The 57,671-nt window shown below is 50.6% G+C and carries 58 protein-coding genes and 2 pseudogenes (1 of these 60 running past the window's edge); 46 read left to right on the top strand and 14 right to left on the bottom strand.

The window, feature by feature from the left end:
* The 10 genes from M3650_RS23315 to M3650_RS23270 all read left to right on the top strand — a co-directional run.
* On the top strand, positions 1-1,362 hold the 3' portion of the coding sequence (locus tag M3650_RS23315; protein WP_251578247.1) for an ABC transporter substrate-binding protein. The gene continues 255 nt to the left of window position 1, outside the view; 1,362 of the gene's 1,617 nt are visible here — the last part of the coding sequence; the start codon falls outside the window, past its left edge; it ends in the stop codon at positions 1,360-1,362.
* A gap of 45 nt (positions 1,363-1,407) precedes the next feature.
* The gene (locus tag M3650_RS23310; protein ID WP_251578244.1) at positions 1,408-2,667 is read left to right on the top strand and encodes a M20 family metallopeptidase; all 1,260 of its coding nucleotides are present in this window, start codon (positions 1,408-1,410) and stop codon (positions 2,665-2,667) included.
* A gap of 1 nt (position 2,668) precedes the next feature.
* On the top strand, positions 2,669-3,649 hold the full coding sequence (locus M3650_RS23305) for an ABC transporter ATP-binding protein (protein WP_233698277.1): 981 nt from the start codon (positions 2,669-2,671) through the stop codon (positions 3,647-3,649).
* The gene (locus tag M3650_RS23300) at positions 3,646-4,608 is read left to right on the top strand and encodes an ABC transporter ATP-binding protein (RefSeq protein WP_251578242.1); all 963 of its coding nucleotides are present in this window, start codon (positions 3,646-3,648) and stop codon (positions 4,606-4,608) included. Before M3650_RS23305 ends, M3650_RS23300 begins: the two co-directional genes overlap by 4 nt.
* A 68-nt stretch (positions 4,609-4,676) precedes the next feature.
* Positions 4,677-5,624 carry a DUF1177 domain-containing protein gene (locus M3650_RS23295; RefSeq protein WP_251578240.1) on the top strand — a complete coding sequence of 316 codons (948 nt, stop codon included), beginning with the start codon at positions 4,677-4,679 and terminating at the stop codon, positions 5,622-5,624.
* 135 nt (positions 5,625-5,759) lie between these two features.
* Positions 5,760-6,464 carry an AroM family protein gene (locus tag M3650_RS23290; RefSeq protein ID WP_251578237.1) on the top strand — a complete coding sequence of 235 codons (705 nt, stop codon included), beginning with the start codon at positions 5,760-5,762 and terminating at the stop codon, positions 6,462-6,464.
* A gap of 842 nt (positions 6,465-7,306) precedes the next feature.
* Positions 7,307-8,317, top strand: coding sequence for a glycosyltransferase family 2 protein (locus M3650_RS23285; RefSeq protein ID WP_251578235.1), 1,011 nt, complete (start codon positions 7,307-7,309; stop codon positions 8,315-8,317).
* Positions 8,314-8,820, top strand: a complete 507-nt coding sequence (locus M3650_RS23280) for a GtrA family protein (RefSeq protein ID WP_251578233.1) — start codon at positions 8,314-8,316, stop codon at positions 8,818-8,820. Before M3650_RS23285 ends, M3650_RS23280 begins: the two co-directional genes overlap by 4 nt.
* Before the next feature lie 77 nt (positions 8,821-8,897).
* Positions 8,898-10,319 carry a glycan biosynthesis hexose transferase WsfD gene (gene wsfD / locus M3650_RS23275; protein ID WP_251578231.1) on the top strand — a complete coding sequence of 474 codons (1,422 nt, stop codon included), beginning with the start codon at positions 8,898-8,900 and terminating at the stop codon, positions 10,317-10,319.
* 135 nt (positions 10,320-10,454) lie between these two features.
* Positions 10,455-11,693, top strand: a complete 1,239-nt coding sequence (locus M3650_RS23270; protein WP_251578229.1) for an anaerobic sulfatase maturase — start codon at positions 10,455-10,457, stop codon at positions 11,691-11,693.
* 172 nt (positions 11,694-11,865) lie between these two features.
* Here the strand turns inward: M3650_RS23270 and M3650_RS23265 are convergent, their stop codons facing one another.
* On the bottom strand, positions 11,866-12,516 hold the full coding sequence (locus M3650_RS23265) for a hypothetical protein (protein ID WP_251578227.1): 651 nt from the start codon (positions 12,514-12,516) through the stop codon (positions 11,866-11,868).
* 165 nt (positions 12,517-12,681) lie between these two features.
* Here M3650_RS23265 and M3650_RS23260 point away from each other — a divergent pair, with 165 nt between their 5' ends.
* The 3 genes from M3650_RS23260 (at position 12,682) to M3650_RS23250 (ending at position 15,199) form a co-directional block, all read left to right on the top strand.
* Positions 12,682-13,254, top strand: a complete 573-nt coding sequence (locus tag M3650_RS23260; protein WP_251578225.1) for a hypothetical protein — start codon at positions 12,682-12,684, stop codon at positions 13,252-13,254.
* Positions 13,255-13,287: 33 nt separating this feature from the next.
* A complete protein-coding gene (locus tag M3650_RS23255) occupies positions 13,288-13,734 on the top strand; it encodes a MarR family winged helix-turn-helix transcriptional regulator (protein WP_019421683.1) in 447 nt (148 codons plus the stop codon).
* Positions 13,735-13,801: 67 nt separating this feature from the next.
* Entirely contained in the window at positions 13,802-15,199 is a 1,398-nt protein-coding gene (locus tag M3650_RS23250) for an L-cystine transporter (RefSeq protein ID WP_251578224.1), read from the top strand.
* Positions 15,200-15,290: 91 nt separating this feature from the next.
* On the opposite strand, the gene M3650_RS23245 is transcribed toward M3650_RS23250, so the two are convergent.
* Positions 15,291-15,452 carry a DUF1328 domain-containing protein gene (locus tag M3650_RS23245; RefSeq protein ID WP_019421685.1) on the bottom strand — a complete coding sequence of 54 codons (162 nt, stop codon included), beginning with the start codon at positions 15,450-15,452 and terminating at the stop codon, positions 15,291-15,293.
* A 202-nt stretch (positions 15,453-15,654) separates the two neighbouring features.
* Between M3650_RS23245 and M3650_RS23240 the strand changes: the two genes are divergently transcribed.
* The 8 genes and pseudogenes from M3650_RS23240 to M3650_RS23205 all read left to right on the top strand — a co-directional run bounded on the left by M3650_RS23240 (position 15,655) and on the right by M3650_RS23205 (position 25,128).
* Positions 15,655-16,332, top strand: coding sequence for a DUF948 domain-containing protein (locus M3650_RS23240; protein WP_251578222.1), 678 nt, complete (start codon positions 15,655-15,657; stop codon positions 16,330-16,332).
* 188 nt (positions 16,333-16,520) lie between these two features.
* Positions 16,521-17,663: a PP2C family protein-serine/threonine phosphatase gene (locus tag M3650_RS23235; protein ID WP_251578220.1), complete on the top strand. Its 1,143-nt coding sequence runs from the start codon at positions 16,521-16,523 to the stop codon at positions 17,661-17,663.
* 61 nt (positions 17,664-17,724) lie between these two features.
* Positions 17,725-21,150 carry a response regulator gene (locus M3650_RS23230; protein WP_251578218.1) on the top strand — a complete coding sequence of 1,142 codons (3,426 nt, stop codon included), beginning with the start codon at positions 17,725-17,727 and terminating at the stop codon, positions 21,148-21,150.
* A gap of 40 nt (positions 21,151-21,190) precedes the next feature.
* Positions 21,191-22,057 carry a CheR family methyltransferase gene (locus M3650_RS23225; RefSeq protein WP_251578216.1) on the top strand — a complete coding sequence of 289 codons (867 nt, stop codon included), beginning with the start codon at positions 21,191-21,193 and terminating at the stop codon, positions 22,055-22,057.
* A gap of 11 nt (positions 22,058-22,068) precedes the next feature.
* Positions 22,069-23,280: pseudogene (locus tag M3650_RS23220) on the top strand (response regulator); the annotation flags it as partial.
* A 275-nt stretch (positions 23,281-23,555) separates the two neighbouring features.
* Positions 23,556-23,876: an STAS domain-containing protein gene (locus M3650_RS23215; protein ID WP_019421691.1), complete on the top strand. Its 321-nt coding sequence runs from the start codon at positions 23,556-23,558 to the stop codon at positions 23,874-23,876.
* Between the two features lie 29 nt (positions 23,877-23,905).
* The gene (rsbW, locus tag M3650_RS23210) at positions 23,906-24,364 is read left to right on the top strand and encodes an anti-sigma B factor RsbW (RefSeq protein WP_019421692.1); all 459 of its coding nucleotides are present in this window, start codon (positions 23,906-23,908) and stop codon (positions 24,362-24,364) included.
* On the top strand, positions 24,361-25,128 hold the full coding sequence (locus M3650_RS23205) for a sigma-70 family RNA polymerase sigma factor (RefSeq protein WP_233698262.1): 768 nt from the start codon (positions 24,361-24,363) through the stop codon (positions 25,126-25,128). The genes rsbW and M3650_RS23205 overlap by 4 nt, the downstream gene beginning before the upstream one ends.
* Positions 25,129-25,198: 70 nt before the next feature.
* Here the strand turns inward: M3650_RS23205 and M3650_RS23200 are convergent, their stop codons facing one another.
* The 3 genes from M3650_RS23200 to M3650_RS23190 all read right to left on the bottom strand — a co-directional run bounded on the left by M3650_RS23200 (position 25,199) and on the right by M3650_RS23190 (position 26,866).
* Positions 25,199-25,639 (bottom strand): hypothetical protein, encoded by a 441-nt coding sequence (locus M3650_RS23200; protein WP_019421694.1) that lies wholly within the window; start codon positions 25,637-25,639, stop codon positions 25,199-25,201.
* A gap of 13 nt (positions 25,640-25,652) precedes the next feature.
* The gene (locus M3650_RS23195; protein WP_251578212.1) at positions 25,653-26,036 is read right to left on the bottom strand and encodes a YtxH domain-containing protein; all 384 of its coding nucleotides are present in this window, start codon (positions 26,034-26,036) and stop codon (positions 25,653-25,655) included.
* Positions 26,037-26,152: 116 nt separating this feature from the next.
* Positions 26,153-26,866, bottom strand: a complete 714-nt coding sequence (locus M3650_RS23190; protein WP_251578210.1) for a phosphatase PAP2 family protein — start codon at positions 26,864-26,866, stop codon at positions 26,153-26,155.
* A 208-nt stretch (positions 26,867-27,074) separates the two neighbouring features.
* Here M3650_RS23190 and M3650_RS23185 point away from each other — a divergent pair, with 208 nt between their 5' ends.
* Entirely contained in the window at positions 27,075-28,073 is a 999-nt protein-coding gene (locus tag M3650_RS23185; protein WP_251578208.1) for an asparaginase, read from the top strand.
* Between the two features lie 41 nt (positions 28,074-28,114).
* A complete protein-coding gene (locus M3650_RS23180; protein ID WP_251578206.1) occupies positions 28,115-28,813 on the top strand; it encodes a copper homeostasis protein CutC in 699 nt (232 codons plus the stop codon).
* Between the two features lie 160 nt (positions 28,814-28,973).
* Here the strand turns inward: M3650_RS23180 and M3650_RS23175 are convergent, their stop codons facing one another.
* The gene (locus tag M3650_RS23175; protein WP_251578204.1) at positions 28,974-29,198 is read right to left on the bottom strand and encodes a DUF1128 domain-containing protein; all 225 of its coding nucleotides are present in this window, start codon (positions 29,196-29,198) and stop codon (positions 28,974-28,976) included.
* A gap of 196 nt (positions 29,199-29,394) precedes the next feature.
* On the opposite strand from M3650_RS23175, the gene yyaC reads away from it, so the two are divergent.
* From yyaC to M3650_RS23140, 7 genes are all read left to right on the top strand, one after another.
* Positions 29,395-29,931 carry a spore protease YyaC gene (gene yyaC / locus M3650_RS23170; protein ID WP_251578202.1) on the top strand — a complete coding sequence of 179 codons (537 nt, stop codon included), beginning with the start codon at positions 29,395-29,397 and terminating at the stop codon, positions 29,929-29,931.
* Between the two features lie 520 nt (positions 29,932-30,451).
* Positions 30,452-31,246 (top strand): alpha/beta fold hydrolase, encoded by a 795-nt coding sequence (locus tag M3650_RS23165; RefSeq protein ID WP_251578199.1) that lies wholly within the window; start codon positions 30,452-30,454, stop codon positions 31,244-31,246.
* A gap of 145 nt (positions 31,247-31,391) precedes the next feature.
* Positions 31,392-32,168: a DUF6483 family protein gene (locus tag M3650_RS23160; RefSeq protein ID WP_251578197.1), complete on the top strand. Its 777-nt coding sequence runs from the start codon at positions 31,392-31,394 to the stop codon at positions 32,166-32,168.
* Between the two features lie 22 nt (positions 32,169-32,190).
* Positions 32,191-33,450: a class I SAM-dependent methyltransferase gene (locus M3650_RS23155; RefSeq protein ID WP_251578195.1), complete on the top strand. Its 1,260-nt coding sequence runs from the start codon at positions 32,191-32,193 to the stop codon at positions 33,448-33,450.
* Positions 33,451-34,308: 858 nt separating this feature from the next.
* Complete coding sequence (locus M3650_RS23150) at positions 34,309-34,983, top strand: PilZ domain-containing protein (protein WP_019421705.1); 675 nt, start codon at positions 34,309-34,311, stop codon at positions 34,981-34,983.
* Between the two features lie 74 nt (positions 34,984-35,057).
* On the top strand, positions 35,058-36,467 hold the full coding sequence (locus M3650_RS23145; RefSeq protein ID WP_251578193.1) for a glycerol-3-phosphate responsive antiterminator: 1,410 nt from the start codon (positions 35,058-35,060) through the stop codon (positions 36,465-36,467).
* An 87-nt stretch (positions 36,468-36,554) separates the two neighbouring features.
* Positions 36,555-38,570 (top strand): O-antigen ligase family protein, encoded by a 2,016-nt coding sequence (locus M3650_RS23140; RefSeq protein ID WP_251578191.1) that lies wholly within the window; start codon positions 36,555-36,557, stop codon positions 38,568-38,570.
* A gap of 122 nt (positions 38,571-38,692) precedes the next feature.
* Here M3650_RS23140 and M3650_RS23135 read toward each other — a convergent pair whose 3' ends face one another.
* Together M3650_RS23135 and M3650_RS23130 are read right to left on the bottom strand one after the other, a co-directional pair.
* On the bottom strand, positions 38,693-39,031 hold the full coding sequence (locus M3650_RS23135; RefSeq protein WP_251578189.1) for a hypothetical protein: 339 nt from the start codon (positions 39,029-39,031) through the stop codon (positions 38,693-38,695).
* 99 nt (positions 39,032-39,130) lie between these two features.
* Positions 39,131-39,381: pseudogene (locus M3650_RS23130) on the bottom strand (carbohydrate ABC transporter permease); the annotation flags it as partial.
* Positions 39,382-39,383: 2 nt separating this feature from the next.
* Between M3650_RS23130 and M3650_RS23125 the strand changes: the two are divergent.
* Positions 39,384-39,926, top strand: a complete 543-nt coding sequence (locus M3650_RS23125) for a hypothetical protein (RefSeq protein WP_251578187.1) — start codon at positions 39,384-39,386, stop codon at positions 39,924-39,926.
* 158 nt (positions 39,927-40,084) lie between these two features.
* On the opposite strand, the gene M3650_RS23120 is transcribed toward M3650_RS23125, so the two are convergent.
* The 4 genes from M3650_RS23120 to M3650_RS23105 form a co-directional block, all read right to left on the bottom strand.
* Positions 40,085-41,038, bottom strand: coding sequence for a D-2-hydroxyacid dehydrogenase (locus M3650_RS23120; RefSeq protein ID WP_251578185.1), 954 nt, complete (start codon positions 41,036-41,038; stop codon positions 40,085-40,087).
* A gap of 189 nt (positions 41,039-41,227) precedes the next feature.
* On the bottom strand, positions 41,228-41,368 hold the full coding sequence (locus M3650_RS23115) for a hypothetical protein (RefSeq protein ID WP_251578183.1): 141 nt from the start codon (positions 41,366-41,368) through the stop codon (positions 41,228-41,230).
* A complete protein-coding gene (locus M3650_RS23110; RefSeq protein ID WP_019421714.1) occupies positions 41,365-41,676 on the bottom strand; it encodes a hypothetical protein in 312 nt (103 codons plus the stop codon). Before M3650_RS23110 ends, M3650_RS23115 begins: the two co-directional genes overlap by 4 nt.
* A 94-nt stretch (positions 41,677-41,770) precedes the next feature.
* Positions 41,771-42,223, bottom strand: coding sequence for a cupredoxin domain-containing protein (locus M3650_RS23105; RefSeq protein ID WP_251578181.1), 453 nt, complete (start codon positions 42,221-42,223; stop codon positions 41,771-41,773).
* A 195-nt stretch (positions 42,224-42,418) separates the two neighbouring features.
* Here M3650_RS23105 and uptA point away from each other — a divergent pair, with 195 nt between their 5' ends.
* From uptA to M3650_RS23035, 14 genes are all read left to right on the top strand, one after another.
* Positions 42,419-43,030: an undecaprenyl phosphate transporter UptA gene (gene uptA, locus M3650_RS23100; protein ID WP_233698301.1), complete on the top strand. Its 612-nt coding sequence runs from the start codon at positions 42,419-42,421 to the stop codon at positions 43,028-43,030.
* A complete protein-coding gene (locus tag M3650_RS23095; RefSeq protein ID WP_251578177.1) occupies positions 43,027-43,593 on the top strand; it encodes a thioredoxin family protein in 567 nt (188 codons plus the stop codon). Before uptA ends, M3650_RS23095 begins: the two co-directional genes overlap by 4 nt.
* Positions 43,594-43,615: 22 nt before the next feature.
* Positions 43,616-44,242, top strand: coding sequence for an MBL fold metallo-hydrolase (locus M3650_RS23090; protein WP_019421718.1), 627 nt, complete (start codon positions 43,616-43,618; stop codon positions 44,240-44,242).
* Positions 44,243-44,510: 268 nt separating this feature from the next.
* Complete coding sequence (locus tag M3650_RS23085) at positions 44,511-45,743, top strand: M24 family metallopeptidase (protein WP_251578175.1); 1,233 nt, start codon at positions 44,511-44,513, stop codon at positions 45,741-45,743.
* Between the two features lie 135 nt (positions 45,744-45,878).
* A complete protein-coding gene (locus tag M3650_RS23080) occupies positions 45,879-46,256 on the top strand; it encodes a hypothetical protein (protein WP_019421720.1) in 378 nt (125 codons plus the stop codon).
* Positions 46,257-46,459: 203 nt separating this feature from the next.
* Positions 46,460-46,747 carry an Asp-tRNA(Asn)/Glu-tRNA(Gln) amidotransferase subunit GatC gene (gene gatC, locus M3650_RS23075; RefSeq protein ID WP_019421721.1) on the top strand — a complete coding sequence of 96 codons (288 nt, stop codon included), beginning with the start codon at positions 46,460-46,462 and terminating at the stop codon, positions 46,745-46,747.
* Between the two features lie 23 nt (positions 46,748-46,770).
* Complete coding sequence (gene gatA, locus M3650_RS23070) at positions 46,771-48,228, top strand: Asp-tRNA(Asn)/Glu-tRNA(Gln) amidotransferase subunit GatA (protein WP_251578173.1); 1,458 nt, start codon at positions 46,771-46,773, stop codon at positions 48,226-48,228.
* Between the two features lie 17 nt (positions 48,229-48,245).
* Entirely contained in the window at positions 48,246-49,688 is a 1,443-nt protein-coding gene (gene gatB, locus M3650_RS23065; RefSeq protein ID WP_251578171.1) for an Asp-tRNA(Asn)/Glu-tRNA(Gln) amidotransferase subunit GatB, read from the top strand.
* 186 nt (positions 49,689-49,874) lie between these two features.
* On the top strand, positions 49,875-50,336 hold the full coding sequence (locus M3650_RS23060; RefSeq protein ID WP_251578169.1) for a GNAT family N-acetyltransferase: 462 nt from the start codon (positions 49,875-49,877) through the stop codon (positions 50,334-50,336).
* Between the two features lie 369 nt (positions 50,337-50,705).
* Positions 50,706-51,278 carry an RNA polymerase sigma factor gene (locus M3650_RS23055; protein WP_251578167.1) on the top strand — a complete coding sequence of 191 codons (573 nt, stop codon included), beginning with the start codon at positions 50,706-50,708 and terminating at the stop codon, positions 51,276-51,278.
* Between the two features lie 27 nt (positions 51,279-51,305).
* Positions 51,306-51,983 (top strand): hypothetical protein, encoded by a 678-nt coding sequence (locus M3650_RS23050; RefSeq protein ID WP_233698243.1) that lies wholly within the window; start codon positions 51,306-51,308, stop codon positions 51,981-51,983.
* A gap of 63 nt (positions 51,984-52,046) precedes the next feature.
* Positions 52,047-53,237 (top strand): DUF4097 family beta strand repeat-containing protein, encoded by a 1,191-nt coding sequence (locus tag M3650_RS23045; RefSeq protein WP_251578165.1) that lies wholly within the window; start codon positions 52,047-52,049, stop codon positions 53,235-53,237.
* Between the two features lie 142 nt (positions 53,238-53,379).
* Entirely contained in the window at positions 53,380-53,817 is a 438-nt protein-coding gene (gene perR / locus M3650_RS23040) for a peroxide-responsive transcriptional repressor PerR (protein ID WP_251578163.1), read from the top strand.
* A gap of 124 nt (positions 53,818-53,941) precedes the next feature.
* The gene (locus M3650_RS23035; protein WP_251578161.1) at positions 53,942-55,711 is read left to right on the top strand and encodes a glycosyl hydrolase family 18 protein; all 1,770 of its coding nucleotides are present in this window, start codon (positions 53,942-53,944) and stop codon (positions 55,709-55,711) included.
* Between the two features lie 139 nt (positions 55,712-55,850).
* On the opposite strand, the gene M3650_RS23030 is transcribed toward M3650_RS23035, so the two are convergent.
* Positions 55,851-56,243, bottom strand: a complete 393-nt coding sequence (locus M3650_RS23030; protein WP_251578159.1) for a YgzB family protein — start codon at positions 56,241-56,243, stop codon at positions 55,851-55,853.
* A gap of 117 nt (positions 56,244-56,360) precedes the next feature.
* Here M3650_RS23030 and M3650_RS23025 point away from each other — a divergent pair, with 117 nt between their 5' ends.
* Entirely contained in the window at positions 56,361-57,251 is an 891-nt protein-coding gene (locus tag M3650_RS23025) for a hypothetical protein (RefSeq protein ID WP_251578157.1), read from the top strand.
* Positions 57,252-57,464: 213 nt separating this feature from the next.
* On the opposite strand, the gene M3650_RS23020 is transcribed toward M3650_RS23025, so the two are convergent.
* Positions 57,465-57,671, bottom strand: a 207-nt coding sequence (locus M3650_RS23020; RefSeq protein ID WP_251578155.1) for a hypothetical protein, incomplete at its 5' end; no start/stop codon positions are given.

Here is a 57,671-nt window from a genome sequence, read left to right as displayed (position 1 = left end):
GATCAGCTCGTAACCTATGGCGTTAAAAATGTAAACGGCGCAGATATTGCCGCCACAGAAGAAATCAAGCCGATGCTGGCCGAGTCGTGGGTCGTATCCGACGACCAGAAGACGTATACGTTCAAGCTGCGCAAGGACGTGAAGTTCCATAGCGGTAATCCGTTGAATGCCGATGCGGTCGTATTCTCGCTCGATCATATTAAGAACTCCAACTCGGGCGGATTTTTGTATCAGCAGGCCTCCATCGAGTCGTTCCGCAAGGTGGACGATGCTACGGTGGAAGTGAAGCTGGAGCGTCCGAATCATATGTTTTTGCAAATTTTAGCGATGTACTCCTTCTCGGTCATCGATCCGCAAGCGATTGAAGGCGATGCGAATGAGTTCCTAAAGACCAATACGGCCGGCTCCGGTCCGTTCAAGCTTGAAAAATGGGATCCTTCCTCCGAAGCAGTGTTCGTGGCGAACGACAATTACTGGCAAGAGCGCGCCAAGCTGGACAAAGTTGTCATGAAGTTCATGAAGGAAGCATCGTCCCGCACGATGCTGCTGAACAAAGGCGACATCGACCTTGCCATGGAGATTCCGCCGAAGGATGTCGATACGCTGAAGCAGAACAACGATCTGACTGTACGTTCTGATGCGAGCAACCGCATTTTGTATATGGGTTTGAACAATAACATGAAGCCATTTGACAATCCGAAGGTGCGTCAAGCGATCGAATATGCAATTCCGCATGATGCGCTCTTGAAGGACGTCATGTATGGACAAGCCAAGCAGATGAAGAGCATCGTGGCCAGCAATACGCCTGGCTTCTCCGATAAGGGCTATGTGTATGAATATAACTTGGACAAAGCGAAGCAGCTGTTGAAGGAAGCAGGTTATGAGGACGGCTTCCAGTTCGACTTCACGCTAGGTTCCGGCTTTAAAGATTGGGAGGACGCTGCGACGGTCATTCAAGCAGAGCTGAAAAAGATCGGCGTGACGATGAACATTAACAAGCTGGCGCGCGCGCAGTTCCTGGAACAGCTTCGCACTGGCAATGTGCAGGCGTTCATGTCGAAATGGACCTCTTTTGTCAATGATCCGGAATATCATCTTGGGTTCTTGGTCGACAGCGCGAGTTCATCCAACTATGTGCATTACAACAATACGAAGGTGAACGAACTGCTGAAGCAAGCGGCCGTCGAAACGGACATGACGAAGCGCAACGGAATGTATGAAGAGATCCAAAGCCTCATTAATACGGACATGCCTTACTTGTACATGTATGAATATAACCGCCTCGTGGCGTTCAACAACGACGTGAAAGGTTACATCTTCTTCCCAGACGAGTGCTTGCGTTTTTACCCGATTTCGAAATAAGCGATCGCTATCATAACGGTTATGAACTAACAGGAGGGGTTTTCGGTGAACGAATGGAAGCAACGCTGGATAGACGAAGTGGAACAACGCAGAGATGAACTGCTGGAATTGTGTTCAAGACTCATTCAATTCCCAACAGAGAACCCTCCCGGGGACTCGCGTGAAATTAGCCAATTCATTATCGACTACTTGGCCGAGGTTGGCATCGATACAGAAGTGCATGACGCAGGCGGGAACATGCTGAATCTGATTGCGACGATCGGCGATGAAGCGGCTTCAGACCGCCATCTTATCTATTGCGGTCATACGGATGTCGTGCCGGCAGGCGACCGTTCCCGCTGGGATTTCGACCCGTTCTGCGGTGAGGTGAGGGACGGATATGTGCTCGGACGCGGAGCGAGCGATATGAAGTGCGGCTTGGCGGGACTTATTTTCAGCGTGAAGCTGCTGAAGGATCTGCAAGTTCCGCTGCAAGGCAGACTATCGCTGCTTATCGTGCCGGACGAAGAGACAGGCGGACATCTCGGCGTGCCGTGGGTATTCGAGCGAGAGCTTATTCACGGTACGGCAGCAGTCATTGCCGAGCCATCGCATCCGCTGCATCCGACGATCGGGCAAAAGGGCAGCTGCTGGTTCAACTTCACGGTGCCGGGCACGCCGGGACACGGCAGCTTGTCTCCGCTGCTTGGCGATAACGCCATTATGAAGGCCGCCGCGGCCGTTCAGGCGCTGCAGCAGCTGCATCACTATCCGGTGGAACTGCCGGATGAAGTGAAGGATATTATCGAAGTGACGAAGCAGTATATCGCTGAAAAAGAAAATGCGGACTTCTCCGCTATTATCGACCGCGTGTCGGTCAATGTGGGGCTCATCGAAGGCGGAACGAAGACGAACGTCGTGCCTGACCGCTGCACGGTCAGTGTCGATACGCGCCTTCCGTTCGGAGTCGAACCGAGCCAAGTGCTGGCCGAGGCGACACGTTTGCTCGCCGGCATCGGCATTGAGACGGAGCTTCACCCGGAAGGCTTCCAAGGGTTGGCCAACTGGACGCCGTCAACCGATCCAATCGTGGAGGAGCTCGTGCAGCATATATGCGACGTGAAGCAGGAAGAAGCATACGGAGTATTGCAATGGGCTTCCAGCGATGCGCGGCATTTCCGCCGCGTCGGCATCCCGGTGCTGCAATACGGTCCTGCAGAGCTGTCCACCATTCACGGCTTCAACGAGAAGGCACCGGTGCAGGATGTGGTGGATGCGGCCAAGGTATACACATTGACCGCGCTCAGCTACTTGGGTGGTGAATAGAATGGAGCCGGTGCTAGCAGTCGAACAGCTGGAGACGGAATTTGTTACGAACGGGGGCGTCTTCAAGGCGGTGGACGGCGTAAGCTTTCACGTACACCAAGGAGAAACGCTCGGCGTTGTCGGCGAATCGGGCTGCGGCAAGAGTGTAACCTCTTTGTCCATCATGGGGCTTCTACCGAAGAAGATTGGACGGGTGAAGAGCGGGCGCATTCAATTTCATGGAAGCGACCTGCTGGATGTCCCAGAGAAGCAAATGAGGTCCATTCGCGGCAATCGCATCGCAATGATCTTTCAGGAACCTATGACTTCGCTCAATCCGGTATTCCGCATCGGCGATCAGCTGGCAGAGGCCATTCAGCTTCATATGAAGCTGAAGCGCAAGGAGGCGATGCGGCATGCTGTCGAGATGCTGCGCAAGGTCGGTATTCCGCATCCCGAGTCGGTGGCGCAGGAATACCCGCATCAGCTCTCGGGCGGAATGCGACAGCGGGTCATGATTGCGATGGCGATGTCCTGCAATCCCGAGGTGCTGATTGCAGACGAGCCGACGACGGCGCTTGACGTGACGATTCAAGCGCAAATATTGGATTTAATGCGGCAGCTGCAGGAGGAAGAGAAGACGTCAATCCTGCTCATTACGCACGACCTCGGGGTCGTCGCGGAGATGTGCCACCGCGTGGTCGTTATGTACGCGGGGCAGGTCGTAGAGGAGGCGGATGTGGACACGCTGTTTGAATCGCCGCAGCATCCATATACGCAAGGGCTGCTGTCATCGCTCCCGCAGCTTGCCGGAGAGCAGGATCGGCTTGAGTCGATACCCGGTACGGTGCCGAGCCCGCTTAATATGCCGCCAGGTTGCCGTTTCGCGCCACGCTGCAAATACCGAGTGGAAGCGTGCGAGCAGGTGCAGCCTGGTCTGACGGATATGGGCGGCGGGCATCGCTGCCGCTGTCTGCTCGTCGAGAAGGGGGTGGCACGATGACCGCGTTGCTGCAGGTACGCAATCTGAAAAAGCATTACCCGATACGCCAAGGGCTGCTGAACAAGCAAGTCGGTTCCGTGAAGTCGGTGGATGGGTTGAACTTCGATATATACGAAGGGGAGACGTTCGGCATTGTCGGCGAGTCGGGCTGCGGCAAATCGACGACCGGCCGCTCCATCTTGCGCTTGATTGAACCGACCGAAGGTGAAGTATGGTTCCAAGGGCGCAACCTTATGGAGCTTTCATCGAAGGAACTGCGCCTTCTGCGTCCCGATATGAGCATGATCTTTCAAGATCCTTATGCTTCGCTGAATCCGCGTTGGACCGTTCAGCGCATCTTGGAGGAACCGCTTCAGACGCATCAATCGTTGCGGACGTCGGAGCGCAAGCAGCGCGTGCAGGAGTTGATGGAACGAGTGGGGCTGTCCTCATTTCAAGCGAATCGCTTCCCGCACGAATTTTCCGGAGGCCAGCGTCAGCGTGTCGGCATCGCCCGTGCTTTGGCGCTGAATCCGAAGTTCATCGTCTGCGACGAGCCGGTTTCGGCGCTTGACGTATCGATTCAGTCACAGGTGCTGAATTTGATGCAGGATTTGCAGGAGCAGTCGAAGCTGACCTATATGTTCATTTCTCATGATTTATCCGTCGTCAAGTTTTTGTGCACGCGCGTCGGCGTCATGTATCTCGGCAAGATGGTGGAGCTGGCGCCGAAGCGCAAGCTGTATGCCAATCCGCTGCATCCATATACGAAGGCGCTTATGTCGGCCGTACCCGTGCCGAATCCGAAGGCGAAGAAGGAGCGCATTGTACTGACGGGCGAGGTGCCAAGTGCCAAAAATCCTCCGCAGGGCTGCGCCTTTCATCTCCGTTGCCCGATAGCGACGGAGCACTGCCGCAGTGTACAGCCGGAATGGCGGGAGGCGGATGAAGAACACTGGGTGGCATGCCACAATTTATAATGCCGGGCACAGTCCCGTGCAAGCAAATATAGACATCTATGACATCGAGCTGAAAGGGAGAGAAAATCATGGCTTTACTGCAAACGTTGCAAATATATGAAGCGGTAGACAATGCATTTACATCCGGCGAAGCGGTGAAGGATCTGTTCAAGCCTTACCCGCTTGCTGACGTAAGTGTGCAGCGCGTTCATGGGGAGAAGGGCTTTACAGACTTCATCCGCATCTTCATCCCGGGAACGGAAGGCAAGAGTCAGGGCGGGCAAGCACCGAGCTTCGGTATCGTCGGGCGGCTGGGCGGACTTGGAGCGCGGCCGCAGCGCATCGGCCTAGTCTCCGATGGCGACGGCGCAATTGCGGCGTTGGCGGCTGCGTTGAAGCTCGCCGACATGAGCGGGAAGGGAGACCGGTTAAAGGGGGACGTATACATTACGACCCACGTGTGCCCGGACGCACCGACCTTGCCGCATGAGCCGGTTGACTTCATGGATTCGCCCGTCGATATTGCGACGATGAACGAATACGAGGTGCTGGACGAGATGGAAGCGATTCTGTCGATCGATACGACGAAAGGCAATCGTGTCATCAATCATAAAGGGATCGCCATTTCCCCGACGGTGAAGGAAGGCTACATTTTACGCGTCAGCGATGATCTGCTTCGCATTATGGAAATGACGACCGGACAGCATTCTGTCACGTTCCCGATTACGATGCAGGACATTACTCCATACGGCAACGGGCTGTATCATATTAACAGCATCTTGCAGCCTTGCGTAACGACCGCTGCGCCAGTCGTCGGCGTCGCGATTACGGCACAGTCGACTGTACCGGGCTGCGGTACGGGAGCCAGCCATGAAGTCGATATTGCGTTGGCTGCGCGCTTCGCGGTAGAAGTAGCCAAGGAATTCACGAATGAAGTCTGCTCCTTCTATAATAAAGACGAGTTCGAGCACATGTTGAATTTATATGGACCGATGAATGCCCTGCAGACGCTGGGCAGACCGTTAGCGGAGGTCTAGGGCAAAGCGGCCGTTCAACGCTCGGCAATTGGAGTTCGGCATTGGCATTCAGCTTTCAGCATTCTACAGTCGGCATTCGGCGCCAAGCGCCATGTCGTGTCATATAGGCTCATGATGGGGAAAGGAGAGATTCGCATGGAACGAAGCGATAGTCGGCAGCGCGTGAAAATAGGGCTCATCACGATAGGTCAAGCACCGCGAACGGATGTGCAGCCGCTAATCGAGCGTTGGTTGGCCCCTTGCACAGATGTGCTGCAAGTCGGTGTCTTAGACGGTATGACGCTGGCGCAGATTGAACGCGAGCTTGGCCCGAAGCAAGGCGAGTTCGTGCTGACGACGCGACTGGCCGACGGTGAAGCTGTCGTCTTGTCCGCGGCGAAAACGGAAGAAGCCATGCAGCGCTTGATAGACGAATGTGAACGGGACGGCTGTCAAGTGATCGTCCTGCTCTGCACCGGAGCGTTCCGCAATCTCGGCACCGAACGGGCCTTGTTGATTGAACCTGAACGTGTGCTGACTCCTGCTATTGCGAAGCTGGCGGGCAGAACTCCGATTGGGCTTATTATTCCGCTTGCGGAGCAGGCAGAGGAGATGGGCCGGAAATGGGGAGCCTTCGACGCAGCGATTACGACTGCAGCGGCTTCCCCCTATACGGCAACGAGCGAGCAGATCGCGGCTGCGGCACAGGAATTGAGAGCTGCGGGCGCCGGAATTATCGTGCTCGATTGCATGGGGTACACGTTAGAACACCAACATATCGCCAGAGAGGCGAGCGGATGCTTCGTGCTGCTGTCGAGTAGCTTGCTGTTCAAACTTTTGACCGAGCTATGCGAACTATAAATCTCTTATATGTATTAAGTTGAATACCGTCTGTTGTTTGCCTAGAGCAAGCAGTAGACGGCTTTTTTTATATGGAAAATATCATCCGCCATGCTGTCACTTTGCCATTCCCGGAGAAGGTATGCCCGTTTAAACCTTTGCCTCACTCTCCCCTCCAATCAGATCAGCAGCAACCCTTCTCCTAAAAACGAGCATGTTTCATAAGATTAGAAAACAAACTGAAAAGATAAATTTTTGTTCTTAGCCAAAAAAAATTGATGTAGTGGTTTCCGTTCCATGGTCCTTATATCCAATCTCCCATACAGTCAGGAAGGATAACGACGAGAAAAAGGCATACTATCAGGAAGGATCACTAGCGTCTGGATTAAGGTGCATACCGTTTCCGTTTCGTATAGACACCATGCCATGAAGCGGCTAATCATGATGGCGGTTAACTTGGCAACGTCCAGAGTTGTCAGTGGTCGTAACGCCTCCTGATAGAAGGGGAGAATGAAGCAAAGGGTCAGATGAATCGAATCCCCTACCGTGTGAACGCACCATCTTCTGATGGAGGGGGAGAATGAGGCAAATGTGCGGATGAATCGAATCTCGAATCCCCTGCAGTGTGAACGCGCCGCTGCACTAGCGGAATATTTCGTTAATTATGAAGAGTCGATGCCTTGTTATTCGACAGATGGTGCGCCTTTAGGCGACTCTTTCATGAGTCTGAGTAATGGACATCTGCAACGGTAGAAGGCGGGACAGGTATGAAAGTAACCCTCTTAGTTATAGAATATTATGGAAGGTAATTGTATAATAGAGGAAAAAATTATTTAATATAGCCTCTATAAAGGAGCTTAGGTATGACATTGCCCATTCTATATATGGTCGTTCCCTGCTATAACGAGGAGGAAGTTCTGCCGCTTGCCATACGAAAGCTAACAGATGTTCTGACTGCGCTCGTTCAGGAACAATTGGTGTCAAGCGAAAGCCGACTGCTGTTTGTTGATGACGGCAGCCGTGATGCCACTTGGATGCACATCGTCGAAGCGCGTGAACGGAATCCTTGGGTCAGCGGATTGAAGCTAGCTCGCAATGCCGGTCATCAGAAGGCGCTCTTGGCAGGGCTGATGTATGCGAAGAACTTTGCGGACTGCATCATCTCTTTGGATGCCGATTTACAGGACGACGTCGCGGCAGTGAGCGCGTTCGTACGTAAATTCCATGAAGGATATGAAGTCGTCTATGGCGTGCGCGAATGCCGGGATTCCGACACATGGTTCAAGCGCTGGAGCGCTGAATCGTTCTATAAGCTGATGCGCCGAATGGGGATTCCGCTCGTATTCAATCATGCCGACTACCGCTTGATGAGTCGGCGCGCGGTGGAACATCTGGGAGAGTTCCACGAAGTCAATCTGTTCCTGCGCGGTATTGTGCCGCTGATAGGCTTTCGTCAGACCGAGGTCACTTACCGGCGCCAAGAGCGGGCGGCAGGAGAATCCAAATACCCGCTGCGCAAAATGCTGTCATTTGCATGGGATGGTGTTACATCTTTCAGTATTAAGCCGATGCGGATCGTAACGATGCTTGGCTTCATCAGTTTGGGGGCGAGCGCAGTTGCGGGAGCGTATTCGCTCATTTCCAAGATAGTGGGACAGACCGTCTCAGGCTGGACGTCCATCATGCTGTCGTTGTGGTTTATCGGAAGCATACAACTGCTGGCGCTCGGCGTCATCGGGGAATATATCGGCAAAATCTATAATGAAGTGAAACGCAGGCCGCCATATATTATTGATATCGTACTGGCGGATAAGCCTGCGGTTGAACAACCGGCTTGGACGGCCACTAGAGCCTGGTCCAATGGGATGCTATGAGGCCGGTATCGCTGCAGTGGGCCCGATTGTTCGGCCGGTATGCCTTGGTAGGGGTTATTAATACATGCATTGGGCTTGGTCTCATTTATGTGCTCATGCATGCGGCGGGGTGGAATCACTTCGCGTCTACCTTTGTGGGAAATACAGGGGGAGTGATATGCAGTTACGTGTTGAACCGCAGCTATACATTTCGGTACGAAGGGGCGAGGTTTCGCAGCTTTGTCCGTTTTATTGCAATCGCGATGCTGTGCTATGTGTTCGCTTACATGGTGCTGCATCCGCTCATCGCAATAATGATAGAAGGAGCAGTTCCTTCCCTTGCCGCAGCCTGGCGTGATTCGGCAGTCGTATTGGCAGAGGCTGGAGTATACACCATCACTTCGTTTCTGCTGCACCGCAATATTACGTTTGCCGACAAGCGTCCTGTTCAAGTTAACTCATCGTTCCCATTAGAATCTCATGCTGCGGATGACTGTGGGAAGCATCGCAAAGCCGAGCATTAAACGAAATAGAAGTAATTTATAGAAGCAATTTTATGAAGCAAGCAGGAGCATGACTCTAGGGGAGAGTGGGATTGGGAATGAAAAGAATGGATTGGATCACGTGGAGCGCCATCGGAATCGGCGTCGTCCTGCTTGTTTGCATCCTCTTTGCCCCTCCGTTTATCGGGGTGGCCGACAATGGGGATTTTGACCGTATTTTGGGAAGCGGAGGCATATCTCCGCTAAGCGATACTTATTCGTATGAAGACAAATACTTCGGCTACAGCCACTCCAACTATGAATATGGGCCTTTCGCTATCGGATACGTCTCATCGCAAATTCTGTTTGTCTTTATAGCAGGCTTGCTGGGAAGATTGCTCAATCCGGATCAGTTTCCGTTGGAAGCGATGGGCATCGTCTATTCGGTGCTGCTATTGCTGACTTTGTTCATCATTGTTCGTTATGCATGCGCCGGCAAACGTTGGCTGCAAATTACGGTTGCGGCATGCACCTTGTTCATTTTTTTTGATATCGGCTATGTCGCTTATTTTCAGTCATTTTTCGGCGAACCGGTATCGCTTATTTTTTTGCTGCTGTCGACTGCGATTTCGATCGTCTTAGCGGTGCAGAAGAAGCCGGCTTCCTATTGGCTTGCGCTGCTCTTTGGATGCGCCGTCATATTGGCAGCTTCAAAAATTCAGAATGCTCCGGTCGGACTTGCGTTTGCGCTGTATGCCTTCCGACTGTATCGGAAGCGCCCGGATCGTTCATGGAAACGGCTCATCATAGGCGGTTCCGCCTTCATGATAGCAACGACGGGGCTAATATATGTCTTTGCACCGAAGGAACTTAAGCAAATCAATCTGTACCAAACGATTTTTTTCGGAATTTTAAAAGATTCGCCGCATGTGGCGCAAGATTTGGAGGAGCTCGGCATTCCGCAAAAATATGCGGTACTGGCCGGAACGAACTATTTTCAGACCGATGTGCCCATAAAGCAGGATGCGCCCGAATTGACGGAGCATGTCTATTCCCGGCTTGGACACTTTGATGTGGTCGGCTACTATTTGCGTCATCCTGGACGCATCATTGATAAGCTGGAGGCTGCTTCAAGTCAAGCGACGATGATACGGCCTTATTACTTGGGAAACTATGAGAAGGAGTTGGGCAAGCCGCGGGGCGCAATCTCCTATACGTACAGCTTATGGAGTGAAGGTAAAAAGAAACTTATTCCGAAGCATTTTATTTTTTTTATTATCTTCTTCCTGCTATATTTCGCGGTCATTATAAGAGAATATATACGCAATAAAGCGCGCAGACACGTGCTCGATGTCATGCTGCTCGTGAGTGTGGTCGCCATTTTCTCAGTGGCGGTTCCGCTCGTAGGTGACGGGGAAGCCGATTTGGGCAAGCATTTGTTTTTGTTTAATGTCAGTTTCGACATTATGATAGTGTCGTCTGTCGTCTGGTTGGTCGCTCAGGCCCAACGGTTGTTCGATCGTTCGCCGGAGCTGGAGTGAAATGAGGCTGTGACATCGGTCCTTGTCAAACGAATATTATACGTTTACGGTGAAAGAAATGAAGCATAGAGAGTGTTGCTAGAGCGAACCAAGTTACATCAAGAGGGAGAGATTCGCGAGATGGCTCACGCATGCATGGATCATGTCATACGTTCACCGCAAGGTGTCATGTGGAAGACGGTATCAGAGGATTGCAATCTGGCTTGCGACTATTGCTATTACAGCTCATGTCAAGGTAAACCCGGCTCTACAATTCGCCGGATTGATATCAAAGTATTAGAAACGTTTGTTCAAAAATATATGGCTGTCGCATCAGGTGCAGCTTCTTTTGCCTGGCAAGGGGGCGAGCCATTGCTGGCAGGCAAAGACTTCTTCGAGCGCGTCGTCGCGCTGCAAGCGATGTATGCGCCTCCGCATACGGTAATCAGCAATTCCGTTCAGACCAACGGAACGTTAATCGATGAGGAATGGGCAGCCTTTTTCCGCCGCTACTCCTTTTTGCTCGGTGTAAGCTTGGACGGTCCACAAGCGATTCATGACAAGCGCCGGGTAACCGGATCCGGGGCAGGCTCCTACAAGGCGGTCATGCGAGGCATTGATTATTTGCGGCAGGATGGGGTGGATTTTAACATTTTGACGGTCGTGCATGAAGATAACGTGCATGAGGCGGCAGCGCTCATGCAGTTCTATGCGGAGCAGCAATTTACGCACGTGCAGTTTATCCCATGCATGGACTTCCGTTCGCAGGATGTGGATGCGCCCGGACGTTTTGTGATCACTCCAGAACAATATGGACAATTTTTGTGCGAAGCCTTTGATATTTGGTACAACGAAGGGAATCCGTTATTCTCTGTGCGCATGTTCGACAATGTGCTGCAAGTGGAGGTCGGCATGGAGCCGGAGATGTGCATCCACCGCTCATCTTGTCCGCAGACGCTTATTTTGGAACAGAACGGGGACGCTTATCCGTGTGATTTCTTTATCCATGAGCGGTACAAGCTAGGCAATGTCGCCACGGATGAACTGCAGCATATTCTGAACCATCCTGGCTGGAAGCAGTTCCTCCAGATGAAGCAGGATATGCCTGCAGCATGCCGGCAGTGCGAATATGAGCGCTTTTGCCATGGCGGCTGTCCGCGCAACCGCATCGGCCAAGGTTGGGAAATAAACGAGCATACCGATTATTTCTGCGCGAGCTATCGGATGCTGTATGCTTATGCGGCCGAACAAATTCGCCATCTGGGCCGCGTGATTCGCACGCGCGAGCTGGTCCGTTATCAATCGGCAGGCGGCAAGCTTCCCGGCCGCAATGAGCCTTGTTTGTGCGGTAGCGGGCGCAAATTCAAGCAATGCTGCGCGACTCTCTTATCGTGAGGAGAAACCAACCTCATGGGAATAGGAAACAAGCTGATGGGGGTATCCGCTTTCGTCGTTGTTGAATCCAAGTCATTGGAATGAGCATGAGCGGGGATGGCTCGAATTTCAAAGGCGATGCCGCGCGGCATCGCCTTTTCAGTGCATATCTATTTTTCTTACAATCTGAACTCTACCGCTTGATCCAGAGGTCGCCTTTCCATGTCACGACTTGTGCCCACAGCTGGCCTTTACCGTCCTTTTTCTCGTTTTTAATTTTAACGGTTTGCGGGGACAAGGAGCCTACCTTCTTCCCGTTTATCGCATTATATAATGCCGTTGTTTTCTTCAATGTGACCTGTTGAACTTGTTGAGCAGGATCTACAATCCAATATTTCCCTTTATACGTATTGATTTGGAACCATATGAACCCGGAATCGTCCATACGCTCGCTAATAATATTGACTGTTTGCGAACTGAGTACGCCAAGGCGATCGCCGTTCGGTGTTTTATAGAAAGACGTCTTATTCGGAATGATGACGGTTTTGGTCGAAGCATTCGGATCCTTCATCCACGTGTAGCCAACCCATGTATGTATTTTATACCAAGTGATGTTGCTGCTGTCCGTCGTCGCTTCTTCAATCCCGACTTTTTGCGGCGCGAGATAGCCGATTCTTTGACCGCCAACAGCTTCATAGAAAGCCGTCTTCTGTTTTAAATCCATCGTATCTGTCTGTGCGCTTATTGCCCCCGTCGTATTTCCGGTTTCCGCCGCAAAAGCCGCGGTTGCGGATACCGCACTGAATGCTAACGTCAATGCCATCACTGCAGCCAATTTCTTCATTATTGAATTCTCCTCTCTCATGGTTATACAATGGTATAGTTTACAATTCTCAAGTGTGTCCGAAATTGCGCGCATCTCTTTCGTTCACTTGCTTGTACACTATGTAACCGCGCTCAACCAGGATGAAACAGCGTTTTAGAAATTTTTAGGGAAAGGATGGGGAGAATGAGAAAGCTAGGAAAGTGGTTGTTGAGAGTGCTGGCCTTCCTCCTTATTTTATTCATTATTATCGTGATTGCGGCTTATTTCTATATTCGTCCGGGCGAGCCGATAGGCTGGCCGCCGAAGGTCGAAGTTACCTTAATGGAACGATTGGAGCAAATGGTGCACAATCGCTCGCTGCGCTTGCAACTGAAGGAGGATGAGATCAATGCGTTGGGGGCTGAATTTATGGAGACGACGGAGCCATATCGGACCTACAAACAGCAATGGAATATTACCGGGATGCGCATGCGTCTAGATAATGATGCCATGAGTATTGACGTTCAGACAGAAGCTTTTGCTGGCGTTCAAGCTGGAGTGAAGGTCTCTTATCGGTTAGAGTGGAATGAAAGCACACAGACGATTCGGGCCATACCGGAAGGAACGCACGTCAGAGCGTTGACCATTCCTCAATCATGGCTTATGCTCAAGCCGCTGGAGTTCCCGCTGGCATCGCAGCTGCCGACATGGGTTAAAATTAAGCGTGTTGAGTTCACTGCGGACGGTTGGTGGATGACGTTGGGGTTAAAGTTGTAATCATATTTAATGATGTAGGAGAGTGACGTATCCATGCCTAATCGGGAGGAACTGCTGCAGCTGCAGACGAACTTCCGCTCCATGCTGCGCCGCATGCGCATGCAGTGGGATCAGCATTTGGATTCGACTTTGAATCCGACTCAATTCGCCGTCCTCGAACGGCTATATCGACATGGAGCCTTGAAAGTGACCGAAGTGGCCAATGAGCTCTGCTTAACACCGGGAGCGGTGACCGGTATAACTTATAAATTGATGGAAATGAATTATGTAATCCGAAAAGGCGATACGATGGATAGACGCATCAATTATTTGGAGCTGACGGAAGAAGGGCGCAAGCGGGTTATTGAGGTGTCTGCCCAGCGCGAGCAGTTGTTTGTCCGCTTCTTTGAAGGCGTTCCGGATGAGGAGCTGCGTCATTTCATGAATGTATGCAAACAAGTAAATCAAAATTTGGATGAATTTAAACAGAATGGGCAGTAATAATAACGCTGCGTAACTGGAACGAGCATCGCATTCAGACCATTGACGGATGAAGGAGTGAAACGCTATGACGGACGGATGGTGGATAGGGCTTCATCTTGTAATCATAATAGCCTTCATCATCGTGCTGTATCTTATGCAGAGGAAGCATACTTCCTTCACGAAGCGGGTATTTGCCGGCTTGGGACTCGGGATCGCTTACGGTGCAGTACTGCAATGGCTGCATGGTGTCGATCATGCCGTAGTCCATACGGTGAACGATTGGTTCGACATTGTCGGCGGCGGATATGTGCGATTGCTCCAGATGGTCGTTATTCCGCTTATTATCGTGTCCATCATATCTGCCATTCTGAATGTTACTACCAAAGCAGGCGTAGGGAAGATGAGCGCCGTCATTATCGGCATATTAATCGGGACCACTGCGATTGCCGCCGCTGTTGGAATTGCCTCGGTGCTGGTGTTTGACTTATCGGCCGTCGATATCGAAGCGGGGAAGCAGGAGTTGGACCGCGGCAATTTTCTGGACAGCAAATTGGGCGAAGTCAGCGAGATGACGATTCCGAAGCAGGTGCTGGAATTTATTCCGGCCAACCCGTTTCTCGATATGACCGGAGCCAGACAGACATCGACGATTGCCGTCGTGATTTTTGCGGCGTTTACGGGTATTGCCGCATTGGGCGTAGCCCGGAAGAAGCCCGAACATGGAGCCATGTTCAAATCGATGATAGATGCGCTCCACGCGATTGTGATGCGAATGGTAACCATCGTGCTTCGTCTCACTCCTTATGGTGTGTTAGCGTTAATGACACGGGTCGTATCCACGACGACTCCGGCTGAAATTTTAAAACTAGGAGAATTCGTGCTTGCTTCTTATGTCGCGCTGCTCGTCATGTTCGGTATCCATCTGCTATTAATGGCATTGTCGGGAGTATCCCCGATTCGCTATGTGAAAGGGGCGCTGCCGGCATTGGTGTTCGCATTTACGTCGCGGACTAGCGCCGGCTCTATCCCGATTAATGTCGATACGCAGGTAGGGCGGCTCGGCGTCCCCGAGAGCTTTGCCAATTTCAGCGCTTCGTTCGGCGCGTCCATGGGACAGAACGGGTGCGCCGGCATTTATCCGGCCATGCTTGCCGTCATGATCGCACCGACCGTCGGAATCGACCCGGCCACCCCTGGATTTCTGCTGCAGCTTGTTGCCGTCGTCGCCGTCAGTTCTTTCGGTGTGGCTGGTGTTGGCGGTGGTGCGACCTTCGCAGCGCTTATCGTGCTGTCCTCCATGAACTTGCCTGTCGCTCTGGCTGGATTGCTCATCTCCGTAGAGCCGCTCATCGACATGGGGCGCACCGCTCTGAACGTAAATGGTTCAATGACGGCAGGCGTACTGTCATCCCGTTGGCTTGGCCAGTGGGATAAGGATCGATTTCTTCATCAGAAAGCCAATACTCAAGACGATATCGCGTAACGAAAAAACGATTCGCTTTCCTTAACGGGAAAACGAATCGTTTTTTTTGTTGTATATGGATGGAAATCATAGTATCGTCTCGATTCATCTGCTATGATACTTTACGACCGGTAATGAGGGAAATTACAAACAGGATCAGGAATAAGAAGAACAGAAATTTCGCAATGGACGCCGCAGCCTCGACAATGCCGAAAAATCCAAAAACTCCTGCAATAATCGCAATAATTAAAAAAATGACGGACCATCGTAACATTGTAATCCTCTCCTTTGTTTGGTGATATTGTGAATTACGGATACATAACCGGGCTGTACGCAGCATGAAACAATTATCGCAGCTTGTTTCGCGCGAACCGGCAAGGGGTACTTATAGATGATTCTTTCAACTTCTGTAAGCAACTATCCGATAAGAAATGAATGCAAGTAGATATAACACTTTCTGAAAGGCGGAGATTTTCATGTTAGTAGGAATAAGCTCATTAATAGCGGCCATCGCTTTTGTCGTATTGGTCGTATTTCTCATCCAGACGCTGCAGTCCGCGAAGCTGTCGCTCGATCGGGCGGCCAAGACGTTGGAAGAAGTGCAGCATACGGTAGAATTATTAAGCGGCGATTTACAGGCAATTACGAAAAACGCGAATCATGTCACAACGGAACTGTCCGAGCAAATGAAAAAAATAGAGCCAGTCGTTGATTCGGTCCAGCATGCAGGTGAGGCGTTGAACGAAATTACGTTGGCTGCGAAGCAAATCTCTGTCGGATTGGTGAACGGCGTGCGCAAAGCCGCTGTCCGGTTCGAGCGCAAACCAAGCACTGCAGCAGCACCTGCTGAGAAGCGTGAATCGAAGCCCGATCCTGATCTACAGGACAGACACGAAGCGATGTCAGCGAGCCAGGCGCCAGTACAGGCTCCGACATCCAACGTGCCTCTGAGTGATGCACAGCCGAATCATCGTGTTGCACCAGCTAGTCTGGTACCTGCTGAGACTGCCGAGACACCTGCGGAGGTTGGACAGCAAGCGGCATTGCAGGCGCAGGCCAATCAAGTGCAAGGAGCGGATAACAACCGCCAAGATTGGCGCGCATGGGTAGATCTCGGTACGAAGGCGTGGCAGTTGTGGAGACAAGGAAACTAGACAATGAGCCGGTTAAGCGATATCGTTAGCCGGCTTTCGTTTTTCCCTAAATATGGCCATTTTCTGTTAAAATCTTAAATATTAATGCGAAAGCGCGTTTTTTTCCGGTATAGTGGTAATTAGGTTTTTTTTTTGTGTACGGTTATGGTGCGCGACATCAAATAAATTGTAGAAGGGAGGAGAGTATGATGAATGTTCTCGTTGTGGATGACAACCCAACGAATGTCATGCTCATTCGCGAAATCTTGCGCAAAGCAGGGTATAACGGGATTCAGACTGCTGCCTCTGCTCGTGAAATGTATAATGTTTTAGGTATGGAGGGACCGTTAGGACCCTTAAAAGTGCCTGATATCGATTTGATTCTATTAGATATGATGATGCCTGAAATAGACGGCTTGGAAGCTTGCCGTACGATTCAGCAGTATTCGGAGCTAAGAGATATTCCTATTATTATCGTCACGGCGATCGGCGACTCTCATATGCTGGCCGAAGCGCTAGATGCGGGAGCGGTTGACTATGTGACGAAGCCGATCAACCGCATCGAGCTGTTGGCGCGCATCCGGCTGGCGCTGCGCTTGAAGCGAGAGAAAGATTGGCATAAAGAACGCGATCGGCACATTCGCGAGGAGCTCCGGCTTGCCGCCAAAGTGCAGACTTCAGTATTAACGGAGCCGTTCCATGACGATCACATCACGATAGATGCGCTCTATCAGCCTTCTGAAGAGCTTGCGGGCGATTTATATGCATGGTTCCCGCTAGGTCAGGGCCGTTATGGCATTATCATTATTGATATGATGGGACACGGCGTTTCTTCGGCGCTGCTGTGCATGTTCATTGCCTCCGTGCTTCGTGATGCGGTGATGCAGATCGAACAGCCGGATCTTGTCCTGAAACGGTTGAATACGAAATTTCATCAGCTTCATATGAATGGGAATTTAATGCTCTATTATATGACGGCGCTATATGTGGTCGTCGATACGAACAAGCAATGCATTCAGTATGCAAATGCGGGTCATCCGCCGGGAATCGTCATGATGGAGGATGGCCACATGATCGCCCTTGAATCGACAGGGTATCCAGTCGGCATGTTCCCTGAATTGGAAGTAGAGACGCATGAGGTGCCGTGCAAATCGCGTGCGCGCATGGCATTATACACGGACGGGTTGATGGAAGCGGCAGGAGATACCGTGGAGACAGCGATGAAACGGATGGCGCAGCTGCTGAAGCAAGAGTCGTCGTTTCAGTCGAAGGCGTGGAATGAGATGTTTCATCCATCGTCAGACATCGACAGCAAAGATGACAAATGTCTTATCTGGGTGGACGTCCATTGATTTATAGAGGTTGTTGAAAAGGACCTTTTTGAACACGCAATAATAGAGGGAGGAACGGACGTTGAAGATACGAACGAAGCTAATACTCGGATTCGTCTTGTTCATAGTCATCATTTCTTCATTAGGTTCGGTGTCGTATGTTCGGATGAGCAGCTTGAAGCAAGACCTGGATCGCTTCTATTCGGACAACTTCCGCAAGGTCGAATTGGCTTTCAACGTGCGGGATGATGCGAACAACATCGCCCGCGGGATCGTCACGGAGCTGTTGAATCCGGATTATGGCGCCCCTGAAGCGCAGGACAAAATCAATGAGGAATTGCAAACTCGCGAGAAGATTATGAATTCTCTAGAGGAATTGGACGAGAAGATGATAAGTCCGCAAGAGCGTCAATTGATGGATAAGGCGAAGCGGGATTGGAAAAGATTCGACGAGTATGTTGCCCAAGCCGTGAACTTAAGTGAAGATGACCGCTATGAGGAAGCGAACAAGCTTCGCAACAAGGTTGGCTTGGATTATCAGAAAAACTTGTTGAACAGCCTGAACGATTTAGCACATTATCATGAAACGAAAATCAATGAACAAGTATTGACCGCAACCAAAAACTATGAAAATGCCGTTAGTTGGACGGTGGGCATTATGGTGCTCGGACTCATCATTACTTGCGGTGTAATGCTGTGGGTTATTCCGGGCGTGATGCGGAATTTGAACACGATGTCACTTATGGTGCGCAGTCTGGCTCGCGGCAGATTACGAGTCATTCGCAAGCTCAAGCCGCACACGAATGACGAAATCGGAGAAGTCATTAACGTGTTCAAACAGATGGCGGAAGATATCGAAGCGCGCAAGCTTAGCGAAGAGCAGTACCGGAAATTGCAAGAGGAGGAAGCGTGGGTCGACGGGAATATTGCCCGCGTCACGGAACTCTTGAATGGCGCCACGACGCTCAATCAAGTCGGACAGACCTTCGTCAGCGAATTCGTTCCGACGCTCGGAGCGCAATACGGGACTTTGTTTATCCGCGATGAATTGAAAAATCCAAAGCGATTCCAATTGTTCGGCACCTATGCTGCCAGTGACGACTTGGATGCGGATCAGCAATTTATGATCGGGGAAGGCTTGAACGGGCAGTGTGCGGCCGATGAGAACCCGATTATCGTGCGTGATATGAAGGATTGCTCGATTCGAATCCAATCGGGAATATGCCAATCGCAACCGATTGAGCTGATCCTTTACCCAATTAAGTTCGAACGCCGTGTCGTCGGGGTGCTGGAGCTCGCCTCCCTGCAGTCCATGACTGACTTGCAATATCGATTGTTGGAACAGCTGGCCACGAATCTCGGGGTCATTATCCATACGATTAACGGCCGGTTGCGTGTTGAGGAGCTGCTGCGCGAATCACAGGCGTTAACCGAAGAACTGCAATGTCAATCGGAAGAGTTAATGACGCAGCAAGAAGAGATGCGCCGTTCGAATGAGCATCTGGAATCTCAGACAGAGGCATTGAAGCGTTCGGAGGAAATGCTGCAGCGTCAGCAGGAGGAGCTGGAGCATTATAATACAGAGCTCATCGCCAAGACGCGTGCTCTGGAAGAACAGATGCTGACGACCCAAGAGAAAAATGAAGAGCTGGAACGCACGCGCACGACGCTTGAACGTCAAACGCTGCAGTTGGCTTTGTCATCGAAGTACAAATCTGAGTTTTTGGCCAACATGTCGCATGAGCTGCGCACGCCGCTCAACAGTCTTCTGGTGCTGTCACAGCTGCTGTCTGAAAATAAAGAGGGCAACCTGCAGGATAAGCAAGTGGAGTACGCCCGCACCATTCATATGTCAGGCTCGGATCTGCTGAAAATGATCGATGAAATATTGGATCTATCCAAGATTGATGCCGGCAAGATGAAGTTGAATTTTGAAGAGGTCTATTTAGGAGAGCTTGGCTCCTTTATGCATGACAGCTTTGCAACAATAGCAGCGCAGAAGGGGCTCCGTTTTGAAGTGAACATCGAGGACGGCTTGCCGGACAGCTTCATCACGGATGGGCATCGCGTGAAGCAAGTCGTGCGGAATTTGCTGGGGAACGCCTTTAAATTTACGAACGAAGGTGCGGTGAAGCTGGACATTGTGCAAGCGTCGGCAGAGGAGCTGCCTGCCCACTTGAGAGAGACAGGCCAAAGCTATATGGCCTTGCGTGTAACGGATACCGGCATCGGCATTCCGAAGGACAAGCAGGCGCTCATCTTTGAGGCATTCCAGCAATTGGACGGCACGACAAGCCGGAAATACGGCGGTGCCGGCTTAGGCCTGTCTATCAGCCGCGAGCTTGCGCGACTGCTGGGCGGCAGACTGCATGTTGAGAGTCATGAGTACGAGGGAAGCATATTCACATTCTATGTTCCGCTCAAGACTGCTCAGCAAGCAGCTGCCGAAGCTGGTTCGCCGCCTCTGTCGGACGCGTCCGCGAAGCAGGACGCAGCAGGGGCATCGGCGTTACCGAAGGGGCAACGAGAGGCGCAGCATGCGGCTGAGCAAGAGGCTGGACTGGCTGCATCAGCCAAGAAGCGCGCTTCCCGTCATGGCAGCGATTCGAAGGAAGTGCTGCACATGGCATGGGATGAAGCGATCAAGCAGGAGGTTGCTGCCGCTCATGAGAGTGAATCGAGCCGCTCCTGGCCATTTGAACGCACACGGAGGCTGCTCATTGTAGAGGATGACGGCCCGCAGCGGCAATCGCTTATTGCCTTGATTGAAGGTGTCGACGTATCGGTGACCGCCGTGTCGACTGGCACCGAGGCGCTGAAGCAGTTAGCTGATCGCAAGTTTGACGGTATGGTGCTTGATTTGCTGCTTCCGGATATGACTGGCTTCGAGCTCATGGATCACATCAGCCGCAATCCTCAGCTTAGACGGGTTCCTATCATCGTTTACACTGGCAAGCTGCTGGATGCGAAGGAAGAGACGGAGCTGAAGAAGCGTACGCAGAGCATCATCATTAAAGACGTAAAATCGGCAGAGCGTCTGCTGCAAGAGACAATGCTGCTGTTGAACCGCATAGATGCGAACGACGCTGATGAGGATACGTATGGGCATGGACATACGTCCAATGACGAGCTCTTGTCAGGCAAACGCGTGCTGCTGGTCGATGATGATGTCCGCAATGTATTTGCGCTGTCAAGCGCGCTGGAGCAATACGATATGGATATCGTGTATGCGGAAAATGGGCGTGAAGCGCTCGAAGCATTGGGCGAGCATGCCGATTTCGACCTTATTTTGATGGATATGATGATGCCGGAAATGGACGGCTATGAAGCAATGCGCCGCATTCGGGAGATACCGCAGTTCGAGAAGCTGCCGATTATCGCGCTGACGGCGAAGGCGATGAAGGAAGACCGCAACAAATGCATTGAAGCCGGAGCATCGGACTACGTAAGCAAACCGTTCCAAACAGAGCAGTTGCTTTCGCTCATGCGCGTCTGGCTGTATAAATAAGGGGATCATTATTAACTGATATGAAGGAGCAAGGATGGACATGAACGGTAACAGCCTCGGTTTACATGACGACAAGAGACGGCCTCAAGATACTGACCGAGAACGAATTGAAATCGAACTGTTACTTGAAGGGGTTTTTCGGGTATATGGTTATGACTTCCGAGATTATGCCTATCCTTCGCTCAAGAGACGAATATGGCATCAAGTGTTCTTCGAACAAGTGGATACGATATCGGAGCTGCAGAGCCGCGTCTTGCACGAACGGGACTGCTTGCAGCGGCTAGTGCACAGCTTATCGATTCCGGTGACGGAAATGTTCCGTGATCCATCCATGTTTAAGGCGTTTCGCCAGCAGGTCGTCCCGTTGCTGCGCACGTACCCTTACATTCGGATTTGGCACGCGGGATGTTCGACTGGGGAAGAAGTATATTCCATGGCAATCTTGCTGCATGAAGAAGGCTTGTATGAAAAATCTAGACTATATGCGACAGATATGAATTCGCGCTCGCTGCACCAGGCAAAAGAAGGCATTTGTCCGTTGGACAAAATGAAAGTGTACACGAAAAATTATATGGAAGCGGGAGGCACGAGTTCGTTCTCGGAGTACTACACCGCTTCCGGCGATGGCGTGGTCATTCATCCTTACTTGCGCAAAAACATTATTTTTGCGGAGCATAACTTAGCAACAGATCGTTCTTTTAATGAATTTAACGTTATTCTATGTCGGAATGTCATGATTTACTTTAATGAACCGTTACGCAATCGCGTTCATCAACTGTTCTACGAAAGCTTGGCGCCGCTTGGCGTGCTTATTGTCGGTTCGAAGGAATCCTTGCACTTCACCGAACGTGAATCTCAGTATGAGGAAGTGGAGCGCAACGAGAAGATTTACCGCAAAATTCGGTAGGAGGTATTGTGATGGCTACGTTGGAGCCGATAAATATCCTGCTCGTCGATGACCGACCAGAGAACTTGTTAGCGCTCGAAGCTGTACTATCCGAGGAGAGCTACCGTTTAGTGAAAGCAACCTCCGGCGAAGAAGCGCTGCGGCATCTGATGAAAGAAGAGTTTGCTGTCATCGTGCTTGACGTTCAAATGCCGGGGATGGACGGGATTGAAACGGCAAAGTGGATTAAGGCGCGCGACAAAACAAAAAACATTCCGATTATTTTCGTGTCTGCAAACTATAAGGAAACCGAGCATCTGTTCGCTGGTTATTCTGCCGGCGGCGTGGATTATATGGTCAAGCCCTTTGTCCCGCATATTCTGAAATCGAAAATTCATAGCTTTGTCGGCATGTTTCAGGCGCAAAAAAGGCTGCAGGCCCAAAAGATGCTGCTTCATCAGAAGACGCATGAACTGGAGCGAATGAACCGGGAATTGGCGGCTGCCAAAGAAGCGGCGGAACGGGCGGCCTTGGCGCGAACTCAATTTCTAGCTATGATGAGCCATGAAATTCGCACTCCGATGAACGGGGTCTTAGGCATGGTGGACTTATTGCTTGATACAGAATTGTCGCCGGACCAAGGCAATTATGCTGAATTGATTCGCAAGAGCGCGGATTCGCTCATACGGACGATTAATAATATTTTGGATTTCACGAAGATGGAGTCAGGCAAACTAGAGCTGGAAGAATTCCCGTTCGATTGCTCTGCTTTGGTGACCGAAGTGTACGAATTATTTACAGCCGAGGCAGGCAAACGGGACTTGAAGCTTGCTTATTCGTTGGATCCAGACGTACCGAACTGTCTATACGGAGATATGCTGCGTTTGCGGCAGGTTCTCATTAACCTTGTAGGAAATGCTGTGAAATTTACGGATGCGGGTGAAGTGAACATCCATATTTCTGTCTTGCAATCAATGCGGAATGGAACCGACGAGATGCATCGGATTCAGTTCGAGGTAAAAGATACGGGTATCGGCATTCCGTCTGATAAAATGGGCGGGTTATTTCAGCCCTTCGCACAATTGGATTCTTCCATGAACCGGAAATACGGCGGAAGCGGATTGGGACTTGCGATTTGCAAATCACTTGTCCAGTTAATGGATGGCGATATTCGCACCGTGCCGGCAGAGGAAGGAGCTTTGTTTATTTTTGACGTCTGGCTTCGAGGCTATTATGAACAAAATTAGTAATACTGCGTGTTCAAAAAGGTCGGTTTTCAGCATCGAGAAGGTTGTAGGAACTCGAAGAAAGAGCAGCGCAGTGTAGGCGAGACTACATGAGCAGCGGACTTCGAGAGTGAATGCAAGATTCGATGCCGAGTTACTTTCTGAGTGACTTCGTGATCAAAAGCGGACTTTTTGAACAACCTCTAATAGTACGTGTTTAAAAAGATGTTTCGCGTGAAGCGTTTAAGGTTATTTACCTGTAAGCATCATACCTACACATAGGAGAGGAAAATATGAGCGGAAATAAATTTTCGGTAACGACACAACAAGATAACGATAAAGTGGTTGTACAATTACAGGGCGATTTGGACCTGGCGGCAGCTAAAGAGTTCCGCGCATTTATGGGACCTATCGTTGACGATGCGGCCATTGATTTAGCGCTTGATTTAGAACAACTTACTTATATTGACAGCACAGGGATTGGCATTTTAATATCGATACTGAAAATGCGTCATGAACAGCAGGCCTCGTTTACGATTGTGAATGTGCCGCCGCATGTGCAGAAGCTGTTCGATATGACGGGGATTTCGAAGTTTTTAACTCCGAACGCTTAAATCTAACACATTACGAAAGGGAATGGATCATGGATAAGGAAAGAGCGCTAAAGCGTGTTAAATTAGCATTGCCAGCCCAAGCTGAATACGTTGAACTGGCCCGTCTTGCACTGTATGGAATTGCGAGCCGCATTGGATTTTCTTATGAAGAGATTGAAGACATGAAGGTCGCTATTTCAGAAGCCTGCAATAACGCAGTGCTGTATGCATATGATTCACCTGGCGGAATGGTCGAAATATTATTTGAAGTGAACGACGACGAAATTGGAATCGTCATCCAAGATGAAGGAAGCAGCTTTGACGCAGAACGCAAGACGAGCAGCTTGGCAGGCTGGCACGAGAAGAGCCTCGATGAGGTACAAGCAGGGGGGCTAGGGTTTTATTTAATGCAGGCCTTGATGGATGAGGTGGAAGTCATGAGCGTGGAAGGGCGCGGTACCGTTGTCAAGATGAAAAAACGATTGCAAACAAGCGGAGAGCTTATATGAGGGCTGAATCCCATGGCGCAATGGAACATGCCAATGATCTTATTCATCAATATCAAGACACGAAAGACAACGATATCGCCACCATCCTAATCAAGAAGTACGAACCCATGATTAAAATGGCAGCCGGTAAAATTTCCCGCAATCGCCCCGACTTGTTTGAGGATTTGATGCAGGTCGGCAATATGGCACTTATCCGCTTGCTGCAGCAGTTTGACAGTTCTTTGGGTGTACCGTTCGAAGCGTATGCGATGAAGAGCATGATCGGCCATATGAAAAATTTTCTGCGTGATAAATCATGGTACATTCAAGTGCCGCGCCGGATTAAAGAAAAAGGAGCGCTCGTCCAGCAGACGATTGATGAGTTGACTGTACGGTTGGAGCGTTCACCGAACGTCGAAGAAATCGCAGCGAAGCTCGAGCTTACCGTAGAAGAAACGGTGGAAGTATTGGCTGGACGTGAATGCTATCATTATGTTTCTTTAGATACGCCGCTGTCTCAAGATGAGAGCGCGGCAACGTTAGGAGAACTTATTAGTTCGGATACGGATGACTATAAAGCGGTGGAGCGCAAGATGGACTTGACAGAGGCCATGAAAGCGCTAAAGCCGGAAGAACAGCAGGTGCTATCATTGGTTTTTGATGAAGGCCTGTCGCAGCGCGCCGCAGCTGAGCGATTAGGTGTATCGCAAATGAGCGTGTCCCGCATACAGCGGCGAGCGACTGATAAATTAAGGCAGATTCTCACTTCACAAGACCATACCTAAACATAATGAAGATGCTTTTCCTCATGAGGTTCTAGGGCAAGCATCTTCATTATGTTTAACTGTTGGAGGTCTATTGGGTCTTCGTCTGCACTTTCTTAATGTCTTCGCCAAGCTGCTTAACTGCTTGCTCATTCGGTGCCATCGTGTTCAGCGTATCTGCAGGGCTCTCTGTCGCAGCCGCCGCTTCATGACACGCGATTCCAAGCTCGCTCGCTAACTTAGAACATAGCGCTTGCAAAATATTGGCTGCCTTGTGCTCCAGAAATGAAGGTACGGGATGAAGGCCTGAAAAGCCCGCATTAACGGTGTCAATGCGCAAATCCCCGTTGGCGAGCTTAGCGGCCGGAACCGTAAACATGTGGCTTGCACGGTCTTTATCTAGTTGTTCATTGACGAGTCCCAATACGAATACGACTTGTTCACTGCACTGTATACCGGTGAAGCCGTGCTGCAAAAACAATTTGCGCACGGCTTCAGCTTGAGCGGAAACAGGGGGTGGTATGGCTGTCATGGAATCCCTCCCGTTATACTTCTTCTTTCAATTGAGCGGCAACTTCTTCCGCAACATCAGCGGATGCTTCTTTCAGCTCATTCGCGGTGCTAGTCACTGAATCTTTGACGCTGGCAGCCAATTGTTGAGAGGCGTCTTTCACACCGCTTACGACGGCTTCAGCTGTAGCTCCGACTGTCTTCACGACTTCTGAAGTGCGTGTACCCAAGTCGCAAGCGATTTCTTTTGTTTTGCCGCCAACGACCTGAGCTTTTTCGCCCAAATCCGAACGTAATTCACGGCCTGATTTTGGAGCGAGCAGCAAAGCGGCTGCTGCGCCGAGAAGACTGCCGACGACAAGACCTTTTACGAATGTTCCACCTGCGCAATTGTTATTGTTTTCTGTATTTTGACTCATGACCATCTCTCCTTTTAACCTATTTCTTTATATTGCTTTAAGGAGGATTACACCTATTTATGCAATTTGAAACAGCATTGTGTTGAAAATATGGAGCTTCATGCTGCAAATCGTTATTATGATGTAATCGAATTGCCTCCCCTGCCTTTGAGCCATTGCATTGCATAAATGCAAGCAAGTAACCAAGCTGCTCCTGCAGCGTAACCGGCTATAACATCCGTTACGAAGTGTACGCCTAAATAAATGCGGCTCAGTCCAATGCAGACGATGAGCAGCAGGGTCAGCACAAGCACGTAAGCCGCAGGCTTGCCTTGCTCCTTCAAGTGCAGCCATATAATGTAGCCAAGCATGCCGTAGAAAGACATGCTGACCATGGAATGTCCGCTTGGGAAGCTGTAGCCGCTCGCCTGCACCCAGTGCTCCCAATCCGCCGGCCGCGCCCTTTGAATCAGATGCTTCATTACTTCATTAAACAACGAACTGCCGATAAGCGCAATGAAAAGGCTCATCGCATCCCACCGTCGCTTGAGTATGAATGCCAAAACGGCAGCTAATACGAGAGCAATCGGTATAATAATATGACTGGAAGCCAGATGTGTAATAATGGTAACGAACTCCGTAAATGAAGGAGAAGCCACGGAACGTACCGTATCGGTAACAGCCAGATCGAACTTATGGAAGCTGTCGCTCATTACGCCTTTTGTAAGGATGAAGAGAACAATAACCAATGCGGGCACGGTTATAATTCCCCATAACAGATTTAACGTGAACTTTGCTGACGGTTTAGCAGCAGAAGAAGGGGACTGAAATTGATTTTTAGATATTGTCATTGCTTCTCCTTTAGGTGTATGGTAGAAAAGGAACAATCGCAATTCAAGAAGCGCATGGAAGCACAACATGAAATTTTGGTAAATATATATATGCATACCATATTACCATAGATGGATGCAACCTTATGTAATATAAGCAGGTGCTGCAAGAAAGAGGTATAATTTACGATGCTGGTTCCATTTGGATGGCAAAAAGGAGAAAGTCGAGATGCATGAACAGTTAGTAGTAGAGACTCGGAACGGTTGGCTTGAATGTGAGCATAGGGGCTCCATTTGCGGTATCGATCGGAATTTACATATTTCTTATGCGCTTGGGGATATTCAGTCTCCGATGTTCTTGCGTTCGGCGGGCAAACCTCTGCAGGCGATCCCTGTCGTGCGGAATGGAGTGCTGGAACACTATGGGCTCGATGACAAGGAATTAGCGCTCATGACCGCATCTCATCGCGGGGAGTCGTATCATATTGAGACGATGGAGCACATCATGGAGCAGAGCGGGCTCGAAGAAGACCGGCTTATCTGCAATCCGTCCTACCCGTTGAACGAAGAGGCGAAGGAACTGTTTCTGCGTGCGGGCGGACAGCGGCGAAGAGCGTATCATAACTGTGCTGGCAAGCATTTAGGCGTGCTCGCCTGGAGCAAGATGATGAATTGGGATTTGGGGACATATACCGAGCCTGATCATCCAGCACAGGTGGAGATTGCACGTACGCTGTCGGAGATGTCGAACATGTCGTGCGAACAGATGCGGGCGGGTACCGATGGGTGCGGATTCCCCGTCTATGCGCTGCCGTTGCCAGGCATTGCAACCGCTTATTTGAAGCTCGCTTGTCCCGAGCTGATTGAAGATGCAGATACCCGTCGAGCGGTCACTCGGATAAGAAAGGCGATGCAGCGTTACCCTCTTCTCGTCGGTGGAACGCAACGAATCGATTCCATCTTAATGGAGGATGACAATATTATTGCCAAGGGCGGATTCAAAGGCATATTCGCTTTTGCTCTGCGCAGCGAAGGATTGGGCTTCGCCTTCAAGGTGGCAGACGGTTCGGACGAAGAGTGGGCTCTCATTGTTGCTTCGATATTAGAGCAGATCGGATATGAGCGCACGGAGACGATCGAGAGCATTCGCCGGCAGTTTCCGGAAACGCTGACCAATGATAACGGGAAGACGGTAGGCGCGCAGAAAGCTGTGTTTACGTTCAATTGATATACATCATAACTTTACATCACATTGGATGAGGTGACCTTATGAATTCTATCGTACTTGAAGTTATCGGAACGACACTGCAGGAGGTTAAGACGGCTGCACAGCACGGAGCCGACCGAATCGAACTGATTACGGGTATTACGGAAGGCGGGCTTACGCCAAGCATCGGGCTCATTGAAGAGGCATCCGCTGCCGTTGATATCCCTGTTAACGTGATGGTGCGTCCGCATAGCCGCTCCTTCGTCTATGATGCAGACGATATGCGCACTATCGTTGAGGATGTGCGGCGTATTCGCCAGACCGGAGCCAATGCGATCGTATTCGGCGCACTAACGCCGGGAGGGAAAGTTGATGTTCCCGCTTTGGAACACGTGCTGGAAGCTGCTGACGGCATGCAGATGACGTTCCACCGCGCTATTGATGAGGCAAATGATATTTACGAGGCGCTGGACGTGCTCTTAGCCTATCCGCAAATTACGACGGTCCTTACGTCCGGCGGCAAACCGAGTGCGCTGGATGCGCGTGCAGAACTTGCTGCCATGGTTCGTCAAGCCGAAGGGTCTAAGTTGGTTATACTGGCCGGAAGCGGCTTGAAGCAGGATGCGGTGTCCAGCTTTGTACGGGATACGGGCGTTCAACAAGTTCACTTCGGCTCCAATGTGCGGGTGAACGGACAAGCCTTGTCTCCTATCGATCCGGGTCGCCTCCGCACCTTGAAGGCAACGATTCGCTCGCTATAGACAAAGGAAATCTCCCTTATCTGCCGTGTGGTGCTGCAGGATAAGGGAGATTTTTGCTTTACTATGCTTGATGAGGGTTCTTCCAGCCTTGTTCCAGCTTGTGTAGCGGATATTTCATTTTGCGCAAAATGGATTCCATCGCAGTCACTTCAGATCCTCATTAAGAACGACGCAACCGACCCAATTCCGATACGAGCGCTTCTACTTCACTAATGCTGAATGAGGGCTTGCTGATCACGATATCGTAAAGGTCCTTAATATCATCATATTGCTCCACGGAAAATGCAGATGACTGCATAGCGGCAGCGGTTGCCATTTTCAATCTGTCTTTAATCGTGTCGATCATTTGTTCCACGCTAGCTTGTGTTCTATCCTGTACACTCATCATTCGTTCCTCCTCGGACGTACTTCTTCCAACATGCTCGTATTGTATCACGAATGCACCGGAAACTAAACGCTGAACGGCGACGTTGCGCTCGGGCTCATTTCTCCATCCGGAGGTCTATACTTATGCACTTGGCAGAGAGTGCATTGTGAAGTACAATAAGGCATCATGTGGAGAAAAAAGGAGTACCCATCCGATGCAAGGCAACTTAATTTCGAATCTGGAAGTTCCGCTTACGGGGCACAGGCATAAACTGTCGGGGAAGCAGCTAGACGCTTTTTTTCGACAGCTGGAGATGAAGTATTCGATAGAGCACATGATGTTTGTCTGTATCGGTACAGACCGTTCCACGGGGGACGCGCTTGGGCCGCTGGTTGGGACGCGTCTTGCAAAGAGCGGATTGCGTCATGTTATCGGCACGCTGGATAATCCATGCGATGCCTCCAATCTGGAAGAGCGGCTTGCTGCGATTCCGGAAGGAATGGTGACGGTGGCGATTGACGCATGCTTAGGGCATCCATCTACGGTCGGCCATTTCTTAGCGAGCGATCAGCCGCTGCTGCCTGCGGAATCGGTCGGCAAGCCGCTGCCTGCAGTCGGGCAATATAGTATTGCGGCCGTAGTGAACGTGAACGGACCGAAGCCGTACTGGACACTGCAGACCACATCCTTGCGCGTCGTAATGAACATGGCAGATGAGCTTTCCGATGCTATCATCCGTTCAGTTCTTTGAAATCGACATGCATAATTAATCAGACTTTCCCATAGAAATGATGACGTGGGCCAAAATAGAAGATGTTGAAACAGGGCCCCGAAACAAAAAAAGGAGCCGGAACATCCATTCCGCCTCCACACACTTAAGGTTATATCACGTAAAAAAAAGGAAACAGCTGCGTTTTGATCCGTTCGTGGGGAACGGGTCATTTTTTATCGTGCCGGTCCGTCAGCTTTAGAATGAGCTGAACCAGGCCAAGAATAAACGCGCTCGTGGCAAAGAACATTTCGAACCCTTCCATGATCGTCACCCCCTTTCTGCAGCGAATGAAGAAAACTGGAGCAAATCCTGCGCCGTAGAAGGTGCTGATTCAATTATTTACAGTTTGTGTAATATACTCTATACTTATGGACGATTTGGGCATGCTAGAATCTTTGGACATGAAATCGTAAATTTTTTTTGTAATATTTGTAAAGTATGCATATCAGACTGCAGACCCGCATATCTTTAAATTTATGATGGAAAGAGGGGATGAAAGATGACGCGTATCCGAGTGAATACAAATTTCAACATGCATGTCGAGGAACAAGGGCGAGGCCCTGCTATTATAATGCTGCACGGCTTTTGCGGAAGCTCGAAATATTGGTCTTCCCTTATTCCGCTGCTATCTGAACAATACAGGGTGATCGTTCCGGACCTGCGGGGACATGGTAAGAGCGACGCACCAGTCGGAGCCTATACGATTGAGCAAATGGCGGATGACATCTTGGACTTGGCGAACACGCTGGAGCTCTCCAAGTTCGTTCTGCTCGGTCATTCGCTTGGCGGATATATCACGCTATCATTCGCACAACGGTACGCCGATCGCTTGAACGGATTCGGATTGATTCATTCGACCGGGTATCCGGATACAGAGGAAGGCAAACAGAAGCGTGTGGCTACAGTGCAGTCTTTGCAAGCCGAGGGCATCGTTCCGATGGTGGACGAGCTTATTCCGAAGCTGTTCGCAGCCAGCCACATTGACGAACATGCGGAACAGGTGAGCAAGGCGAAGGAAATTGGCTATCTTACACCTCCACAAGGCGCCGCGGGCGCTGCGCTGGCGATGCGGGAACGTCCTGATCGGACTGCGGTGCTTGCCGCGACGGCGCTGCCGTTGCTCTTGATTGCTGGAGAGCAGGACGGAATTGTAACCTCGGACAAGACGTTTACGGTGAGTGGCCCGAATGTGACTCAAGTGACATTGACGGATGTTGGGCATATGAGCATGATGGAATCGCCAGAGCGTCTTGCGGATGTGGTTGCTTCATACATGCATCAGATTCGAGCGTAACAGAGCTACTCCTTACCTCATTGGCATTACAATGACGGCGGGCGCCTCCCTTGTGGGTGGCGTCCTTTTTCGTTATACTGTAGCTGATCTTCGACGAGCGCCGTTTGAGCAATGGTGCTAATTCAGTTGCATGTCTTTCCGTCGGATGAGCGGTATCATCCATATCAATGCCAATTCAGGTCGGGGTGAGAAGAAGATGTACCGGAGAGATTATTTGTTACGTTTAATTGAGGAAATGACACAAATGATCGGCAAAGCGATGGGACTTCGCGAGCAGAAGAAACGGACGGAGCTGCTATTTGAATGGGATGAACTGATGCAGCGGCGCTTCCGTATTAACGGTGAGCTGTCCGATAAGCTGTCGGCTGATGATATGATGCGTCTCTTCATGACCAATGGACGTTTGCATGCCGATGAGCTGCAGGCGTTCGCATTCCTTCTCTTCGAACGGGCGAAGCTGGAGAAAGAAAAGGGGCTGCATGAAGACGAGGAAAGACATCTCGATTCGCGTCTTGAAGGTGTGGAGCTCAGGCAGGCGGAAGCCATGTATATACGGCGTTCCATGAAAGCCTTGAATTTGCTGCTTGAAGCGATGCTGCACGGCAGCGATCGGAAAGTGCTTCCGGTTATGCCGAGTATGGAGCAGCTTCTTCACGAGCTGAAGCCATACAAGCTGGAGGAGAGCGCACTCGCTCGCTTATGGCGGTGGTTCGAGCAGGAAGGACGTTACGCCGAGGCGGAGGATGCGCTGTTTCACTGGCTGCAGAGTGCAGCAGAGCGGCCGGACGAGCTGCAGCTCCGCAAGAAGCTGGCGCACGGCTTCTATGAACGGATGGAAGCTCTGCCAGACGAACAGCTTGAACAAGGAAGCCTGCCGCGTGATGAAATTAAACAGGGGATGGAAGATGTGTCATCCCTCTAGATTGAGGATGTAGGAGCAGACGATGGAACAATTAAGACAATTAGTGAATCAAGTCATTCAACAAGAAACGTTGAGCAGCGCCGTGCTTAGCCAATTGCGCAGCAAACCGGTTGAAGGATATTCCAAGGTGACAATGAAGCCGGTACGTGTTCGTGGACAACTGCAAATGCAGTTCGAATATCATTACGACAACAAGGTCACACACGACAATGTGCCGACGGAGGAGGCAGCGGAGCGGCTTATGTCTCTCTTAGAGATGACCTTCAAGCAAGCGCTCCTGCGAACGACGGAAGCGGACTATCAGGTGCTTATCAGCAAGAAATACAAGGTGGCTATTCGCAAGCAAGCTGCTGTCGTGAAGCAGGTCGACGTTTCTCATAACCGCAAGAAGCGGTATATATTGACAGAAGGCGATCCGGTCCCTTTTCTTATTGAACTCGGCATCATGAATAAAGATGGCAAAGTGCTGGCCGCCAAGTATGATAAATTTAAACAAATCAATCGTTTCCTCGAAATGGTCGCGGACATACTTCCCTACTTGCCGCAAGATCGAATGGTGCGGGTTATTGATTTTGGCTGCGGCAAATCGTATTTGACGTTTGCACTGTACCATTTTCTTCATGTTCAGTCCAAGCTGCCGATTCATATTGTCGGGTTGGATTTGAAAAAGGATGTAATCGAACACTGCGAAGCGCTGGCGCGTCGTCTCAATTATGATGGATTGTCTTTCCTCATGGGAGATATTGCCCAGTATGAAGGGGCTGACGAGGTTGATATGGTCGTCACCTTGCACGCATGCGATACAGCTACCGATGCGGCGCTGAATAAGGCGGTGCGTTGGGGCGCGCGCGTTATACTATCGGTTCCATGCTGCCAGCATGAGCTGAATAGGCAAGTAGAGCAGGATGTGTTGGCACCGCTCTTGTCTCATGGTATTTTGAAGGAGCGGTTTGCATCGCTTGCTACCGACGCGATTCGTGCCAAGCTGCTCGATTGCGTCGGATACCGGACGCAGCTGCTCGAATTTATCGATATGGAGCATACACCGAAAAATATTTTAATCCGGGCCGTTCGCGTTGAAGAACAGGACCTGTCGGAGGAGAAGGCGGATACCAATGCGAATGCGAATGCGAATGCGAATACGATTCGCATGACAACTCCGATAGATGCGCAGGCATGGCAACAGTATGAGGCGTTTCGGCAGCTTTTGCATGCCGATCCGTATTTGGAGCGGGCGCTGGGCGATATATTGTCGGCACGCGGATATCAGCGAACGACGTAAGACTAAGGAGGGCCTTCGCAGCGAAGGTCCTCTTTTTTAGATGCCTTCCTCCTGTGGTGTCACTTTCTCCTTCCCGGAGAAGGTATGTCCGTTCGAGCCTTTGCCTCGCTCTCCCCTCCAATCAGAACAGCAGCAACCCATTCTCCTATTAACGAGTAAGTTTCTTAGCGCTTCCGTTCCATGGTCCTTATATCCAATCTCCCATGCAGTCAGGAAGGATAACGACGAGAAAAGGCATACGTCAGGAAGGATCACTAACGTCTGAATTAAGGTACATACCGTTTCGTACAGACATCATGTCGTGAAGCGACTAATCTTGATGGCAGTAAACTCGGCAGCTTCCAGAGTCGTCATTGGTCGTACCGCATACTGATGAAAGGGGAGAATGAAGCAAAGGGGGAGAGAAAGCAAATCCCCTTCAGTCCAAACGACGCGCCGTTTTACTATCTATCGGAGCATTTCGTTAACTATGAAGAGTCGGTGCCTTGCTATTTGACAGGCGGTACGCATGTAACGTTTTTACAACCGTCGGCAAGGTTGTGATGACAATCCTTATGATGATAAAGCCTCGATTGAGGTTTTCTTAACCAGACGAAGCTGCAATAGCTAAAGAAGCTCGACTACTAGAAGCGTAACTCTTCAAAGATCGTCAATTTTGGACGATATAGAAACATGGGTAGTCGTGCCTATGATCAATCAGGCATCGGAGATGTGGCTGCATGTGCCGGGACGGGCGCATTCCCTTGCCGCACAAGACTAAGGCAGTTTATTAACGAACCGAAGTCCAACGTATAAGGGAGTGGTCCTCGGGCCGTGGGCCAGCGGACCTAAAGAGATGGTAGGAGGGCTTAAACAAATATGAAAGACACGTATTTTACAGATACCCCGGAGTATTTATTGATTACATTGCTTCATAGCCGAACCGTACTGGAGGGTGATAGCTGTGTTGCGACAGGTGTGTTATCCTATATGGAGGGCGATCTCATTGAGGTGGGATTGCCGGAATTCGAACGGTTTGAACTGGGAGAGGCGATCAAAGTCACCATTTATTCTCCAGTGGGTATTTTTAATTTTACTACGAAGGTTGTGGCGCGCCATCAAGGCTCGTTGTTAATCATTCATCCTCCTCAGCAGCAGCGGAAGTTCGCGGATAAGCGTGAATACCCCCGAATCGATGTGAATAAGCAAGGAGTTATTACTTCGAGACAGACGATGCAGGGCGAAATAAACGCGCTATCGACACCGGTTCAGATACATATTCAAGATATCAGCTTGAATGGATTGGGGTTTACGATGACCATGGGCAGCGCTTTAAGAGAAGGGATGCAGGCAGATGCAGAGCTGCAGCTCGGGTTTGTTCTGCCGTGCCGCCTGCATGTCGTCCGCCACTTTCCACGCGAAGAAGAGATGTTTTGCGGCGCAAAGCTCATACTGAACGATGACGAATCAATGCGCTCCTTGCGGGCGTTCATCCTGCGTGAGCAGATTAAGGCGCATATCGAGCGCAAGACGAAGCGGGAGATACGCGGATAAAGGAGTCGTAATGGGCATATCGCAGAACTAGATTCAGCCTATAGCATAATAGGAGTGAAAGGAGAAGATTCGACGTGACCAACGCTTCCAGAGGTGTTCGCACGCTTCTTATTTGGTTCCTGGGAGCACTTATCGTGCTTGCGGCCGTTCCATTCATGCCGTCGAAGGCAGAGGCTGGAGGAATGGTGTTCCCTGAGAAAATCTTCAGTACATATGAGGTCGATATTAATGAAGACAAGAATGAACCCATTCCACCTACAGTAACGGGAGCCACGTATCAGAATCTTTTTAATGCGAGTCCGGACATCGCTGAGATTAATGTAGATTTGACTCAGGGCAATGGGATATATGCGATACACCCGAAGCAAGCGGGAACGACCACGGTTCAATATGAATGGAAATTTCCCGATGACCGCATCATCGTGCATAAATTTACGGTAACCGTTACAGATGGAAATCTAATACCTCCCAGAATAAACATTGATCAAGAAAGAAATTTGAACAGTTATTTTTTGCTTAACGAAAGTGGAAATAACAATATGACTATTTCGCTTGATCGATTATTTACCTTCTCCCAACCGATAAATTGGGGGAACCCATCGTCATTGCATGTCATTGATGATATGAACTTATTTGTTATTGAGAAGAATCTTGTCAATTCTAAAGATATCGTATTAAAAAACAATAATCGTTCTGGCGATACTAGGGTCACTATAACGTTATCCGATATAACGGGAAAGAAAGCCGTTTATTATCTCGACATTACAACCAACTGGGAACCTGTGCCGCATCCTCAGCATGTCCATGTGTTGGTGCAGCAACCAATAACTATTTCCTTAGAAGAGCTAGGATTGTTCACTGATGCAGACGATGATAAATTGAGTTTTTCATTGCTTGGCCAACCTGTTTTTCAAGCCCGGATCGAACAGGATACATTGATCTTTCAGACCGATTCAACTGGAGAAACTTCGATTTATATAGAAGCTTCTGACGGGCGAAGAGGAAGCGCAATTGCAGAGTTAACAGTAACATCGTGGGCTTCGGAAGAATCAGGGATAGCAGGAACGTATCCGGAAACGGAGAACAACATCGTCCTGACAAACGTAACATCAGGATCGTATATTCTCGCTCCCATGCAAATGAAAGTGCCTGCGGAGGCAGAACTGAATCAATTGGTGTCGAGTGGAAAGGCGCGATCGGTTGAATTGACGGATGGCAACGAAGCTCGCATTTCGATTGATACAGCAAATGGTCTCCCTGAATTGGCTGCAGGAGACTATGGATTGTACAGGCTAGACAACTCTATTGTGTCTTTGGAGCAAGTTATACACACGATTAGTAAAGATATTATCTTGCAGCAACTTAAAGACATCGACGCGCGTTATGAGAATAACGGCGTAGATATTATGGATGCGAGAAGATGGCTCTTTGAGCATAAAAATACTTATTTTTATACCAAAGTAGTATTATCGTTAATACAATAAATTGTGCAGAGGTCAACCTGGGGTTGGCCTCTTATTGTTTCGAGCACACTGATGGCTACGAGAATAGATCTGATAGGAGGACGGCAGATGGACAGGGAAACAGGAAAACGGAATTGGGGGGTAAGCGCAGGCGCGGGAACAGTGTTCGCGGTGCTGCTGCTCTCGCTCTGGCAAAAAGGGCTATTCTACGATCGGGATACGCATTTGCTGTCGTTATTTTTATTCCTTATTTCTTTTATTGTTATCTTATATACGAGAAAAGTACGAATGACGCTGCCGCTGCTTATTACTGCGATTGTAAGTGTCTGTTACGCGATTACGCTCATGCTTCATCCGGCAAGTACATATGGAACGGAGATGCAACTGATTCGGTGGGTGATGTATGGTGCATGGGTTATTCTGCTTACTGCTCTATTGGATGGGCAGCGCGGTGGACGCGGATTTCGAATGGTGCTGGCGGGAACGGCCGTAGTTGGTCTCATTAGCAGTGTGAGCGCGCTGGCCATGCTGTACGATTATTTGCCATATAACTCCGGTGTCATGACGAGTCAGGATGCCCAATTGTCTGCTCTTGGGTTCCGGCTGTCGGGATTGGTTCAATATCCGAATACGCTAGGTGTCATTGCGGGGGCATTCGCACTGCTGCACTTGCATGGCATCACTGCCGGAAAAACGCTGCGGGATCGTGTCCTGGCCGCCATGCCCCTGCTGCCGCACCTGACCGTGCTCGGACTTACTGAATCGCGCGGGGCATGGCTCGCTTTTGCAGTGGTGTGGGCTGCTGGATATTCGTCCGCTCGCGGCCGCCGCACCCTTTATTTGCTGCACTCCGCATGGTTTGCGTGCTGGGCCTTGGCTGCTGTGGTGAGTACGGCTTCGCTGTGGCTGTCCGAGAGCTCACTCGTGCCGCTCCCCGTCATCGTTGCGTGGGCAGGCTCGATCGGATTATACATGTTGCTAGAGAGGCTTCGCTATCGCCGCCGAGCGTATGTGACCGGCTATGTCCTCATCATGGCGGCGCTGCTCAGCTGGGGCGCTATGATGATGCCATCCGGCGCGGCGAACCGGGTGACGGAGCATTATGAGACGGCTGGCGCCCGCACTTTATTTTACAAGGATGCCTGGGCGTTATGGCAGCGGAGTCCTTGGCTCGGCGCAGGCGGAGATGCGTGGCGGCAGCAGTTCGCAAGCATGCAGAGCGAGCCTTACGTTGGCAAGGAGGTGCACAGCAGCGTTTTCGATTTTCTGCTCGACATCGGAGTTGTCGGCACGCTGCCTGTGTTGACGCTCGCGGCCTTGGCGCTTGTCCTTGCTTGGCGCAGGCATGCGGGCCTCGGCATGGCTGGCGCCCTGATTATGCTGCACAGCGCGATTGACTTCGATCTGGCCTACGGCTTCATCACGCTGCTGCTGCTGCTCTTCCTTACTCTTGGCACGGATGTACATGGCGTTGCCGTGCCAAGGGACGAACCGCGGCGCGGGGGCCCGCTCGGGCGCCCAGGCGCCCGGCGCCGACGGCTTGCGGCGCTCGCGCTGGCCGCGCCGCTTGCGGCCGTGGCCGTGCTCGTGTCGTGCCACTTGGCGGCACAACACTTCGCGTCCACGGCCGCCGGCGCCACGGCGCAGCTGCACAGCGCGATGCGCCTGACGCCCGCGGACACGGCGCTGCGCATCGCCGTGGCGCGGCGCTTGCCGCCGCAGGAAGCGGCAGCCCTGCTTGCAGCGGGGCTGCGCTATGAGCGCGACGGCAAGGCGCTCTACCGCGAGCTCGCGCTGGCAAGCGAGCGCCGCGGCCGCGCCGAGGAAGCCGCCGCGTACTGGAAGGCGGCGGCGGACAGCGACCGCTTCGACCGCGTCCTGCAGACGGAAGCGGTCGAGCGGTTAGCGGCAGCGGCGCGCAAGGCGTCGCTGCAGGGCGACCGCCAGACGGCGGGCCTGCTCGCGAACGCGGCCGCGGAGCGGTTCCGCAGCTACGAAGCGGACGTGCGCCGCGTGGAGGCGATGCCGCATCCAGCGAACGGCAAGCGCTTCGCCATGACCGAAGAGGCGAAGCGGGCATTCGCCTCTATCTATTCGCTGATGTCCGAGCCGCCTGCGAACTAGGCGGAAGGAGGAGGGATAAGCACCCATATGCGTTTGGCCGTTCGCTCATACCGTGTAGCATAATGAACGGAAGAAGACATCCGCATGAGCATGGGCACACGAGTCCCTCCATTGAAGGATCCTCAGTTGAAGGGAGAAGCAGCGCAAAGCCGTGATCTCAAGACGGTGCATGAGAAGCAAGTGTGTGCCCTATCCTTAATCGGTTCACCGTCGTCTAGGTGCAGTCGAACGGGGTGCCGTTCAGCACGCCGGGATTTTTTGCGCGCGTCTTCGCGGGGAACCGCCTGATCTCCACCCGATCCTTCGATCGCTTCGGAGTAGTGCGCTTCAATAACATTAGCACGCTGACCAACGTTGCGCTGACGATTCAAATCTTCAACAGCAACGGCGTATTGTTCCGTACGCGCAGAGTGCCCGCCGACGTCGAAGCCTTCGCCGTCATCGGCTAAATGCAACGCCAACGACCGATCTCCTGTGAATAGGGATCGGTTGTTTTTCTTGTCGTGCTATTCACTTATCTTGAACCTTGGCCTGTCGCCATGCGACTGCATGACAGCCGCCTATTCCTTCACCGCACCGAGCACGATGCCGTGCACAAAATATTTTTGCGGAAATGGATAAATGGCTAGTATCGGAATCAAGCTGATAAAGATTTGCGCGATTTCACAGTGCGCTGGGACAACTTCTTCACTGTCTCCGGGTCCATGTTCGTGAAGTCGGTCTGCACAACGATCGTCTGCAGCAAGGTAGCAAGCGGCAGCTTCTCCACTTCGCGCATATAACTCAGTCCGTCAAAGTAGGAGTTCCAGTGATGTGATGCTGCGCAAAGCGTACAACGAACGCCTCGTTCAAGATGTGCGGACGAATTATGATGATGGCAGACTCATTACGCAGAGCGCGGCAGCGGATCAGCCGGGAGCTCACGATGCTTCGATGGAGCCGCTCGACGTGGCGGCCTGGACGATGTATTTTGGTGTTTTTCATGGCGGGACGCCTTATGAAGGTACGCGTGACTTCTTAGAGGAAGCCCACCGCCTATGGCCGGACAAACCGATTCTGAATACGGAGTTCGGACAATGGAGTCAGCAAGACAATAGCGAGGGCGATAAGCAGTCTGGCATTTATAACGATACGATGAAAACGTTGATGGAGCGGGCTGCAGTGACATCGGAAGGCGAGGCCAATCCGCACGGATTCGTTGCTGGCATCGACTGGTGGTCGATGTACAACTGGTACGTGAACCACAGCCAATGGATTCAGACGAGGGGGCTGGTGCATATGGATCGGGAGCAGGAAAAAGATGTAGCTGATCTGCTCCGCAATGATTACGGCCGGCTTGCCGAGCAGACGAGGTAAGCGGTCTGCAGACCGCCAAGGGCGCGAAGAATGCTGGATCCCATGTAAGCAGGGGGCCTTCATTCTATCGCGTCTTTTCTTATAGAGATTTTTTTTAATCCACATTTTGAACTTTACTTATATTTGAACTTTTACTTAAAAAGGTTACAACTGGCACATTAATATTGGTTATCGTAATTGACTACGTTGCGAGCTGGCTCGCCTTGAGTGAGGTAAGTCTGCAAGTTCTCGATAAACAATGCCGTCACCCGTTCCTTCAGCTGATCTGTATTCCCGCCGATATGCGGGGTGATGATGACGTTGTCCATCGACCATAACGGATGATCCTCAGGCAAAGGCTCGATATCGAACACGTCCAATCCGGCGCCGCCGAGATGGCCTTCCTGCAGGGAGCGCACGAGCGCGTCCGTCTCGACTGTCGTGCCGCGGCCGACGTTGATGAACAATGCTCCTGCTTTCATTGCCGCAAAGCGCACTTCGTCGAACAGTCGGAGCGTTCGGTCCGTCTTCGGCAGTACATTGACGACAACGTCGCTCTCTTCCAATACCTTGTCCAGCTCTTCAAGCGAATAAATAGCTTCGACATATGGGGCCGATCGCTTCGAACGGCGTACGCCGATAACGCGCATGCCGAACGCTTGGGCCAGGCGGGCAATTTCTGTACCGATATGGCCAACTCCGATAATGCCTATCGTCTTCCCTGTCAGCTCGGTGAAATGCCCCTCTTTATTCCACGAGCGCTGCTGCTGATTGCGAATAGCCCATGGGAGCCCGCGCGTGAAGGCAAGCAGCATCGCGAACACCGTCTCCGCCATCGGTACAGGGTGAACGCCCCCGGCATCGGTGAGCATGATCCCTTTCTCTTGCAGTGCTGCAAACGGCATGTAGTCCGCACCCGAAGACCATAGCTGAACCCAACGCAGCTTGGAATCCTGCTGAAGACATTCCTCCGCGGCAGTGCCGCACCAGCCCAGAATGACTTCCGCATCGCGGTAGACGCTTCGGTCCAGCTCATTCGGCCGCCCGAAGAGGATGCTCCATTCCGGCGCCGCCGCGCGGATGCGCTCTTCTTGTTCTGGCGTTAATCCGTGCAGGCAAATCATGTTGCTCATCTGACTTCCTCCTCCTCCTATGCTCCTTTATAGAGCTTTTCACTTTTGAAACACGTGTAATGTTCAAATTCCTCATCGACCTTTGAAATTCCTGTTTCACAGCAACATTCCACTGTAATCGCTGAAAAACGGCCAGATCCACTTTATAAATTACAGTCTACATGCCATTCAGCCGATCAATCACTACCTTTAATTGTATATTTTCCAACGGGGCTGTCGCAGACAGAGCGACCATAGCAACAAGAACAGCGCTAAGGACAAGCGCCCACCGCATGCAAAAAAGGCTGCCAGGACAATGATGCGCGGCAGCCTTGCATTCAAGTCAATCATCCGCCGAAGGATTGGCGGAAGCAAGTAGACAGCTTCGTCCGATCCACATTCCACAGGTCAGCGAGAGCGCCGCTAACGGCTTCGTCGAACCAGTCGGCAAGCTTCTTGCGGTTATTCGCGTTCTCGTGTACCCAGATCAGATTGGCAATGACCCTTTTGTAATACAAATCTTCCCCTTGCTTCATCAGCTCGTCGGATATCCAGACATTCATTCGTTTTACCGTGCGATACAACTCATTGTTGCAGGCGCGGCGAATCTTTCTCGCGGATGGGAGGGACATGGCGTGGCGTTCTTTGGGTGCTTTCAACGTGTGACAAGCTCCTTTCCTGCGGATATGCTACAGCATATGCAGGATTGAGGCCTGTGGTTGCTTTCCCAAGTTGATTGCGAGACCTCTGATGTTAATCGACGACGATATAGCCGATCATCGGGCCTTCGTGGCTCGCATCGGAATGAGTCAGACAGACGATACGGTATATCCCCTCCTTCGCATTAAAGGACACGACCGTTTCTTTGTTTTTTTCCACCGTTCCGCGCAGGTTCAGGCCTTCGATGACGAAATCGTGCTTATTGCCGTTCACGCCGCGTATGCGCAGCTCTACACGCTCGCCGTCATTGGCGAATACGGTACCGGGATCGAAGCGGTATACTTCCATGTCCTGACCGTTATCCAGCTTCGTCTTGAATTCTCCGGTAACCATGTGAATGACGCGTACGGCCTGTACCGCGGCTTGAGTCTCACGTTCCGTCCGCAACGTCTCATAGCGCCAGAATGCAGCCGCAACCATAACGGCAACGACAGCAATGACGCCTAGGCGCCACTGCTTGCGGGACACTACCCAAAAACGGGACATAACTGCACAACCTCCTCTAAATGAAGTGAACTTTTAATAGATGAAATGCGGATGACTTCGACAATTCCTAGTACAAGTCGTGCTAGTCCATATGTATGCCGCTTCTTTGGGGGTCATGCCAGCTGTTGGAGTCATGTCCACTCATATGGTAGAATAAACTGGTACAAAAACAGAGGAGAGAAGCGTGCCGTGGAGATGATCCATCAAATAGTCAGTTCGCTGCTGAATTGGGTGCAGCAGCTTGGGGAATGGGGAATTATGCTGGGGCTCATGATTGAGGTTATTCCCAGTGAGATTGTGCTGGCGTACGGGGGATTTCTAGTTTCGACTCAGCAGATTAATTTTATTGAAGCTGTTATTTTCGGTGTCATCGGCGGCGTGCTTGCGCAGCTTTTTGTGTACTGGATTGGGAGATACGGAGGCAGACCGTTTCTGGAGCGTTTCGGGAAGTACATACTGATTAACAAGCATCATATCGACAAATCGGAGGAATGGTTTCAAAAATACGGAGCGGGGGTCATTTTTAGCGCGCGGTTCGTTCCAGTCGTCCGGCATGCGATCTCGATTCCGGCCGGAATTGCCAGAATGCCGGTATGGCGCTTTACGGTGCTTACGACATTGGCCGTCATCCCGTGGACGATATTTTTCGTCTACTTAGGATTTGTGCTCGGAGACAAATGGGAGACGATAAATGAAGCGGCAGCTCCTTATGTAAAGCCGTTCATTTTAGTTGCGTTAGCCATCCTTATCGTGTATGTTGTCATTAAATATACTAAATCCAGGAAGAAGGCGGGGAAGCGGAAATGAGCAAAAACGTTGCTGGCGTTCTAGGCAAAGGCATATCACCACAAGCATTCATCGATAGCATGCAAAAAAACAAAGAGGCGTTTCTCTCGTGGTACGAGCAATTCGAATGGGCGAATGAAGAGGATAAAGCGTACTTCGAATCGCTCCAATTCCGTGACGATATCCGTTGCCTTATCTTGGCGGCAGACTGGTGCGGAGACGTCGTTCGCAACGTTCCGGTCGTGTTCCGGGCGCTGGAGACGGCGCAGATGCAGACTGAAGTGCTCATTATGGAGCAATTCCCTGACGTGATGGATGAATTTCTTACGATGGGTGGACGTTCGGTTCCTATCGTTATTTTTGCGGATACCGGGGGGCACGTACTGGGGCAATGGGGACCTCGCCCAAGTGATGTTCAGGCGCACATGGTTGCATTTAAGCAAGCGAATCCGGATCGTGAAGCATCGGATTATCAAGACAAACTTCAAGTGGTCAGACAGCAGATGATGAAGCAATACGGTGAAAGCGCTGCTTATCATGCCCGCGTTGTTTCCGAATTGAGAGAGCTGCTGTCCGCCCTGTAATGATCTAAGGCGGAGGTATATCATGTTTCGTATTCAAAGTTATTCATTGGGACCCGTGCAGACGAATGCCTATGTGCTCACGAATGAAACGACAAATGAAGCGATCGTCATCGACCCGGGGATGAACCCGGAGCCGCTTCTGGAAGCGCTGAAGGGCGTTTCTGTCAAGGCCATACTGTTGACGCACGCCCATTTCGATCATATTGGGGGCGTAGATCGTGTACGAGAAGCACATGGCGATTGTCCGGTGTACATACATGAACGGGAAGCGGAATGGCTTACGACGCCAGAGTTGAACGGCTCTACAATGTGGCCGCAGGTGTCGCCTCCGATGTCGATGAAGCCTGCCGAGCATTTGCTGCAGGACGGCCAGACGGTAGAACTGATCGGACATACCTTCCATGTTATGCATACGCCGGGTCATTCCCCGGGCAGCGTCAGTTTCCTGCATGAGAAGCATCTTTTCTCGGGAGACGTGCTGTTCCGCACGTCCGTGGGACGCACCGATTTGCGGGACGGCAATATGGAGCAGCTGCTGCAGTCCATCCATGGGAAGCTGTTTCCGTTAGCTGATGACGTCACCGTATATTCGGGTCATGGACCTGTGACTACCATCGGTTATGAGAAGGAACATAATCCATTTGTGTAAAGGCGGTTGTTCAAAAATTTCCTTCTTCGGGAATGCTTCCGATGCGGTTTTCTCACGAAAACTTGCACTACTCGGTGCTGAAAGGTGATCTTTTTGAACACGCATGAAAAGATAACTATCCTAGCACGGCTCGTCGATCCTTGGGGTTCGAACGGGCCGTTTTTTTGTTCCCGAATGCGACCAACGAAGGCGGTCGGCCGTTGGCGGAGACAGGCGTTCGTGGTATGATTAAATATAATTGTTGATGACTGTTAGGAAGGGGAACCCTATGATTTCGATGATGAAGCAGGAATGTGAAAGCCGGATTTCCCGGCTGCAATCGGTCATGAAGGAACAATCTATCAATGCCTTTCTTGTCACGCAAAATATAGATATCTACTATTTTACCGGGTCGATGCAGACGGGGTATTTATTCATCCCACAGAGCGAGGAACCGGTATTTTTCGTAAAACGAAGTGTTGCGCGCGCCATTGAGGAGGCTTGTGTTCCAGTGCTGCCGCTTGGCTCGTTCCGGCAGTTCGCTGAGACGCTCGCAGCACAGTTTCCTTCAGTGTGGCCGCTCTCAAGCGCTGAAGGCAGCATTGCGCCAGCTGTCATTGCTACGGAATATGATGTGCTGCCCGTTCAACAGTATGAGCGGCTTCAAGCGGTTCTTCCCGCGAATGTGACTTGGACCGACGGGTCTCTCCTGCTGCGCGAGCTGCGCATGGTGAAATCGCCATGGGAAGTTGAACGCATCATGACAGCGGCACGAGCGGCGCATCACGCTATGGAGCAGGCGGCTGCTTACGTGCGGCCGGGCATGATGGAGCTGGAGCTTATCGCTCATATTGAGTATGCCTTCCGCATGCAGGGACATATCGGCATGATTCGCATGCGCGGCTACAATCAAGAGCTCGTGACAGGCATGGTAGCGTCTGGCGAAGCGGGAGCGGAGCCGACCTATTTCGACGGTCCCGCGGGCGGGCGCGGCTTGACGCCGGCCAGTCCTCAAGGCTCGAGCCGCAAAGTTATCGCTGTCAATGAGCCGATTCTGGTCGATATCGGCTGCTGCATTGACGGATACGTTATCGACCAGACCCGCACGATCGTCATCGGGAAGCTCGATGATGAGCTTCAGCAGGCGTATGAGGCTTCTGAAGCTATATTGCGGGCGGCGGAAGAGCGTTTGAAGCCCGGTATCGTTTGTGAGACGCTGTATGCCGACGCGCTGGAAATGGCGCGGAATTACGGCTTGTCTGATCATTTTATGGGCTTTGGGGCAGATCAAGTGAGATTTCTCGGTCACGGCATCGGGATGGAAATCGATGAATGGCCTGTTCTGGCCCGCGGCTTCAGGCAGCCGCTCCAAGCGGGAATGGTCATCGCGATTGAACCCAAATTTACATTTCCAGGCCGCGGCGTAGTCGGAATCGAGGATACATATCTGATTACAGAGACTGGATATAACCGGTTGACGACGGCGCCGGGAGGATTGATTTCCATTCCAGCTCCGCAGTAGCCGGGAGGGGAAACTTTTCATATCGTTTATCGTAATATAGTAGTATCTATTCGCCAGAGCAGTGCGTATACATTTACAGGACCCATAAATTTTAGTACCATAGTAAAAACAGCATACGGATGGGAGGCATGGACAATGCTGCATTTGGGAGAGAAGGTAGTTATTGTAGCCGACCGTTTCGAACAACATTTGCCTATCGGGGAATATGGCTATATCATTGCCCATGACCGCAATGCGGATAACGCATTCGATTACGTCATCCGGGTTCCGAAAGCAAACCGCAACTTCTTCGTGCCGGCATCTGATGTCGAACAAGAAGACCTGCTGCTGCAGCAGGAAGCGGACCGCATCGAACGGGAAGCTCTTATCGATTATGCCCTTGCGACCCGCAATGAATCTTTGTTCCGCCGCATCATGAACGGTGATACTGCGGAAGAGGAAGAAGAGCAGGTTCAAGAAGCTTTGTCTCAGGAAGAGTTTGTACGCCAAGTGAATTTACGCGCTTGGATTTAATGAAGAACCGAACACCGAGCACTGGATCTCATCTGGTGCATCGGTGTTTTTTTGTGGATTGGCAGCGCTTGGATCCAGGGCGATCAGAAGCGCCTTGATAACAGCGCCGCATTAACGGAATCGCGCGTTGAGTTGAATGCCCTTCTAAGCTATAATAAAGGGATGAATTTGGCCATGATGGCGCAAGGAGGAGCATGTTGCCGATGAGCATCCACGTACAGGACGTTGAACACGTCGCCAAGTTGGCAAGACTCAATTTGAGCGACGAAGAGAAAGAACGCTATACGGAACAACTGAACGCTATACTGAAGTATGCGGAGAAGTTGAACGAATTAAATACGGATGACGTCTCGCCGACGACGCATGTTCTGCCGATTCGGAACGTGATGCGTGAGGATGAAGTTCGTCCATCGTTACCGATAGAGAAAGTAATGGCTAACGCACCGGAGGAAGAAGACGGACAATTTAAAGTTCCGGCCGTATTGGAATGAAGTGATAAGGGAGGATATCCGCATTGACGCCACTTGAGATGTCTATATCGGAATTAAAGCAAGCTTTAACGGATCGCAAGCTGTCTGCTTCCGAATTGGCGGACGCGTCGTATCGACGCATCGCTGAGACGGATGAGCGCGTGCAAGCGTTCCTTACTCTGAATGAGGAAGGCGCTCACGAGCAGGCAAGCCTTACTGACGGCCGCATCGCACAAGGAGAAGCCGTCGATATTCTGGCTGGTGTACCGGCCGGTATTAAAGATAACATCGTGACCGTGGGACTGCGCACGACTTGTGCAAGTCGCTTCTTGGACAATTATAATCCTATTTATGATGGAACCGTCTCTCGCAAGCTGAGAGACGCGCAAGTCGTTACAATCGGCAAGCTGAATATGGACGAATTTGCAATGGGCGGTTCCAATGAGAACTCCGCCTTCAAGAGCACGCGCAATCCTTGGGACTTGGAACGTGTGCCGGGCGGATCCAGTGGCGGTTCCGCTGCAGCCGTTGCCGCAGGACAGGTGAGCTTCGCGCTCGGTTCGGATACGGGCGGTTCCATTCGTCAGCCGGCCTCCTACTGCGGTGTCGTCGGGCTCAAGCCTACATACGGCCTCGTATCGCGCTTTGGCTTGGTGGCGTTTGCGTCCTCGCTTGACCAGATTGGCCCGTTGACGAGAAGCGTTGAGGATGCTGCTCATGTGCTGCAAGCGATCGCGGGTTATGACAAGATGGACTCTACTTCGGCTGATGTCTCTATTCCTGAATACGCGGAGGCGCTCACTGGTGACGTGAAAGGTCTGCGCATCGGCGTGCCGAAGGAATACATTGGACAAGGCGTCGACCCGAAGGTGAAAGAAGCTGTGCTAGCCGCATTGAACGTATTCGAGAGCTTAGGCGCGACGTGGGAAGAAGTGTCCATGCCGCATACCGATTATGCGGTAGCGACGTACTACTTGCTGGCTTCATCCGAAGCCTCGTCCAACTTGGCGCGCTTCGATGGCGTTCGCTACGGTGTGCGCGCGGACAATCCAGACAACCTGCTGCAGCTGTATCACGAGTCACGGAGCCAAGGCTTCGGTCCGGAAGTGAAGCGCCGCATTATGCTAGGAACCTACGCGCTCAGCTCCGGCTATTATGATGCGTATTATTTGAAAGCCCAGAAAGTGCGTACGCTCATCAAACAAGATTTTGATGAAGCGTTTAACCAATACGATATTTTGCTTGGACCTACTGCGCCGACGACGGCGTTCCGCCTGGGTGAGCAAATTGATGATCCGCTTGCCATGTACTTGAATGATATTTTGACGATTCCAGTCAGCTTGGCAGGAGTGCCTGCGATAAGCATACCGTGTGGCTTGGCAGACGGCTTGCCGGTCGGATTGCAGCTCATCGGCAAGGCGTTCCAAGAGACGACCGTGCTTCGCGCAGCCCATGCGTTCGAGCAGCACACCGAGTACCATAAGCTGCGTCCGCAGCTGTAATTGAGGAGGTTTGAGACATGCCGAGTGCAAAATATGAAACGGTTATCGGCTTGGAAGTGCACGTCGAGCTGCATACCAACTCGAAAATTTTTTGCGGCTGCTCCACGGAATTCGGAGCCCCGCCGAACACGCATACTTGCCCGATTTGCTTGGGGCATCCCGGCGTCCTGCCGGTATTGAACCGCCAAGCGGTGGAATACGCGATGAAAGCTGCGATGGCGCTCAATTGCGAGATTGCGTCGGTCAGCAAATTCGACCGTAAAAACTATTTCTACCCTGATTCGCCGAAGGCATATCAGATTTCGCAGTATGACAAGCCAATCGGAGAGAACGGCTGGATTGATATTGAAGTGAATGGCGAGACGAAGCGTATCGGCATCAATCGCCTGCATCTGGAGGAAGACGCAGGAAAGCTGACACACGTTGATGGAGGTTACGCTTCGTTGGTTGACTTTAACCGCGTCGGTACGCCGCTGGTCGAGATCGTGTCAGAGCCTGAGCTGTGTTCTCCTGAAGAAGCGAAAGCTTACTTGGAGAAAATGAAGGCCATTATGCAGTACTGCGACGTGTCCGATGTGAAGATGGAGGAAGGCTCACTGCGCTGTGATGCCAACATCAGCTTGCGTCCTCACGGACAGAAGGAGCTTGGCACGAAGGCCGAGCTTAAGAATATGAACTCGTTCCGTGGCGTGCAGCGGGGATTGGAATATGAGGAAGAACGCCAAGCAGATATATTGGATGAGGGCGGCCTTGTCGTTCAAGAAACCCGCCGCTGGGATGAAGCGCAAGGACGCACGCTGTCTATGCGCAGCAAGGAAGAAGCACACGATTATCGCTATTTCCCAGACCCGGATCTCGTTACGCTTCATATCGATGACGAATGGAAAGAGCGTGTGCGTGCCTCTATTCCGGAACTGCCGGATGCTCTCAAAGCACGGTACACAGCCGAATATGGCTTGTCCGCATACGACGCGGAAGGGATTACTTCCTCCAAGAAGCTGGCCGATCTCTTTGAAGAAAGCCTTCAATATACGAAGGATGCCAAAGCGGTGGCGAACTGGATTATGGGTGAGTTGCTCGGATATGTAAATGGCAACGGAATCGAAATCGATGCCGTGAAGCTGAACGGACAAGGCTTGGGCGAGATGATTGGGTTAATCGAAAAAGGGACGATCAGCAGCAAGATTGCAAAGACGGTGTTTAAGGAAATGCTGGAGTCCGGTAAATCTCCGCAAGTTATTGTGGAAGAGAAAGGTCTCGTTCAAATTAGCGATGAAGGCGCAATTAAAGCGATCGTAGAACAAATTATTGCGAAGAACCCGCAATCTGTTGAAGATTATCGTGCAGGCAAGGAAAAAGCAATCGGATTTCTCGTCGGTCAAGTTATGAAGGAGACTAAAGGGAAAGCCAATCCGGGGCTTGTCAATCAACTTCTTGTCGATTGCTTAAAGCAGGCGTAACACTGATCGAGTAGCGGTCAACAAGATAAGCATCTGCAAGAGCGGAACAACTGGCTGTGTTCATTCCTTTTCACAGATGGAAGGATACGGCGGATGTTCCGCTTTTTGCTCAATAATTCATTGGAGAGGCTGTTCGAAAAGCTCCCCTTTTGAACACGAATTCGGAGCAAGGACGGAGGTGTGGTCATGATTAAGCAGTTGGAGATGAATGATGAGGAGACGCTGGAACAGCTCTGGTACCTGCAGCAGCTGGCTTACCGCATCGAAGCGGACATTCTCGGCTTTGATCGGATTCCACCGCTGATGGACACGATCGAGGACTTGCGGCAGACGGTTGAAAAGTTCTACGGCTGGTGGGATGGTGTTGAATTAGTCGGCGCCTTGTCTTATGAAATGGTTACGCCCACGATTATGGATATTTGCCGTTTGATGGTGCGTCCCGATCATTTCAGGCAAGGAATCGGCTCAGAGCTATTAAAGTTTGCGCTTCAATGCCCCCAGATGTCGATATTTCGCATTGCTACAGGTGTCCGTAATCTGCCTGCGTTGAAGCTGTATGAACGTGAAGGCTTTCGGGCAGTGCGCGATGAGGAAATAGCATCAGGTGTATGGCTTCGCCATTTGGAGAAAGTAATGACCTTCGAGTAATAGAAGTTGTTCTAAAAGCCCCCTTTTGACCATTATTTTAGGTGCTCATGCAGTTTCGCTAGCGAATGCTTCCGATGCGGTTTTCTTGCGAGAACTTATACTTCTCAGTGCTGAAAAGGGTCCTTTTTGAACACGCACTAATACTTTGCTCTTGGGCCCGAACTCGATTCTGCTTCAAGTCTCCCCGTCGTCAGCATACGGCAGCCTAGACTAAAGTCGGTGAAACCTTCCTAGACTCAGGAAGGTTTCTTTCGTTTCTTACTCCAACGTACAATAGAGATAAGCAAATTAGTACGGTATGGCGAGAGTGAAAAGGCCTACCTTGGGCAGTGGAGGAAAGGAAGTCGACGTAACGTGTATCGTGAGCTGATGAAACAATCGGATGAGCTGCTGGTGCAGCATGTATTGGAAGGCAATGAGGAAGCAATGCGTATAATGGTGGAAAGACACCGTCCCTTTGTGTTAACGTGTATTTGTCGAACGATTCAAGATCGTTTTTTAGCGGAGGATATTGCACAAGAAGTGTTGGTGAAAGCCTATCGCCATCTGCATACCTTTCGCGGGGATTCTAAATTTACGACATGGCTTTATCGATTAACGAAAAATCAACTCATTGATTCAATACGCAGGCAGCATAAAGGAGGCCAGGTGGAACGGTTGGAGCCGTACCATGTCGTGTCTCTACAATTCCATGATGTATCGGAAATGCCGGAAGAACAAGTAATGAAGCGGGAATGTTGCGAAGAAGTGCGCCGTACGCTGCGCTCGCTGCCCGATAAATATAGGATGGTAATGGAGCTTTATCATATGCGGGAGCGCACGTATGCCGAAATAGCCGAAATGCTGGAAATGCCCGTAAGAACGGTGGAAACTCGACTGTACCGTGCCAAGACGCTCTTTAAGCGCAAATGGACAGAAAGCGTTGGAGCAGGGGTGTTTTGAGCAGGGGTGTTATGAGGAGGGATGAAGATGGAAGATACGGAACGTAAAGGATTCAACAACCCGCAGAACAATAATGATCAAGATGATAAGTTAGGCAATGAGCAGGAAGAACAGTTTCTCCGGCGTCGCATGGCCTATTTGGAACGGATGCGTCGCTCTCATCAAGGACGCAGAGATGTTCCCCCTTATAATGAGATGCCGCCGGTACCCCCAGTCCCGCCGATGTATGGGACGATGCCCCCGAAGAAGAGTAAGTTCGTCGCGTCGCTGCTCTCATTTATTTTTCCTGGGGTAGGGCATTTCTATTTAGGGTTAATGCAGCGGGGATTAATTATCATTATGCTGTTGGCGCTCGATATTGTAGCAATCGTATATTTTTCTGCCGTCGATGCGAAAGTAAATGTACCTCTGATTGTGCTGCTTGCTTTAATGCTCCCTGTTATTTATTTCTTTAACTTATTTGATGCGCTGCAAAGTACAGAGAGGGTTAATCATCAAGCGATGTACGGAACGACAGAACATGTGCGCCAAGGACCTTGGCTCGGATTGCTCCTTCTGTTCGGGGGATTCATCATGCTGCTGTTCACGGTTGATCCGGTGTGGCTGCGATGGTTCTTCACCTATGCGGGTTCCTATGCCGGAGCAGCGGTGCTCATAGGCGGAGGGATTTTCTTGTTGGTAAAAGAATCGAGAAAAAGACGTTAAAAGAATGTGTTCAAAAAGTTTTTTTTGAACAACCTCTAGCAGGACGTAAGGAGTTGGACTTCAGTGTTTAAGGTGGGTCGATTTACCGCATCGCTCTTGCTTGTTACGGTAGGTTGCATGCTGCTGATGGACCAGTTGTTCGGATTTCACAGCATGAACCAGCTGCTCCTGTGGTGGCCTCTTATCTTCGTGCTGTGGGGTGTAGAATATATATGGTTTGGAATGCGCCATAAGGATAAAGACGGCAAACGACAATGGAAGATGGATTGGCTAGGTATGTTTGTCGCCATATTCATTACAATATCAGTGTTCACCGTATCACAGCCGGCTTTATTCCGTGATTGGGTCAGAAGCATTCAATTTGATTTCTCCATGATGAAGGAAATGACCAAGGGTGAAGGAATTCCATTTAAGCAGCCCAAACAGACGCATCCCATTTCCAACCGTGTGGAACAACTAGTCGTACGCAATAATATTGGCAATGTATACATTCGTTCCTCAGCCGCCGCCGAGGTGGAAGTGGAGACGACCGTCGTCGTGGACGGTGCAAGTCGTGAAGATGCGCAACTTCTTGCCGATAAATCACGTACACAAATAAAGACACTCATACCGGACAAGAAGCTGATGATTGAAGGCGTGCCCGCCCGGAATGTAAATAATCAACAGCAAGTACGTATGGATATTATCGTTACGGTTCCGGAGACATTAACTTGGAAGACGCATGTTCAATCCAGTAACGGAGACATTCGCATCGAACAAATGAATGGTGGGGTCGAAGCTAAGACGAAGAATGGAGTTGTTCAGCTTCAAGATATCTCGGGACCCGCTCTGACGGATACATTGAACGGCGATGTTTTCGTTAAGCAAGTCCAGGGTGATGTGCACGCTACTACATTGCACGGCAATGTCTACCTAAATGATATAAACGGAGACATAATAACAGAGACGAAGAATGGAGATATCGAGATAAACCAAGCCGCGCGCGGTATCCAAGCTGAGACATTGAGCGGCGACTTGCTCGTTGAGTCTGACGTCATTGAAGGTGACTGGAAGCTGCAGAGCTTGGCGGGAGATTCGATGATACGGATTCCAGAGGATGCGAATGTACACATCGTTGCAACCAATCTATTCGGCGATGTCGATACGAATTTTCCACTCGATGTAATGGACAATAAAGTGGAGGGTTCATTAGGAAATGGAGCCTTTCAGTTATCTTTGGAGACAAACGGAGATATTAGCATATTAAAACGTTAACTGTGCGTCATATATTAGCATTGACAACAAAAAGAACTTCCCCGTACAATGGACATATAGAAATTATTTTCTGATAATCGTTACAATGTACGATTTGAATTCCCGAATCTTTACAATGTGAGCGTAGAAGGCGGTGGACAGGATGAAAACGCGGGTTCAAAATGCATTGGAGCAATTAAAAATGTCCGGAGTACGCATCACGCCACAGAGACATGCAATTCTAGCCTATTTGATGGATGCTATGACTCATCCGACAGCGGATGAAATATATCGAGCGCTCGAACCGAGATTCCCGAGCATGAGCGTCGCTACGGTCTATAACAACTTGAAGTTGTTTATCGAGGCCGGGCTCGTTCGTGAATTGACTTATGGGGATAGTTCTAGTCGCTTTGATGCGGACGTGTCAGACCATTACCATGCCATCTGTGAGCAATGCGGTAAGATCGTTGACTTCTCCATACCTTATTTGGAATCAGTGGAGCAGACGGCGGCGGAACGGACTGGCTTTGTCGTACGAGGCCACCGTATGGAAGTGTACGGAGTATGTCAAGCTTGTGCGGAATCAGCTTCCAGCAAGTAGAGAAGCCTTTCGCTATGATTATGTAGAAATGAACCATGCGCGCAGCATTTATTTGCTTGCGCGCTTTTTATATTTTATACACGATCTTTATCAAGACAAACAGGGGAGCAGGAGTGACGACATTATGGGAAACAGAGGGAGGCGGCCAAGCGTTCCGCACAATCGTTCTGAGCAGCCATACGGCAGGACGACCCGATCTACAAAGAAGAAACGGGGTTGCGGCGGGTGCTTGTTTATTTTGATTGGGATCGGCATACTTACCGTCAGTATATGGAAGGGACTTGATGGATGGTGGCCGAATAACGAGATTGCAGAATCGGACATGTCTAAAGTGGAGCAGCCGCTCACATGGAACGGAGCGTGGAGCGGTTATGGTACGAAGGGGCGCGGGGAAAAGCTGCTAATACCGCTAGAAGCGCTGCAGAAGAAGCTTCCGATCGTCTATGAGGCAGCATCGGACACGGTTATATTGACTAGTGCGAAAGATGTGGCCTCGCTTCAGCTCGAACAGTCAAAAGGAACATGGAACGGGAGAACGAAAAATTGGGATGCGGCTGCGGTAAGTATAGACGGAGATGTGTATGTTCCTGTCGGCGTGCTTCAAGTAATGTATGGACTTCAAGCCAAGCAGTATCCTTCCAATGGGGCCGTACAGCTTCGTTTTCCCGGGCAAAGCTTGCAGGCAGGCGTAATCGCCGAGCAGAAGAATGCGGATGATATGGTTACGATGAGACAAGAAGCGGATAAACGCTCGGCCATCGTACAGAAGTTGTCTGGCGGATCGGAGCTGACAATATGGAAAGAACGCGATGAGTGGGTATATGTCGAAGCAGATGGAGGAGCTTTTGGTTACTTGCCGAAGAAGGATGTACAGTACACGGATAAAAACGTAGTTCCAGATGTGAAACCGGCACCGAAGCCGCGATTCGTAGAGGAGAAGAAATCTGTCAGTCTCGCGTGGGAAGCTGTATATTCTCGCAATCCGGATCCGGCGAAGCTGCCGTCCATGCCTGGAACGAACGTAATTAGCCCCACGTGGTTCAGCTTAGCTGATGATGAAGGGAACGTTCAGAGCAAGGGTGATCTAAGGCTGAGCAATTGGGCTCGCCGCAATGACAAAGAGGTATGGGCACTGTACAGCAACAGCTTCGAGCCGGAGCGTACGACGGAAGCATTGTCTACATTTGAAAGACGAAGCCGGACGATTGAACAGTTGCTGCGATTGGCGGAGCAATATCAGGTCGATGGAATTAATCTTGATTATGAGAACGTAAATGTGGAAGATCGGGATCAATTAACGCAATTCGTGCGGGAGCTGACACCTCGAATGCATGCTCAAGGCTTAGTCGTCTCCATAGACGTTACCGCCAAGTCGAGCAGTGGTCGCTGGTCGCAATTTTTAGACAGGGAAAAGCTTGGTGAGGTCGTAGATTTCATGATGGTCATGGCTTACGATGAACATTGGGCAGCAAGCCCCATCGCGGGCTCAGTCGCTTCTTTACCATGGGTGGAGCAATCTGTATCTCGTATAATGGAAGAAGATAAAGTGCCGGCACACAAGCTGGTGCTCGGAATGCCTCTGTATACGAGAATATGGACGGAAGAAGTGAAGAATGGAGAAACGAAGGTAAGCTCCAAGTCGGTTGGCATGCGAACGATTCAAGAACTGCTGCAGGAGCAGAAGCTGAAGCCTGTTTTCTCGGAGCAAACCGGTCAAAACTATGTCGAGTTCAAAGAGGATGGCGTCGTAAAAAAAATATGGATTGAAGATGAGCGCTCTGTTCGCTCGCGGATTGTGCTTGCGCAGCAGCTTGGATTGGGTGGAATCGCAGTCTGGGCACGCAGCTTTGCCGATTCGGATATATGGAACGCGCTACGGTACCCGGCGTCATAACTTTATAATCCTTTATCAAATAAGAAAGCCGTCTGCTCATATGCAGGCGGCTTCACTAATACGGCCCAACGTTCACGTGAATGTGAATGTGTTGAACGGTCTGTGTACATTGGTTATGTATGCTGTACACTTGTTGTTTCTATTTGCTCTCTTCCAATTGTGATGCTTGAACTTCATTGTCTTCGAGTGACGGTTCGGCAGTTGCCTTGTCAGGATCCAGCGTCAGGATGGTCCGGCAGAACATGCAACGATCCGTTTTGCCAAGCATTTTGGTCTGGCGTCCGCATTCCGGACATTGCAGCACGACTGCGCTAGTAGAGAGCATCCCTGCCCAGAAGTAAATGGCCACGCTGCCAAGCAGCACGATCATGCCGAGGACCATGAATACTCCGGCAAAGGCTCTACCCTGCAAGCCCCACATTAAAATTCCTGCAGTGCCAAGCACCATCATTCCCATACCGGCTAGAGTAAGGACAAGACCCCAAAGACGGAACTCGTTAATTTTGCTCGTTCTGAAAATACGATGTTTCATTGCAGCCCCCCCAATCGTGTATGAAAATGTTTTTGAATTAGAAGGAAAGAGAGATTCTATGTAGAATTATAAACTATCATTCGATGTAAAAGAAAGCCAAAAAGCGTGGGATAGAGAATGAAACAAGTAATAGATGACTCAATTGACCAATTGTCCGGTGCGGCAAGCGTGAGCGGTGTTCTTGTCCTTAAGCGCAATCAGCTTGACGGAGAAATGCATGAGCATACCGAATGGGACTGTTACATACTGGTTATCGACGAAGAGTGTCCGTCTCATCCTTATCATGCAATTCAAGTTTCGAACGAAGAGCGGTCTGTTACACGTTGGACCTGCGTTCATCCTGATGAGTGGGAAGAGTGGATTACATCTATAGAAGTTCAGCCATTTATATCTTCCTTTGGACGAGCGGATATTATAGTAGATCGCAGCGGTACGCTAACTGCATGGCGGAAACGGCTTGAGGAGCACAAGAAGGCATCGGCACACCTGGAGTATATGAAGACGTATGCTTGTTTTCTGGATTCTCACACTCAGGCGAAGCATTTTTTACAGATGGATTACATGCTCGATGCTCACCGCTATGTAGATCAAGCATTTTATTACTGGGCGCGCCTTGTTGTTATGGAACAGGGGGAAATGCCGCGTGCTGCATTATGGCAGCAAGTCAAATGTCTTAATTTAGGCGTGTATAAGATGTACGAAGAGTTTACGATGAGTTCGGAATCCATGTCGCAGCGGATTCAGCTTGCGCTGCTAGCTTGTGAATTTTCATTGTCGTCGAAGATTACGGAAAGCTGTGCGCCGTTATTGGAATGGATAAAGCAAGCTCAGGGCCCTGTGCCGATGGCGAACATTATGCAGCATGCCGAGTTCAAGTGGCTGGGGAAATACTTGCCGACGCTGTTGAAGAAGCTCGTTCACCGTGGATATCTTGATGAGAAGTTGGTGGAGCACACGACGCCATATGGGAATTTGGGCAACGTGCAAGCTTATGAATGGGTTGGATAAATGCAGAGCACAATAGGGTGTGAAGCTGAAGCTACATTTGGCAACAATGTAGCTTTTTATTTTTTCTGAAATAACTGTTGACTCTCAAAGTGAATATGTGATACATTAATACTCGCCCTTCTTGAGAGAGCAACTTTTTAAAACTTACGCTTTGAAAGAGGCTGAAAAAAAGTTATGAAAAATGCTTGACTTTGAAACGGTGAACATGATATATTATAAGAGTCGCTGCTGAACAAAGCGACTTGATGAAGCGAGTGAGATTGAGGCTTGAAAGGCCTTGAAGCAGCAAGCTTCGCTGGAATGAAGATTGTTCTTTGAAAACTGAACAACGAGTGAAACGTTTGTGTAATAGAGGTTAACAACCTCGTCAGCAATACATGAGCAAGTCAAACTAACTTTAACGGAGAGTTTGATCCTGGC

This window comes from Paenibacillus sp. MER TA 81-3 (assembly GCF_023713585.1).
GTDB classification, from domain to species: Bacteria; Bacillota; Bacilli; order Paenibacillales; family Paenibacillaceae; genus Paenibacillus_B; species Paenibacillus_B profundus.
The sequence above is the reverse complement of the archived record's forward strand: the minus strand, read 5'-3'. Positions and strand labels throughout refer to the sequence as shown.

Excerpts from the sequence above, each read along its gene's own strand:
- M3650_RS23280 (WP_251578233.1), top strand. The coding sequence starts at position 8,314 with ATGAGGCCGGTATCGCTGCAGTGGGCCCGATTGTTCGGCCGGTATGCC.
- M3650_RS23090 (WP_019421718.1), top strand. The coding sequence starts at position 43,616 with ATGTTTCGTATTCAAAGTTATTCATTGGGACCCGTGCAGACGAATGCC.
- M3650_RS23290 (WP_251578237.1), top strand. The coding sequence starts at position 5,760 with ATGGAACGAAGCGATAGTCGGCAGCGCGTGAAAATAGGGCTCATCACG.
- wsfD (WP_251578231.1), top strand. The coding sequence starts at position 8,898 with ATGAAAAGAATGGATTGGATCACGTGGAGCGCCATCGGAATCGGCGTC.
- M3650_RS23060 (WP_251578169.1), top strand. The coding sequence starts at position 49,875 with ATGATTAAGCAGTTGGAGATGAATGATGAGGAGACGCTGGAACAGCTC.
- M3650_RS23260 (WP_251578225.1), top strand. The coding sequence starts at position 12,682 with ATGAGAAAGCTAGGAAAGTGGTTGTTGAGAGTGCTGGCCTTCCTCCTT.
- M3650_RS23035 (WP_251578161.1), top strand. The coding sequence starts at position 53,942 with ATGGGAAACAGAGGGAGGCGGCCAAGCGTTCCGCACAATCGTTCTGAG.
- M3650_RS23205 (WP_233698262.1), top strand. The coding sequence starts at position 24,361 with ATGAGGGCTGAATCCCATGGCGCAATGGAACATGCCAATGATCTTATT.
- M3650_RS23165 (WP_251578199.1), top strand. The coding sequence starts at position 30,452 with ATGACGCGTATCCGAGTGAATACAAATTTCAACATGCATGTCGAGGAA.
- M3650_RS23105 (WP_251578181.1), bottom strand. The coding sequence starts at position 42,223 with ATGTCCCGTTTTTGGGTAGTGTCCCGCAAGCAGTGGCGCCTAGGCGTC.
- M3650_RS23185 (WP_251578208.1), top strand. The coding sequence starts at position 27,075 with ATGCATGAACAGTTAGTAGTAGAGACTCGGAACGGTTGGCTTGAATGT.
- M3650_RS23120 (WP_251578185.1), bottom strand. The coding sequence starts at position 41,038 with ATGAGCAACATGATTTGCCTGCACGGATTAACGCCAGAACAAGAAGAG.
- M3650_RS23240 (WP_251578222.1), top strand. The coding sequence starts at position 15,655 with ATGTTAGTAGGAATAAGCTCATTAATAGCGGCCATCGCTTTTGTCGTA.
- rsbW (WP_019421692.1), top strand. The coding sequence starts at position 23,906 with ATGGATAAGGAAAGAGCGCTAAAGCGTGTTAAATTAGCATTGCCAGCC.
- M3650_RS23250 (WP_251578224.1), top strand. The coding sequence starts at position 13,802 with ATGACGGACGGATGGTGGATAGGGCTTCATCTTGTAATCATAATAGCC.
- M3650_RS23080 (WP_019421720.1), top strand. The coding sequence starts at position 45,879 with ATGCTGCATTTGGGAGAGAAGGTAGTTATTGTAGCCGACCGTTTCGAA.
- M3650_RS23115 (WP_251578183.1), bottom strand. The coding sequence starts at position 41,368 with ATGATTGACTTGAATGCAAGGCTGCCGCGCATCATTGTCCTGGCAGCC.
- gatC (WP_019421721.1), top strand. The coding sequence starts at position 46,460 with ATGAGCATCCACGTACAGGACGTTGAACACGTCGCCAAGTTGGCAAGA.
- M3650_RS23295 (WP_251578240.1), top strand. The coding sequence starts at position 4,677 with ATGGCTTTACTGCAAACGTTGCAAATATATGAAGCGGTAGACAATGCA.
- gatB (WP_251578171.1), top strand. The coding sequence starts at position 48,246 with ATGCCGAGTGCAAAATATGAAACGGTTATCGGCTTGGAAGTGCACGTC.
- M3650_RS23180 (WP_251578206.1), top strand. The coding sequence starts at position 28,115 with ATGAATTCTATCGTACTTGAAGTTATCGGAACGACACTGCAGGAGGTT.
- M3650_RS23245 (WP_019421685.1), bottom strand. The coding sequence starts at position 15,452 with ATGTTACGATGGTCCGTCATTTTTTTAATTATTGCGATTATTGCAGGA.
- M3650_RS23235 (WP_251578220.1), top strand. The coding sequence starts at position 16,521 with ATGAATGTTCTCGTTGTGGATGACAACCCAACGAATGTCATGCTCATT.
- M3650_RS23200 (WP_019421694.1), bottom strand. The coding sequence starts at position 25,639 with ATGACAGCCATACCACCCCCTGTTTCCGCTCAAGCTGAAGCCGTGCGC.
- M3650_RS23095 (WP_251578177.1), top strand. The coding sequence starts at position 43,027 with ATGAGCAAAAACGTTGCTGGCGTTCTAGGCAAAGGCATATCACCACAA.
- M3650_RS23155 (WP_251578195.1), top strand. The coding sequence starts at position 32,191 with ATGGAACAATTAAGACAATTAGTGAATCAAGTCATTCAACAAGAAACG.
- M3650_RS23300 (WP_251578242.1), top strand. The coding sequence starts at position 3,646 with ATGACCGCGTTGCTGCAGGTACGCAATCTGAAAAAGCATTACCCGATA.
- M3650_RS23225 (WP_251578216.1), top strand. The coding sequence starts at position 21,191 with ATGAACGGTAACAGCCTCGGTTTACATGACGACAAGAGACGGCCTCAA.
- M3650_RS23285 (WP_251578235.1), top strand. The coding sequence starts at position 7,307 with ATGACATTGCCCATTCTATATATGGTCGTTCCCTGCTATAACGAGGAG.
- yyaC (WP_251578202.1), top strand. The coding sequence starts at position 29,395 with ATGCAAGGCAACTTAATTTCGAATCTGGAAGTTCCGCTTACGGGGCAC.
- M3650_RS23175 (WP_251578204.1), bottom strand. The coding sequence starts at position 29,198 with ATGAGTGTACAGGATAGAACACAAGCTAGCGTGGAACAAATGATCGAC.
- M3650_RS23160 (WP_251578197.1), top strand. The coding sequence starts at position 31,392 with ATGAGCGGTATCATCCATATCAATGCCAATTCAGGTCGGGGTGAGAAG.
- M3650_RS23140 (WP_251578191.1), top strand. The coding sequence starts at position 36,555 with ATGGACAGGGAAACAGGAAAACGGAATTGGGGGGTAAGCGCAGGCGCG.
- M3650_RS23270 (WP_251578229.1), top strand. The coding sequence starts at position 10,455 with ATGGATCATGTCATACGTTCACCGCAAGGTGTCATGTGGAAGACGGTA.
- M3650_RS23150 (WP_019421705.1), top strand. The coding sequence starts at position 34,309 with ATGAAAGACACGTATTTTACAGATACCCCGGAGTATTTATTGATTACA.
- M3650_RS23215 (WP_019421691.1), top strand. The coding sequence starts at position 23,556 with ATGAGCGGAAATAAATTTTCGGTAACGACACAACAAGATAACGATAAA.
- M3650_RS23030 (WP_251578159.1), bottom strand. The coding sequence starts at position 56,243 with ATGAAACATCGTATTTTCAGAACGAGCAAAATTAACGAGTTCCGTCTT.
- M3650_RS23050 (WP_233698243.1), top strand. The coding sequence starts at position 51,306 with ATGGAAGATACGGAACGTAAAGGATTCAACAACCCGCAGAACAATAAT.
- M3650_RS23305 (WP_233698277.1), top strand. The coding sequence starts at position 2,669 with ATGGAGCCGGTGCTAGCAGTCGAACAGCTGGAGACGGAATTTGTTACG.
- M3650_RS23055 (WP_251578167.1), top strand. The coding sequence starts at position 50,706 with ATGAAACAATCGGATGAGCTGCTGGTGCAGCATGTATTGGAAGGCAAT.
- M3650_RS23190 (WP_251578210.1), bottom strand. The coding sequence starts at position 26,866 with ATGACAATATCTAAAAATCAATTTCAGTCCCCTTCTTCTGCTGCTAAA.
- uptA (WP_233698301.1), top strand. The coding sequence starts at position 42,419 with ATGATCCATCAAATAGTCAGTTCGCTGCTGAATTGGGTGCAGCAGCTT.
- M3650_RS23025 (WP_251578157.1), top strand. The coding sequence starts at position 56,361 with ATGAAACAAGTAATAGATGACTCAATTGACCAATTGTCCGGTGCGGCA.
- M3650_RS23255 (WP_019421683.1), top strand. The coding sequence starts at position 13,288 with ATGCCTAATCGGGAGGAACTGCTGCAGCTGCAGACGAACTTCCGCTCC.
- M3650_RS23195 (WP_251578212.1), bottom strand. The coding sequence starts at position 26,036 with ATGAGTCAAAATACAGAAAACAATAACAATTGCGCAGGTGGAACATTC.
- M3650_RS23265 (WP_251578227.1), bottom strand. The coding sequence starts at position 12,516 with ATGAAGAAATTGGCTGCAGTGATGGCATTGACGTTAGCATTCAGTGCG.
- M3650_RS23085 (WP_251578175.1), top strand. The coding sequence starts at position 44,511 with ATGATTTCGATGATGAAGCAGGAATGTGAAAGCCGGATTTCCCGGCTG.
- perR (WP_251578163.1), top strand. The coding sequence starts at position 53,380 with ATGAAAACGCGGGTTCAAAATGCATTGGAGCAATTAAAAATGTCCGGA.